The sequence below is a fragment of the Maritalea mediterranea genome (assembly GCF_021568695.1).
GTDB lineage: Bacteria > Pseudomonadota > Alphaproteobacteria > Rhizobiales > Devosiaceae > Maritalea > Maritalea mediterranea.
Map to the genome: position 1 here is coordinate 1,665,165 of NZ_JAKGTI010000001.1, position 57,671 is coordinate 1,722,835.

The following is a 57,671-nucleotide window of genomic DNA, read 5'->3' on the forward strand; positions in this document are numbered from 1 at the left end:
GCCCCAAGTGCTCCGGTGGGGGCGTCGCCAGCAAAGGTCAGCACCACATTGAACATGGCCATCAGCAACACAGCGGTGGCCACCCAAAGATTGCGCCGGGCAATCAGCAGCTCGAGCCGGGCAATGGAGAGAATGGAGGTCATTTGGCAGACTCCTTTGCGGTGCTGAAATAGCGATAGAGTTCTTCAAGGCTGGCAGGGGTCACATCCACATCTTTCACCGCCGGGCCCAGCCCGGTGATGGTGGACAATAGCCGCATCTTTTTATCCGGCGCGCAGACCAGTTCCAGCGATTGGCCGTTTACCCGCTGGCCGCCCAGCTTTTCTTTCATGCCGTCAATATCGTCCCGCGCGGCGGAGATTTTGATCTTGATCGGCAGGCTGGCCTTTGCGCGCAATTGCTGCAAACTGTCATTGGCGACCAACTGGCCTTTCGAAAGGATGGCGATGCGGTCGGTGCGCAGTTCCAGCTCGGTCAAAGCGTGGGAGGAGAGCAGCACAGCGGCGCCCTGATCGGCCAGCTCTTCCACAATGTCATAAAATTCGTGGCGGCTTACCGGGTCCAGCCCGCTGGTGGGTTCATCCAGAATAGCCAGTTTGGGCTGGCCCAACACCACTTGCGCTAGGCCAATGCGCTGGCGCATGCCTTTGGAATAGGTGCGGATCTTGCGGTCGGCCGCATGGGCAAGGCCCACCCGCTCCAGCAAATCATCGGCAATTTTGGTGGGCGTCGATTTCAGCCGTGCGAAATGGTGCAATTGTTCGCGCCCGGTCAAAGCGCCATGAAAGGCAACGCTTTCGGGCAAATAGCCGGTGATCTTGCGGGCGGCGGCGGACCCGGCCGGGTGCCCCAGCACTTCGATTTCGCCCGCTGTTTTGGGCATCAGCCCCAGCACGATCTTAATCAGCGTGGTTTTGCCCGCGCCATTATGGCCCAGCAAGGCCACGCGTTCGCCCGCCTCGACAGAAAGGCTGACATCGCTCAAGGTTTCAAGCGTGCCGTGGCGTTTGACAATATGATCAATTTTGAGGGCAGGCATTAGCGCTCCTCCCATTCAGGAATAGTGGGCAAGTTGGGTTGCATCAGTGGCGCCCGGTCCACTACGCCACCGGGCAGCAAAGCGGGAAAGGCGGATTGGGACCAGCGGATCAGCTGCACCGCCGGCGAGCCCATCAAAGATTTGGCCGCGGGCTGGGTCCATAGAATGTGGTCCATAATATCGTTGGGGCGATAGGCGGCATCGGCAATGCCATCGCCATCCAGATCAAAGGCGGCGTGGTCAGACCAGTAATTGCCCTTGTCGCCCTCGCTCCAGTCCACCCATTTGCTGCCCACATATTTCACCTGGGTGCGGTTGTTCACAATGGCATTGCCGGCAAAGCTGTTCTTTTCCGATCCGGCGGTGAAGTGAATGCCGATTTGGCATTGGGCGAACAGATTATTGTGAAACTCATTTTTGTGGGCATTATAGATAAAGACGCACTTTTCGCCGCCTTGCTCAATCCGGTTACCGAAAATTGTGCTCTTATTGGTGTAGTTGAGCATGATGCCATGGTCGCGGTCGCCGCGGCTTAAATTGCCTTCAATCTCCACATTATCGGAATACATAATGGCATAGCCCAAATGATTGCCGAGGGAGATATTGCCGCGTACCGCAGACTGGTTGGCATACATATAGTGAATGGCAAAGCGCAGATCGCGCATGCGGTTGCCGATAAATTCATTCTTTTTCGAGGTGTTGACGAAAATGCCGTCCCGGCCATAGCGAATGTCATTTTCGACCACTTTCGAGCCGGTAGCATTCCACACATAAACCCCATTGCCGCGGTCATTCATGCGGTGGTCCTGCCGCCCCTCAATGATATTGCCGCGCACCAGGGCGTTCCGGGCGCCATGCACATCAATACCGATCAAATTGCCGATCACCACATTGTCTTCCACGCGGGAGCGATGGGCGGTTTTGTTCAGCTTGATGCCCGCATCTTTAAACTCGCCTTCCGAGCCGGAGCCGGTGACCTTCAGCCCGCGCACCAGCGCGTCTTCCGCATTGATGGTGATCACAGTGCCGGTGCCATTGCCTTTTATATGGGCCTGGCCCTGACCGTCGAGGGTGAGGGGGGTGTTGATTTCAATTGGTCCTTTATAGGTGCCGGGGGCGAGGCGGATATAATCACCCGCCTCGGCCTTTTGCAAAATAGTGACCAATGCCACGCCATCATCGGGCGCAATCTGCCAGTCGCGGGCCATGGCGGTGGCCGCGTTCAACAGCAGAATGACACTCAATAACAGGCGCAGCATCATGGTCACACTCCTAGCGGGGCTCTACCAGCATACGGCCGCGCATTTCCATGTGCAGCGCATGGCAGAACCACTGGCAATAATACCAGTGCACGCCCGGACGTCCGGCAATGAAGGTCACGGAGGCAGTGGCCTGTGGTCCAACTTCCATGGCGACATTGTGGTTTGACAGGCAGAAGCCGTGGGTCAAATCATCAATCTCGTCCAAGTTGGTCACGTAAACAGTGACTTCATCACCTTGCTTGACGGTGAATTTCTCCATGGAGAAGATTGGGGCCACGGACACCATATAGACCCGCACCTTGTTGCCGTCGCGAATAATGGTGTCGGACCCGACTTCAAGATCCACCCCGTCCGCGGCAGCCTGCGCTTTGGCATCATCAAACATTGGGTCATTGCGGTCCCAAACAGCGCTTGGGTTCACTTTTGACCGGTGCACAATGATGCTGTCATGCGGCTCGGCAAATGTCGGGCCGTCATGCACCACTTTCATTTCGTCTGATGTGATGTCGATCAACTGCTCATTTTCAGGCTTCAATGGCCCCACATTCAAGAACCGGTCTTTTGAGAACTTGTTCATGGAGACAAGCCACTTACCATCCGCCTCGGCGGTCTCCCCCATTGAGGTGGAGTTGTGGCCGGGCTGATAAGCAACGTCGACTTTAGAAATGATCGGGTCAACATCTTCACCGGCATAGGCACGGATGGCTTTGTCGATGTTCCATTTCACCACCTGGCTATCCAGGAACAGCGTGGTGAAGGCATTGCCTTTGCCATCATAGGCGGTGTGCAATGGGCCAAGACCCAATTGTGGCTCGGCCACAATCGCAGAACGTGGATCAACATCTGATTCAAACAGGGCATCCAGCTTGGTCACATCGATCACAGACACGGTGGGTGACAATTTGCCGGACACGCAGACATGGCGTTTGTCTGGTGCGGTGTTGATGCCGTGGGGACTGTTGGGGATCGGAATATAGCGGGTATATTTCTTGTTTGATCCTTTGCGGCCATCGATAATCGGCACACCATTGACCACTTGCACATCGCCATTTGCGACGCCTTTTTCAATTTCCTTGAGGTTGAAGACCACCACATGGTCCATCTCGCTCTCGGTCATCTCCGCCAGATTCATGCCCATTTCTGAGTTGTATGAGGTGGAGAAGGCGTATTTGCCCTGATAGTCGCAGTCAGTGTTGTCGAGGTTGCCAGAAACCATAACCTGCCACGCCACTTTCATCTCATCGCCATCAATGGCGGAGAAGATGTTGGTGTAGGTGGACACGTCATTCATGGTGGACCCATCATTGATCAATGGGGCTTCATGCTCTGAGTTGGCAAACACATAACCGGTCCGCGGATATTTTTGTGGCCGCATGCCGTGAATATCATGGGCGTTGGGGATTTCGATGATCTTGTCGCACTTCATCACATCCACACGAACGCGGGCCACGCGGGTGTTGGCCTTGTCGTTCATAAAGATATAGCGGCCATCATAGGTGCCGTCAGTGAACGACATATGCGGGTGGTGCAAATCACCATTGTCATAAGTCTTCAGGCCGGATTCGGCGAGAAACGCTTTGGTTTCCTCGGTCAGACCTTCGGTCAGAATTTTCAGTGATTCATTGGTTTGGCCCCAGCCGGTGGCGGAACAGCGGTTAAACACGGGGACCCGCATCAATTCACGCATGGAGGGCACGCCCAAAATGCGCAGTTCGCCGCTTTGGCCAGAAGACCAGAAGCCGTAATATTCATCCAATTCGCCGGGGGCCAATGAATGGCTGTTTTCAGCAGCGGCAGCCGGAGTTGCCATTAAGGCCGCTCCACCAGTTGCGGCAATTGAGCCAGCTAAGAAGGCACCTGCTCCGGTGCCGGACAGAAGTTCCCGACGGGAAATTCCTGCAGTTTTGACAGTATCGTCAGACATTTTAGCTCTCCTTTTCGCTAATGTCTTGATTGGTCTTTTTGGTGAGCAGCTTTTCCATGGCTGCTCGGGAGGCTGCCTCGCTTGCACTCCGACGCTCCCGTCCTTTTCTCTTTTTGATACAGACAGGGCATTTCTGGTCGTCCTGATACAGCACCTGACAGTGCAGACAGGACAGACATTCATTGGGGTTGATCTGACCATTGGGGTGAATGGCCTGCACAAAACATTCATTGGCGCAGGTCTGGCAGGGGCTGCCGCATTCCTTATAGCGGTTCAGCCAGTCAAACATGCGGATGCGTCCGGGGATCGCCAGTGCCGCGCCCAGCGGGCACAAATAGCGGCAGTAAAAACGTTCCACAAACAGCCCGATCCCTAATAGCATTGTGGCAAACACCACGAATGGCCAGGCGCGATCAAATTTCAGAATAATCGCGGTTTTGAACGGTTCAATCTCGGCATATTGCTCGGCCATGGGAATGGAGATCAGCGACAGGCCGAACAGCCCGAGGAAAATAATATATTTGATCGGCCAAAGCCGCTCATGCAGGCCCCAGGGCAATTCCCATTGCGGCACTTTGAAAAAGCGGGCGATCTGGTTGGTGATTTCCTGCAACGCGCCGAAGGGGCACAGCCACCCGCAAAAGGCGCCACGGCCCCAGAACAAAAGCGCCGCTGCCACGGAGAACCATAGGATAAAGACCAGCGGGTCGAGCAGGAACGCATCCCAGCTGAACCCGCTTTGCAGCGATGCGCCCAGCGCCATCAAATTAACGACGGACAGTTGCGCATTTTGCCCCCAACCGAGGAAGACCAGAGTGAGCACCAGAAAGCCCATGCGGAACCAATAGAAGAAACGCGCATTGCGGGTGAATTGTTTTTGGAAAAAGAAGGTGGCGGTGAGCACGGCCAGCATCACCCCGAGCACGCCGATTTCAAATTGTTTGTCCAGCCAAATGCGTTTCCAAAGGGCGGCCCGCGCGGCGTCATCATCGTCTGGGTCCACCGCCGGCGCTGCGGGGCCCGCTTCGGGCAAAGGCTTCAGATATTTTTCCGGCAGCTTGTACCCCAAATCGAAGGTGAGGAAGGTTTTCTCCACCGGCCCCACTTCCCGATGTGCCAGTAATTGCAGGCGCCAGGGCTGGGTGGGGTCAAATTCGGCGTCGGCCGGGATTTTAAACAGGTCCAGCTCGGCAAAGCTTGGGGCCCCATCAGCAGCGACTTCGCCCAGGCGGCGCTGATGCTTGTCGAAAAAGCGCACGGAGATGTCGCCCTGGATCAGCTGAATACGGTCAAAAATGCCGCCGCGCACATAGCCTGAGCCTTTAAAAGAATAGAGCCCGCGCCCGGCCAACATGATGGCGTGCTCGCCTTCATCCAGCCAGTCATTCAAATTGTTGTGCTCGGCTTCCCCCAAAAGCGATTGGCCAATGCTGGGCACCGACACAAGCGCAGCATGCAAATCAATATAGGTGGTTTCCGGGTCTTTTTCGATCGGCCGATTGATGGCGCGGGGATCGCCGGTCGCGTCAAACGCATCGTTGATTTGCCCCACATCCAGGGTCATGCGCCGCACGGTGCCGTCGCCGGCCATGGTGTGCCAATCGCTGATCATATCCTCATCAGTCAGGATTTCGCGCTGCACGGTCTGGTTCGGCACTTGCTGGCTCAAGCCGCCCAATCCCTTGGCGCGCGCGACCTTAATGGCCGAGCGCACGATCGAATCATCAATGATCATGATCGTGACGGTGGCACCAGAAATGATCTGCAACTCATGGGCGGAGCCGCCTTGTTTGGCCTCTTCGATGACATCGAGGCCCTTATAGCTGGCGGTCAGCTTTTTGATTTTGCTGTCCGGAATGCCGATCAACACAATCGGCTCAGAATGTTTGACCAGCTCCGCGCCCAGCAATTTGCCATCCAGCCCGATGGCGGCCATCACATGGATGGGCTTGCCGGAATAGCCGGTGGTGCCAACAAAGTCTGAGGTGATGAAAGCATAACCTAAAACCTCATCGCCCTTCATGAGCGGGGCGACCGGCGTGTCTTTGCCAATCTCACCATAGCCCGAGGCCTCCGGCGCAAAAGTAGATGCTGCCACTTTCGGCAAAAATCGCTCAAGCACGGGTCGATTGCCCTGCGCCTGGGCTGCAGATAGCGAGAGGGTGAAGAACAGGAACAACAGCAACAACTTGCCCGCGCCGCTTTGCGCAGCGTTAAAGATCTTGTTCCAATTCAGGCGTTTTAGGTGAACAGACATATGCAACCAAACAGTTTTGTTCTGTTCTGGTTACACGCGAATTTTTGGGCGTACTTTGATCTAGAACAAGCTTTATCAAAATACTGCATGGAGCAAACAAAAGGCGCAGCCGGTTAAGCTGCGCCTGAATTGTAGCCATTGTGGCGGTTTTGCTCAGACCACCAAGACCGGTCGTTTGGACAGGCCGGTCACCTTGTGAGACACGCTGCCGAGCAAATAATCCTCAACAGAGCCCATGCCCCGGCTGCCAATGATGATCAGATCGCAATCATGCTTGTCTGCCGATTTAACGATGGTGCGTGCCACCCCGCCAGAGGCCACATAGGCGTGCACATCTTCGCACCCGCCCTCTTTGGCGATTTTCTTGCCGTGTTCTGCGACCTCGGTGGCATGCTCGCGCATAATATCGTCGAGGTTGCCCGGTTCGTTTGGGCGCACCATTGATAGCGAGGCTTCCAGCATCGAGTGATGACGATAAACAGTGAGAATATTTAGCGTACACCCGTCTTTATTGGCTTTGGCCAGTTCGATCGCTTTGTCCAATGCTTTTTCTGCACCGGGAGATCCATCAAATGGCACCAATATGGATTTAAACATTCTATCCTCCTTTATTTCGCAAAGGCCAGATCACGCAGGAACAGCGCAATTTGCGGGAAGAAGATCAACGCCACGGCCACACTCAACAGAATGAAAATGAACGGCGGTGTGCCCCGGATCACTTCCATATAGGGCCGCTTGAACACCGCAATCGCGGTGAAAATATCACAGCCGAATGGCGGTGTGGCGGAGCCAATGGCCACTTGCAAGGTGATGATCGTGCCCACCAGAACAGGGTCCAGTCCCAAAGACTGCACCACCGGTGCAAAGACCGGGACGAGGATCAGGATCACCACAATCGGGTCCACAAACATGCAGCCGATGAAAAAGGCAATGGAGATGACGAACAGCACCCCGATTCGCCCCATTTCTGTGATGCCGATGGCGCCGAGAATTTCTTGTGGCACCTGCGCAAAGGAAATCACCCAAGAAAAGGCCGCACCAGCCGCCACCAGAATGAACACAACGGCGGTAATCAAGCCCGTGGACTTGGCTGTTTCATAAACATTTTTCAGCGACAAGGTGCGGAAGAATACCACTTCGAGCAGCAAGGCATAAAGCACACAGGCCGCCGCAGCTTCAGTGGGGCTGAAGATGCCGCCATAAATTCCGCCAATGATGATGACCGGAAAGCCCATGGGCCAGATGGCCTCGCGTAAGCTTGTCAGGCGCTCACGCCAGGTGGCCTTCTCTTCGGTGGGTACATTGTGGCGCACCGCATAGATATAGCTATAGATCGAGAACAAAAACAGGATCAAAAGCCCAGGCCCGATGCCCGCAATAAACAGTTCGGCAATCGAGGTTTGTGACACCACACCATAAATAATCATGCCGATAGAGGGCGGGATCAAAAAAGCAATGTCACTCGAGTTGACGATCAGGGCCAGCACAAAGCTGTCCTTATAACCCGCTTTCAGCATGCGGGGCCGCAAGGGTGACCCGATGGCCACCACAGTGGCCTGGGTCGAGCCCGATACGGCACCAAACATGGTGCAGGCCGCTGCGGTGGACACAGCCAAGCCGCCTTTGACGTGGCCGACAAAGGACATCACCAGATTGATCAAACGCGATGCGGATTGACCGCGTGTCATAATGTCAGCGGCAAAGATGAACATGGGCACGGCAATCAGTGAGGCTGGTCGAATGCCCCCCATCATTTGTTGCACCATGGTCTCCATCTGGCCAAAGCCATTGAACATCATGAAAAAACCGATGGTCGCGCCCACAAAAAGCGGCACCATCATAGGAAAGCCCAGCAGAAGCAGGACAATCATGGATAAAAATACAATTGTTGCCATGGTCTCCCCCTCAGACTTCCTTCTCGTCTTCATCATACCCTTCAAGCACCGCGGTGGAGAGGTAGATGTCTTTAGACGTGATGTTTTTAATGGCAGTCAGTAAATATTGGGCGCCGGTCATAAACAGCCCGACAGGCACCCAGATCAAAATCAGCCAGACCGGTATTTGCAGCGAGGGCAGCACGCGACCGCGTGAGGCCTGTGTGCCGATATAGTTCACTGCATAATAGCAAAGCCCAAACATGATTGTGGCGGTGACCAAAGTGATGAACACCATCAGCGCCTTGCGCATTTTTGGCGGCAGCGCATCATAAATGGCTGACATGCGGATATGCCGTCCATGGCGGGCGGCATAACTGATCCCGGCAAAGGTGATCATAATGATCAAAATCCGGTTCAATTCTTCTGAGAAAAAAATCGAGCTGCCCAGCACATAGCGGCCAACCACATTGGCGCTCGTGTTAAGCGCCATCAACAATACACCAATAGCCAGAAAGAAAGATTCAATGCGACTGATCGCCGTATCAATCACCCCTAAAAAGCCGGGTAACGCAGAATCAAGCTCCTTCAAGTCCTGCTCGTCACTCATCGTGTTCTCCCCCCACGCAGATCGAGTTCTGCCCGGCCAGATGCGCCGGCCGGGCAGCCATAGCTTTTCAAAAGCTTATTCGGTCGCGGTTGCTTCCAAATCTGCTTTCATCTGCTCAAGGATGGCTTTGCCGCTGTCACCTGTCATTTCGATGAATTTCTCCTCAACCTCAGAAGCCGCTGCTTTAAAGCATTCGCGCTCTTCTTCAGTCAGAATGGTCACCGTCATTTCAGGCTTAGCTTCCTTGATTTTCGCCAATTCCTGATCCGCCAGATCTTTTTGGTAGGTAACAATGTGATCATAGGCCACGTCTGCCGCCTCTTCGATCACCTGCTGTTCTTCTTCACTCAAACCATTATAGAAATCCTGGTTGGCCATCAGGGCCGTGGTGAAGACGTTATGACCAGCATAGGTAATGTGATCGGTCACTTCGTAGATCTTGGTGGAATAAAGGAAGAAGGTCGGGTTTTCCTGACCTTGAATGATGTTGGTCTGCAGACCACCATATACTTCACCCCAAGGCAATGGTGTCGGCGTCGCCCCGAAAGCCTTGTAGCTTTCGACCAGCAATGGGTTGGTCATCACGCGGAATTTCACCTCGTTCAAGTCTTCACAAGCCTTGACGGGTTCCTTCGTGGTCATGGCCACTTCGCCTTCAGGATACATGGAGAGCAATTCGAGGCCTTGCTCAGCATAAAGCTCTTCAAAGTCCTCATTGATGGCCTTGCTTTCTTTATAGAAGCGGGCCAGATGCTCTTGGTCTGTTGGCAACAGGTAAGGCACAAAGAACACTTGCGCCTCGGGAATCAGCGCGCCGGTGAAGCCGGGAGACTGGTTCACAAATTGCAAGATGCCCGCTTGGGCCTGCTCCATAATATCTGCAGATTCACCCAGTGTGCCGAACGGGAACAGCTGGATTTCATGGTCTGTTTTTTCTTCAACAACTTCCTTGAACTTGGTCGCATAAACGCCTTGCACGTCTGTAATTGCTTCCTCAAAAGCATAGCGCCAAGTGTCTGCTTGCGCGGCAGAAAGGCCCATGGCCAGCGCACTGACACCAGCCAACGCGCCCAGTGTGTGTTTCATGAGTTTTCTCAATAGTTCCTCCCTAGATTTGTGCAATGGAGATCCAGTCGGAAATGTAAAACCGTTTGGACAAAATAAACTCTAATATCGGATGGTTACGACGAACCCTCCGATCTTAGTTACTATTGCGCGCATAAATCTGTCTGTCTACCCCCATAAAATTCAAAAACCTTTATTTTATTGAGGGTTAAGTCAAAACGGCACAGTTTGACCGAATTTCGGTCGGCTCAGTCGATAGGAATAAATATTTAAATCTATGAATAATATACTATGCGGTTTATCAAGAAGGTTAGTCTATTCTTCTGCAGGTGGACAACTGCAGACAGATTTTTTGTTGGCGCAGGCATGAATCCAATGGAAATCGCCGATTTGTAGAAGAAAAATCTTGGCAGGTAGGCGGACGGTTCGTTGGTCGCGCATGGCCTTTGCGCTCGGGTGATTGATGGCGACCCTTTTTGCGTTTCACCGATTGCGATTGACAAGCGAAAAAATTTGGGCCTATCCTGACTAACTAATTAGTCAGTAACCAGCAGCACTGCGCGCTGGCCTGGCTTTTGGGGGAGGCAAAATGGATCAGCCGGGCAAAAATGCGAGCCTTGCCAAAGATACGCCGCAGGCCATTATTGATGGTGTGCTGTCTGTGATGGCCAAGGAAGGTATCGCCAATCTCACCACCAAGCTGGTGTCCAAACGCGCGGGCGTGTCCACGGCCTCAATCCACTATTTTTTCGATACCAAGGATGCGCTGATCTATCAGGCGTTTCTCTATATGGTGCGCACCTTGCGTGAAGAGACCATCGCCATTCGCCGCGCGGAAACCGATCCGTTAAAGCGGATTGCGCGCTCGCTGGAAGTGCATTTCAGCCCGTTTCACTTTATGGCCGACATTTCGATCATCTGGCCCCAATTCTGGGCCTATTCCGGCGCAGATCAGAGCGTTGCACGTTTGATGCATATTTTCAGCATCCGGATGATTTCCAACAGCACGGCTGATTTGCGCGCCTTGGGCTATGGCCGTGGCGCCGCACGTATGAAAGCGATTGAACTCAGCGCCCTGCAGCGCGGCTTATGGATTGAGCGTCGGTTGGCGCTCAGCGTTGAGCAGGATGAATGTTGGCAGATTTTAGAAATGGCGCTTGCCGCCATCGCCAAGGAAACCGGCCGGACGGCCCCCACATTTAAGGCGCAAGCAGCAGGCCGCCCGGTTTCTTCAACGGATGCCCAGCAAGGGGGAGTGATCCATGACCAATCAAACAAATGAGCAAACCCTGCCCACCACGGCACGGGCGGTGGTGATCGGTGGCGGTGTTGTGGGGGTGTCAACGCTTTATCACCTCGCCAAAAAAGGATGGACCGACGCGATCCTGATCGAACGTAAAGAGCTGACCTCCGGCTCCACCTGGCACGCCGCCGGGCTGTTGCCGCTGTTTAATATGAGCTATTCGGTTGGCCAGTTGCACAAATATTCGGTCGAGCTTTATGGCCGCTTGGGCGCAGAAGTGGGCATGGATGTGGGGCTGAGCACCGTCTCCAACATTCGCCTCGCCACCAATCAGGACCGGATGGACGAATATCATCAATATGCAGGCGTGGCGCAGACCATTGGTGTGGATGTTGAATTTCTCACCCCGGACGAAGTGGTAGAGCATTGGCCGCTGGCGGTGAAGGACGATCTGGTGGGGGCGATTCGACACCCCAATGATGGCTATGTGCAACCGGCGGACCTGACCCAGGCGCTGGCTCGCGGCGCGCGGTCCATGGGCGCGAAAATCCACCGTTACACCACGGTATTGGGCATCAGCCAGGCGGCCAATGGCGAATGGGTGATTGAAACCGACAAGGGCACCGTCACCTGCGAACATGTGATTTCGTGCACCGGCAACTTCGCCCGCCAGACAGGGCAGATGGTTGGATTGAAAGTGCCGGTCATGCCGGTGGAGCACCAGTTTATCGTCAGCGAACCGCACCCGGCCATTTTGGAGCGACGCGAGAAGGGCCTGCCGGAAATGGGTGTGCTGCGCGAATCTGATGGCTCCTGGTATATGCGGGAAGAAGCGGGCGGGCTGTTGCTCGGGCCCTATGAAGTGGGCGCCCCGGCTTGTTATGTAGACGGACCGGATCCGCAAAGCGAATATGAGCTGTTTCAGGAAGATGTGGAACGGCTGATGCCACACATTGAATCGGCCTTCCGCCGGGTGCCGATCTTTGAAGAGGTGGGTATCAAAAAAGTCTATAATGGCGCCATCGCCTATACGCCGGACGGCAATCCGATTGTCGGCCCGGCATGGGACAAGAAGAATTTCTGGTTGAATGAGGGCCACAGCTTTGGCATCACCGCCGCCGGCGGGGCCGGGTGGCAGCTTGCCGAGTGGATAGTGGAAGGCACACCGACGGTCGATATGCTGGGTGTCGATCCCCGCCGGTTTGGCGATTACACGACCAAATCTTTCCTGATCGAGAAGGGCGAAGAAGCCTACGCCAATGTGTTCACGGTGCACTATCCCGATGAAGAGCGGGAAGCGGCGCGGCCTTTGCGCACCTCCCCCTGCTATGACCGGATGAAGGAAAAAGGCGCGGTATTTGGCCAATTGTTCGGTTGGGAGCGGCCCAACTGGTTCGCGCCCGAAGGCGTGCCGCAAGAGGACGACTGGTCCTTCCGCCGTTCCGCCTGGTTTGAACATGTGGGCAATGAGTGCCGCAATGTGGCGGAAAATGTGGGGCTGTTGGATATGACCGCCTTTGCCAAGGCGCGGGTCAGCGGCCCTGGCGCAGAAGCGTTCCTTGATCGCATCCTCGCCAACCGCCTGCCGAAAAAGATCGGGCGGGTAGGCTTGTTGCATGGGCTGACACCACAAGGTGGGGTCCATTCAGAATTCACCATTCAACGCGAGGGGCCCGATCAGTTCTATCTGGTATCTGCCGGGGCGTGGCAGCGGCTGGACCATGACTGGCTGAAAAAGCAAATGCCAACAGATGGGTCGGTGCAGTTTGAAAATCTTACCGGCGCCATGGGTGTGCTGGTAGTGGCCGGACCAAAGGCGCGGGACTTGTTGCAGCCGATCTGCGGCGCGGATCTCTCCAATGAAGCCTTTCCTTGGCTCACCGGGCAGGAAACCTCCATCGGCCTGGCCCCGGTCAAATTGTTGCGGGTGAACTTTGTCGGCGAGCTGGGCTGGGAAATTCACCATCCGATCGAATATCAAAACCATATTTTTGATGCGATCTTTAAAAATGGCGACGCCCACGGGCTCAAACCCTTCGGCATTCGTGCCATGAACAATTTGCGGTTGGAAAAATCCTATCGGCTGACCGGCACCGAAATGTCGATTGAATATTCAGCTTACGAGTCCGGGCTGGACCGCTTTATCGCTCTGAAAAAGGGAGACTTTGTCGGCAGGGACAATCTGATCGCTTGGCAGGAACGCGGGGCCAATAACGCCTTCGCCACCCTTGAAGTGATTGGTAATGAGGATGCGGACGTGATCGGCAACAACCCGATTTATGCCAATGGCGAAGTTGTCGGCCGCGCCACCGGCGGCGGTTATGGCTTCCGTCTCAACAAATCGCTGGCGCTGGCCATGGTGCGCCCGGACTTGGCCAAGGAGGGTCAGGAGTTGGAAATCGATATTTTGGGACAACGCTACAAGGCGGTCGTCTTGCCGGAAAGTCCCTATGATCCAGACAATGAAAGGTTGCGCTCCTGATGCGGTATTCTGTGCGCTCACTGTTTGCCAATGCGCTCTCCGGCCACAAAAACTGGCCGGAGCAATGGCCTGATGCGACCCCGAAAAAATCCTATGACGTGATCATTGTGGGCGCCGGGGGCCACGGGCTTGGCGCGGCTTATTATCTGGCCAGCAAATATGGCGTCACCAATGTGGCGGTGATCGAAAAGGGGTGGCTCGGCGGCGGCAATACCGGCCGCAACACCACCATTATTCGCTCCAACTATCTCTATGATGAGAGCGCACGGCTTTATGACCATGCGGTGGATCTGTGGGATGGGCTGTCGCAGGAACTCAATTATAATGTGATGTTTTCCAAGCGCGGCGTGCTGATGCTGGCGCATAATGTGCATGATGTGCAAAGCTTTCAGCGTCATATCCACGCCAACCGCTTAAACGGGGTCGACAATCAATGGCTGACCCCGGAACAGTCCAAAGAGTTTTGCCCTCCGCTCGATATTTCTTCGCAAAAACGCTATCCCGTGATGGGCGGCGCGCTGCAAAAACGCGCTGGGGTTGCCCGGCACGATTCCGTGGCCTGGGGCTATGCCCGCGCCGCGGCGCAGTTGGGCGTCGATATCATCCAGAACTGCGCCGTCACCGGCATTAAGCGCGACGCCAATGGCGCCGTGGAAGGGGTGGAGACCGAAAAGGGCTTTATCGCCGCCAAAAAAATTGGTGTGTCCGCCGCCGGTAATTCCTCGATCATTATGAATATGGCCGGACTGGATTTCCCGTTGGAAAGCTATCCGCTGCAGGCGCTGGTGTCAGAACCGGTGAAACCGATCTTCCCCTGCGTGGTGATGTCCAATTCGGTACATGCCTATATCAGCCAATCGGATAAAGGCGAGCTGGTGATTGGCGCGGGGACGGACCAATATCTGTCTTATAGCCAGCGCGGCGCGCTGCATATTATTGAGCACACGCTCGCGGCGATTTGCGAGATTTTCCCGATCTTTAAGCGTATGCGCATGCTTAGAAGCTGGGGCGGCGCGGTGGATGTGACGCCGGATCGCTCCTGCATTCTGGGCAAAACCCCGGTGCAAGGCCTCTATGTCAATTGCGGTTGGGGCACGGGTGGCTTTAAAGCCACGCCGGGCGCCGCCGATTTGCTGGCCTACACCATCGCCAAAGACGAACCTCACCCGATCAATGCGCCGTTTACGCTGGAGCGCTTTACCACTGGTCGCCTGATCGATGAAGCGGCGGCGGCCGCGGTGGCCCACTAGGGAGCTTTTGCCATGATGTTGATTGAATGTCCCGTTTGCAAAGAAAAGCGGCCCGAACTGGAATTTCGTTATGCCGGGGAGGCGCATATTGCCCGCCCCGAAGACCCGGATGCCTTGAGCGATCAGGAATGGGCGAAATATCTGTTTATCCGCAGTAACCCGCGCGGCACCCATTTTGAACGCTGGGTGCATGCCCATGGCTGCGCCAAATTTTTCAACGCGGTGCGCGACACGGTGACCGACAAATTTGTCATGACCTATAAATGTGGCGAAGCGCGACCTTCGCCAGAACAGATTGCGGAGCGGCAATCATGAGCCAATATAGACGCACAAAAAAGGGTCGGGTCGACAGTCGGCAGCAGATCAGTTTTTCCTTTGATGGCAAAACCTATCAGGGCCTGAAGGGCGACACGCTGGCCTCGGCCCTGTTGGCCAATGGGGTCCATCTGGTCGGGCGTTCGTTCAAATATCACCGCCCGCGCGGCATCATGGCCGCCGGATCGGATGAGGCCAATGCCCTTGTGGCCTTTGATCGCGGGGAAGCGCGGGTCACCCCCAATATGCGGGCCACCACCTTGGAGCTTTATGACGGGTTCAAAGCCCAGAGCCAGAACAATTGGCCCTCGCTCAATTTTGATGTCACCGCCATCAATGATCGGCTGTCGGCCTTCTTTCCCGCGGGCTTTTACAACAAAACCTTTATGTGGCCGAAATCCTTCTGGGACAAAGTCTATGAACCCGCGATCCGTGCCACCGCCGGGCTCGGCCCGGCCCCTAAGGCAGCGGACCCGGACAAGTATGATGCGAACTACACCCATTGCGAAACGCTGATTGTGGGGGCAGGCCCTGCCGGTATCGCCGCCGCACGCGCTGCCGCCAAAAAGGGTGGGCGCGTCATATTGGTGGATGAACAGGGCGAATTGGGCGGCTCACTGCTCTCTGCGCCGGACCAAAAGATTGATGGTCAACCTGCATGGGACTGGCTGGCTGAAAGTCTTGCGGAACTGGACGCGGCGGAAAATGTCACCCTGATGCCCCGCACCACGGCGATCGGCTATTATCACGACAATTTTTTGGGGCTGGCCGAAAGGTTGACCGATCATTTGCCCGAGGACGCGGCGGAAGGGCCGCGCGAACGGTTGCATCGTGTATGGGCGCAAGAAGTCATCCTCGCCACGGGCGCCATTGAACGGCCGCTGGTTTTTGCGGGCAATGACCGCCCCGGCGTGATGTTGGCCTCTGCGGCGCAAACCTTCCTTAATCGCTATGGCGTGGCGGTCGGCGAAAAAATCGCCGTGGTCACCGGCCATGATAGCGCTTATAAGGCGGCGTTCGATCTGTCTGATGCTGACATTGAAATCGCTGTGATCGTAGATTGCCGGGCACAGGTGGATCAAAAGCTGATCGCCGAAGCGGAAAAGCGGGGTATCAGCCTTCGCACCGGCCACACTGTGACCGCCACCAAGGGCCGCCATCGGGTTAAATCGATCACGATCAACAAGGTTAATGGTGATCAGGTGGACCCCGCGGGTGAAACCCTTGAGTGCGATGCACTGATCATGTCCGGCGGGTGGACGCCAAGCGTGCACCTTTGGTCTCATTCCAAAGGTTCGCTACAGTGGCGCGACGACATCGCAGCCTATGTGCCCGACAAGCCCAATGAAAATGCCATATGCGTTGGCGCCTGCAATGGCGACTTTGGGATTGGCGCGGCCATGGCTGCAGGCGCGAAAGCAGCCGGCGGAGACCACACCTTTGATGTAGACGATACATGGCCGTGGACAGGTGCGGGCACGCTGGAAATTTTGCCCACCCACCGCGACGAGTCGCGCATCAAGGCGTTTGTGGATTTTCAGAATGATGTGACCGCCAAGGATATCCGCCTGGCGGTGCGCGAAGGCTTTAAATCCATTGAGCATATTAAGCGCTACACCACCACTGGCATGGCGACCGATCAGGGCAAAACCTCAAACCTTAATGGGTTGCAGATTGCCGCTAGCGCCTTGGGGCGGCCAGTGCCGCAAGTTGGCCTGACCACCTTCCGGCCGCCTTATACCCCCACCACCTATGGGGCGCTGGCGGGCAATAATGGCGGTGCGGCCTTTGATGTGGTGCGCAAAACCTCGATTGATGGTTGGGCGGAAGAACATGGCGCGGTGTTTGAACCGGTCGGCCTGTGGCGGCGCGCCCGCTATTTTCCGCGCGATGGCGAAGATATGCACCAGGCCGTGGCACGCGAAGGCAAAGCGACGCGCGACTCTTTGGGCATTTTTGATGCCTCGACCCTTGGGAAGATCGAAGTGGTCGGCCCCGATGCCGCCGAATTTTTGAATCGCATGTACACCAATCCCTGGACCAAGCTGGGCGTGGGCCGTTGCCGCTATGGCTTGATGCTGGGCGAAGATGGGTACATTATGGATGATGGGGTGATCGGACGGTTGGCCGATGACCGTTTTCATGTGACCACCACCACTGGCGGCGCACCACGGGTGCTGGCGCATATGGAGGATTATCTGCAAACCGAATGGCCGGACCTTGATGTCTGGCTCACCTCCATCACAGAGCAATGGGCGGTGATCGCCCTTAATGGCCCCAATGCCCGCAAGCTGATTGAACCATTTGTTGAAGGCGTAGATCTGTCGTCGGATGCCTTCCCGCATATGGCGGTACGCGAATGCAAGGTCTGCGGCATTGACGCCCGCCTGTTCCGTGTCAGCTTTTCTGGCGAGTTGGGCTTTGAGATTAATGTGCCGGCCCATTATGGCCGCGCCTTGTGGGAAACGCTTTATGCGGCGGGCCAGCAATATGACATCACACCTTATGGCACCGAAGTCATGCATGTGTTGCGGGCGGAAAAGGGTTTTATTATTGTCGGGCAGGATACGGACGGCACCGTCACGCCTTATGACGCGGGCATGAGCTGGGCGATTGGCAAAAAGAAAAAGGATTTTGTCGGCAAAAGATCGCTGGCGCGGCCCGATATTGTCGCCGAGGGCCGCAAGCAATTGGTCGGGCTAATGACGAAGAACCCCAAAACCGTATTGGAAGAGGGCGCGCAGATCGTGATGACCCCGAACCAGTCTATCCCCATGGAAATGGTGGGCCATGTCACCTCGTCCTATTGGAGCGAGACGCTGGGGCACTCTATTGCGCTCGCCCTTGTGGCGGACGGTCATGATCTTAAGGGCCAAACCATCTATGTGCCCATGCCTGATGAAATGATCGAAGCGGAGATCGTTGACACGATCTTTTATGACAAACAGGGGGAGCAGCTCAATGTTTTCTGATGCGGATAGCGGCAGCTTAAAGTTGGATCAGGGGGTACACATTGGTGATTGTCTGCGTCTGCCTGACCAGCGCTTTGACCTCAATCTGGTGGATGAACGTTCCCGCTTCTGCCTGAGAGTGCGCGAAACACATGTTTCGGCCTTTGCCAAAGCGTCTGGTCTGGCGCTGCCAACACAAGTGGGCACGACCCGTCAGGACGAAAACGCACTGATCATGTGCCTGTCGCCAGATGAATGGCTGATCATCGCGGCATCGGAAAGCAAGGATCTGATCAAACGCAAGACGGATCAATTTAAAAGTGCGCCCTTCAGCTTAGTAGACGTGTCCCATCGCAATGTTGCGTTCACGCTGCGAGGCGAGGGCGCGGCAGCGATGGTTAATGTCGGGTGTCCGTTGGATCTCGATTTGAAGGCGTTCCCGGTGGGCAAATGCACCCGCACGATTTTTGAGCGGGCAGAGATTATCCTATATCGACCGGCCGAGACAGAATTTCACATCGAAGTGTGGCGCTCTTTCGCGCCATATGTTTTGTCGGTTTTGTCCAATGGCGCACAAGCGCAATAGGGATATATCGCTTCAGGCCGTATTGCTGTTGGCGTAGCTTGGCAACATTGACAGCGAGGCTTCGCGCTCGGCAGACGGCGACTGTCCGAACAATTCCTTGTAGGCTTTGGCAAAGTGTGACGCCGAGGTGAAGCCGGTGGCCACCGCCACCTGAATGATCGGCATGGTGGTTTGCGCCAACAGTAATTTGGCGCGATGCAGCCGCACTTCCAGATAATAGCGGGTCGGGGTCTTGCTGAGATGCACCCGAAACAGCCGCTCAAGTTGGCGGGCGGACACTTGGGTGGACGCGGCAATATCATGGATCGACACTGGCGTTTCAATATTGGCTTCCATATGGGCAATGGCGGCCAGCAATTTGGGTTGGTTCAGCCCTGTCCGGTGTTTGATCGGCATGCGCTGGGTGTCGTGCGGCACGCGCACAAAATTATGCAAGAGCTGTTCAGCCACATTAACCGCGAGGTCGCGGCCATGGTCCTGCGCGATGCCATAAATCATCATATCAAGCGGCGCGGTGCCGCCAGAGCAGGTATAGCGATTGCGGTCAATCTCAAACAGGGTCGCGGTGATGTCGAGATGGGGGAAATTTTCGGCGAAGCCCTCCACATCTTCCCAATGGATGGTGCAACGGTGTCCGTCAAGCAATCCCGCATGCGCCAACAAATGACTGCCGGTGCACACGCTGCCCATGGTCGCTCCGGTGCGGGCATAGTCGCGCAACAGGGATAACAAGTGGGGCGTGCTATAGGTGCCAGCCTTCAAGCCTGCGCACACCACAAGCGTATCAAGAGCCGGTTTTTCTGCTAGCGCCGCGTCGGCGGCCACGCCCACCCCGTTGCTGGCATAAACATTGTCCCCATCCTGACTAAGGATTTTCCATTGATAAAGCGTCTTACCGCTCAACCGATTTGCCGCCCGCAAGGGCTCGATGGAAGAGGTGAACGCCATCATCGAAAATTCCGGCACGAGTAAAAACCCGATGATTTTGGGTGCCTTTTGGGCGTCTTTACTGAACATATGTCCCCCCATTTGCCGCCATACTGCGCCAAATACAGGGTGCATTATTTACTGCCGAAAAGATGACGCCAAGTATTTTTATGCGACAATTTGTCGTTTTTTGAAAAGTGGCGGTCGATTTTGAGACAGCTAGGCGGCTGAAAAACCACCATCATTTATGAACCACCGAAGAAGGTTTTTCTGACGTGGAGGCGTTGAGGACGCGCCGCGACATTGATGGTGGAGGAGGACGCACGCATGGCTTTGGACACAGTAATGGTCGAAGAGTTGCCACCCCCGGGATCTCCGGATATTGAGATTGCGCGCGCCGCTTCTATGCGCCCCATTATTGATTTGGCACAGGATCGGTTGGACATTCCCGCCGAGGCGCTTGTGCCCTATGGTCACCATAAAGCAAAACTCTCCCTCGATTATATTGCGTCCAAGGCTGATGCGCCAAAAGGCAAACTGGTTTTGGTGACGGCGGTGACCCCGACGCCGGCGGGCGAAGGCAAAACCACAACAAGTGTTGGCCTCAATGACGGATTAAACCGCATCGGGTTAAGCGCCATGGTGTGCCTTCGCGAGCCCTCCCTAGGCCCATGCTTTGGCATGAAAGGTGGTGCCGCCGGCGGCGGACGAGCGCAAGTGCTCCCCATGGAAGATATCAATCTTCACTTTAATGGTGACTTCCATGCCATCACCGCGGCCCACAGCCTGTTGGCCGCCATTTTGGATAATCATCTGCAATGGGGCAATGAGCAGAATATTGACCCGCGCCGCATTGTTTGGCGCCGGGTGGTCGATATGAACGACCGGGCGCTGCGCAATATCAATGTCGGGCTTGGCGGTGTCGCCCATGGGGTGCCGCGCGAGACCGGCTTTGACATTACCGTCGCCTCCGAGATTATGGCGATCCTCTGCCTTTCAACCGATATTGCCGATCTGCAGCGCCGGTTGGGCAATATTATTGTCGCCCGACGGCATGATAAAACCGCGGTCACTGCCCGCGACCTTGAGGCAGACGGGGCCATGGCGGTGTTGCTGAAAGACGCCCTTCAGCCCAATCTGGTGCAGAGCATTGAGCACAATCCCGCCTTTATCCATGGCGGGCCCTTTGCCAATATCGCTCATGGCTGCAACTCAGTGATGGCCACCAAGGCGGCGCTGTCGCTGTGTGATGTGGTGGTGACCGAAGCGGGCTTTGGCGCCGATCTGGGCGCTGAAAAGTTCCTCGACATTAAATGCCGCCAATCCGGCTTGCGGCCCGACGCCGTGGTGCTTGTGGCCACCATCCGCGCCTTGAAAATGCAGGGCGGTGTCGCCAAAGCGGAACTGGGCACTTCAGATCCCGCTGCCGTTGAGCGCGGTGCGATGAATCTGCGGCGACATATTGAAAATCTGCAAAAATTCGGCATTTCTCCGATTGTGGCGCTGAATCATTTTGTTCTGGACAGCGATGAGGAAATCGCCGTCGTCATGCAGGTTTGTAATGAACTTGGGGCGCGTTGCACGATTGCCAAACATTGGGCCGAAGGCGGCGAGGGGGCCGAAGATCTGGCCAGCGCTGTCAAAGAACAGCTTGAGCAGGGGTCACCCGAAATCAAGCTGCTTTATGAAGATGACGCGCCGCTCACCGAAAAAGTCGAGACGGTGGCCCGCGAGATCTATCGCGCCGCCGATGTAAGTTTCAGCGCGGCTGCCCTGCGCAGCATCAAGGAATTCACTAAGCTTGGTTACGGTCATCTGCCGGTTTGCATTGCCAAAACCCAATATAGTTTTTCCACCGATCCCGCAGCTGTTGGCGCGCCTGAAGGTCACACGCTGGAAGTGCGCGAGGCGCGGCTCTCTGCCGGCGCCGGGTTCGTGGTGATGGTGTGCGGCGATATTATGACCATGCCCGGGCTGCCCAAGCGCCCGGCAGCACTAGATATCGGCCTGAATGATGATGGTGACATTGTTGGTCTGGCTTAAAACTCACTATGTGGAGGAGTACCGAAAATGAGCCTGGATGATGAAGTAATCCTCCGTGATTTGAACGATGATGATCTTGTCGAGCAAATGAAAGACGATCTTTATGATGGTCTGGCCGACGAGGTGAAGGAAGGCACTCAAATTCTGCTTGAGCGGGGTTGGGATGCCAATCAGGTGCTCAGCGATGCACTGGTGGAAGGCATGCGGATTGTCGGCGTGGATTTTCGCGATGGCATCTTGTTTGTGCCCGAGGTGCTGCAATGTGCTCATGCCATGAAGGGCGGTATGGCCTTGCTAAGGCCCATTCTGGCGTCCAGCGAAAACACCTCCAAGATCGGCAAATATGTCATTGGGACCGTAAAGGGTGACATTCACGACATTGGTAAAAACCTTGTGGGGATGATGCTGGAAGGTGCCGGATTCGAAGTGATTGATATCGGGATCAATAATCCGGTCGAGAACTATCTTGAGGCCATCGATAAGCATGAACCCAATGTGCTGGGCATGTCCGCACTCCTGACCACCACCATGCCCTATATGGGCGTGGTGATTGAAGAGTTCGACAAGCGCGGTATTCTGAAAGAATTACCGGTCATGGTGGGCGGCGCGCCGCTCAACCAGGAATTTGCCGATGCCATTAACGCCACCTCATATGGCCGTGACGCAGCGCGCAGTGCCGAGCTGGCCAAAGCGCTTGTGGGGGTTAATCGCTGACATGGTGGTGGCACGTGGACATAAGCAAGACGGTCCGCGTCTTTTGGTGCTCGCCTGCGGCGCGCTGGCGAAGGAAATTGTCGCCCTGCGCAAGCAACTGGGCGAGCGGGCGGCCAATATGGAGCTGCAATGTCTTCCAGCAGATTTTCACAATCGCCCGCACAAAATTGCGCCGGCGATTGATCTGATCCTCACCGAACGCCGGGTGGATTTTGACCATGTGCTGGTGGGTTATGGCGAATGCGGCACCGGCGGCGAACTGGATAAAGTGCTGGCAAAGCACCACGCCGAACGCTTGCCCTTTGCCCATTGCTACGAATTTTTCGCCGGATCACCACTTTTCAATCAGATCACCGAGGAAGAAATTGGCAGTTTTTACCTCACCGATTATCTGGTTCGTCATTTTGACCGGCTGGTGATGGGAGGCTTGGGCCTCGATCGACATCCCGAACTGCGCGACCTCTATTTCGCCAATTATCGGCGCGTGGTTTATTTGGCGCAAACCCGAGATATCGGGTTGGAGGCGCAAGCCGCCACCGCCGCGGACAAGCTCGGATTGGCATTTGACTATCGCTATGTCGGCTATGGCGAATTGAAGTCTGCCATTGCGGCGGCCGCAGCCGAAATTGACCATGAGGAGCGTTACTATGTACGCAATTAGACGCTGGTCAAGCCGACACGCCAGAGGCCTGGAACGGCTTTATAAGGCGACAAGACCCGGCATTCTGTCGGGCTTGCGCTTGGTCACTCGCCTGTTTGGCAAGCGGCTCGACCGCCCGATCACCGCCACCGAGCGCTTGCTGAAAGGGGCGTTGTTTGATTGCCAAATGTGCGGTGATTGTGTGCTGTCCAAAACCGGCATGACCTGCCCGATGAACTGTCCAAAAGGCATTCGCAACGGCCCGTGTGGTGGCGTGCGCGCCAATGGCATGTGCGAGGTGAAGCCGGATATGCGCTGTGTTTGGGTGGATGCCTGGAACGGGGCGGCAAAAATGGAAGATGGCGACGCCATCAAAGACATAGAATTTGCGGTGGATCATAGCCGCGTTGGACAATCCTCCTGGTTGAGGCTCGCACGCGATGAGTGATGATCTCGATTTTGTAGAAGAATTTGGTGTTAACCCCGGTGACCCGCTGGTCCAGCGGCCGGGTCACGTTTCTCATGGTCGCTTTGAACGCGTCTTGCGGGCCGGCCACTTTGCCGTCACCACTGAGATTGCCCCGCCGGACTCTGTGGACCCGGACGAGGTGCTGGCCCGCGCCAAGCTGTTTGATGGCTATGTGGATGCTATCAATGCCACGGACGGTTCGGGTGCCAATTGTCACATGTCCAGCCTCGGGGTCTGCGCCATTCTCACGCGGGCGGGCTATTCGCCGATCATCCAGTTTTCATGCCGCGACCGCAACCGCATTGCCATGCAGGGCGATTTGCTGGGCGCCGCTGCGCTCGGGGTATGTTCGGTGCTGTGCCTCACTGGCGATGATGTGGGCGCGGGGGACCACCCGGAGGCCAAACCGGTTTTTGATCTGGACAGCATATCCCTTCTGCAAACCACCAAGATATTGCGCGACGAGTCCCGTTTTTTGAGCGGGCGACCGCTGGACGCTGCACCACGCCTTTTCGTGGGCGCTTCAATCAACCCGTTTGTGCCGCCGCTTGAAAACCGGGTGGATCAATTGGCCAAGAAAATCCGTGCTGGCGCCGAATTTATACAATCGCAATATTGCTTCGACATCGACCAACTTAAGCGCTTTATGGCCCGCGCTTGCGATATGGGATTGCACGAGCAAGCCTATATCCTGGTGGGCGTCGGCGTGCTGGGTTCGGCCAAAACCGCCAAATGGCTGCGCTCCAATGTGCCCGGTGTGCATATCCCCGATGCCATCATCAATCGCCTTGAGGGCGCCCGCAATCAAAAGGCGGAGGGCCGTCGCATCGCCGTGGAGCTGATGCAGCAAATCAAGGAAACACCTGGCGTTGCCGGGGCGCATTTGATGGCCTACCGCCATGAAGAATGGGTGGGGGAAATCGTGAAACAGTCAGGCGTATTGGGCGATCGCAAGCCTTGGGCGCCGGAGCCATTGGACTCAACGATCGGTGTCGTCACGCCGCTTGAAGAGGTCGTCGACAGCATAACAGGCACGGATAGTTAGGACCCGCTTATGACGCAAACCATTGTCAGTTCGGCATCAAAAGAAGTTCGCATCGGGTTCGACCAACCCTTTGTGATGATTGGTGAGCGGATCAACCCCACCGGCCGAAAGCTGCTCGCCGCGGAAATGAAGGCAGGCGATTATTCGCGCGTGGAAAAAGACGCGTTGGCACAAGTGGCTGCCGGGGCGCAAATGCTTGACGTGAATGCGGGCATTCCCTTGGCGGACGAACCCAAAATCCTCGCCGAGACCATTCAATTGGTGCAATCGATCACCGATGTGCCGCTTTCTATCGATTCTTCGGTGATTGAAGCACTTGAAGCGGGGCTTTCGGTCTATCAGGGCCGAGCGCTGGTCAATTCCACCACCGCAGAAGAAGAAGTGATGGAGCGCATTTTGCCGCTGGTCAAAAAATATGATGCGGCCGTGGTGGCCATTTCAAATGACGACACCGGCATTTCTGAAGATCCGGATGTGCGATTTGAGATCGCCAAGCGCATTGTTGAGCGTGCCGCCGACCATGGGATCAAGGCGGCAGATGTGGTGGTTGATCCGCTGGTGATGCCCATCGGTGCCATCAATCGCGCGGGCAAGGATGTGTTTTACTTGGTGCGGCGGTTGCGCGAGGAGCTTAAGGTCAACACCACCTGTGGGGCCTCCAATATCGGCTTTGGCTTGCCCAACCGCCACGCCATCAATAATGCCTTTCTGCCCATGGTGGCTGCCGCGGGCATGACCTCGGCCATCTTAAACCCGCTGCATGAGGGGCTGGTGCCTGCCATCAAGGCGGCAGATGTGCTGAATGGGGTCGATCCCCACTGTGGCAATTGGATCAGAACGTTCCGCGAGCCCCCGGCAGATAATGACGGGGAAGCGCCAAGAGGAGGACGTCGCCGTGGTCGCCGTCGTGCCTGAAATGCATAAGGGCGAGTGCCTGTGCGGGGCCGTGCAATTTGAAGCGCGCGGCCTGGCCGACATCTGGTTCTGCCATTGTCGGCAATGCCGCTATTTGAGCGGCCATTATGTGGCCGCCGCCGCGGTGGCGCGCGACAAGGTGAAGATTGAGGGTCCGCTGAAATGGGCACCTTTCACCCCGACGGCTGAATATGCCTTCTGTATCTCCTGCGGCACGCCATTGTTCTGGCGGCAGACGACCGGGCATACGCTTTCAGTTTTTGCCGGCAGCCTCGCCCACACCAAGGGGATTGAGGTGAAGGGGCACATCTTTGTCGCCGAAAAGGGTGATTATTACCAGATCACCGATGATCTACCGCAATTTCCCGGCCAGCCCCACGCGGGCGGGGTCAGAGAATCTTTTGAGGCCCAGGGGCCAAACCAGTCAACGCGATCGAATAAGGAGCAGTCAAATGCCTAGACCAGGACGAGAGGGCGGTCGCCGTGGCCGCACGGCGGGGAGTGGACCTGAACGTTCGGCGCAGCCCTTTATCACCCGCAACATACCGCCCTATGAAATTCTCGGCGAAGCGGATCTGAAGATCATTGAAGACAATGCCGATACGATTCTTGAAGAGATCGGCATTGATATCAAGGACGATCCAGACTCGATTGCCACCTTTGTGGCCGCTGGGGCCAGTGCTGACGGTGCGCGCGTGCGTTTTCCGCGCGGCATGTGTCGGGAAATCATCCAGAGCAGCGCCCCCAACATCTTCACCCAACATGCGCGCAACCCGGCGCGCAGTGTCGTGATCGGCGGCAATCATCTGGTGTTGGTGCCCGCCTATGGCTCGCCCTTTGTCTATAGCCGCGAAGGCGGCCGCCGCTACGCGACGATTGAGGATTTCCGCAATTTTGTGAAGTTGGCCTATATGAGCGATGGGCTGCACCATTCGGGGGGCACCATTTGCGAGCCGGTAGACCTGCCGGTCAACAAGCGCCATTTTGATATGCTCTATAGCCATATTAAATATTCCGACAAAGCCTTTATGGGCTCGGTCACCGCGCCGGAACGGGCGCAGGATTCCGTTGATATGGCCAAGATTGTGTTCGGCCAAGATTTTGTTGAAGACAATTGTGTGCTGGTCAATCTGATCAACGCCAACTCGCCAATGACCTTCGATTCGACCATGTTGGGCGCGCTCAAGGTTTACGCCCGGCACAATCAGGCCACAATGGTCAGCCCCTTTGTGGTGGCCGGGGCCATGTCACCGGTGACGACAGCAGCGGTGGCGGCGCAAAGTCTTGCGGAAGGTTTGTGCGGCATGGCGTTGGCGCAATTGACCCGGCCCGGTGCCCCGGTGATCTATGGCAATTTCGTCAGTTCCATGTCCATGCAGTCAGGTGCACCCACATTTGGCTCGCCCGAAGCTTCCATGGTGCTCAATATCGGGGCGGCGCTGGCCCGTCGCCTCGGGGTGCCGTTCCGCAGCGCTGGCGGCTTCACCGCCTCAAAAGTGCCGGACGCACAAGCGGCCTATGAAGCGGCCAACACCCTGCAACAGGGCCTGATGGCCGGAGTGAATTTCATGCTGCACACTGCAGGCTGGCTCGAAGGGGGACTGGCCATGGGCTACGAGAAATTCGTGATGGATGCGGATCAGGCCAATATGCTGGCGGTTTATGCCAATGGTGTCGACATGTCCGAAAACGGACAAGCGCTTGATGCCTTGCGCGAAGTGGGCCCGGGCCAGCATTTCCTCGGATGCGCCCATACGCAGGCGAACTTCAAATCTGCCTTTTATCGCTCCAACATTGCCGATAACAACAGTTACGAACAATGGATGGAGGATGGTGCCTTGACCGCCGAAATGCGGGCGGAAAAAATCTACAAGCAGATGCTGGCCGACTATCAGGCGCCAGAGCTTGACCCGGATATCGACCATCAGCTGGTCAGCTTTATTCATGACCGAAAGATGAGTTTTGAAGATTCCAATGTGGCTTGAAGATGGGCCGCGTGGTCGGCCCCTTTTCAAAAGCCATGTCGACATTCCTAGCGCGTTTCGTTACTACTAGATGATTGTTTTGCGGCCCCTATGGCGGCCAGTCTGACCGGGGGGATCGACATGAAACACATTGTCTTAGCTGGCGCGCTTACACTGCTGGCAACGCCTGCACTCGCAGGATTGGAAATCTGCAACAACGCCGCTGAGCGGCTGAGCTTGGCGATTGGCTATTCCAGTGACGGGGGCTGGGTTTCTGAAGGTTGGTGGAATATCGACCCTGGGGCCTGTAAAACCACAATAAGTGGCGATCTGAAGAACAGATATTACTATTATCGCGCCAATATGTCTGGCGACCCATTTGCCACTGGCGATTATAGCTTTTGCACCACCAAAGAAGCTTTTACCATCAAGGGCGACGAAAACTGCGTGGATCGCGGCTATGATGCCATGGGCTTTCGTAAGCTTGATACCGGCGAAACGGCTACTCATTTCACCTTGACCCTGAATGACAATCGCAAAAGCCAGAAGGACGCGGCCGCCAAAACAGTTACGCCACCACCGGTGTCCAGCACCGGGCCGGGCACCTATGGCGAGCCTTATTCGGACAACGTCATTCTGCAAGGCTGTGTCAGCGACGGGGGTCGCCAGTGTAATTTCCACGCCCGCGGCACCAGCTTTTTTGTTTATGATGATGGGCGCACGCCGCAATTTGTGTTCACGACAATGGAAGCGCTTGACCCTGGCACCCCCCTTTCTGTGGAAGGCGATCTTGAAGCTGTTTATGACCGTACGGCAGATGTGGTGCTGCAGGACGTCAGCGTCCGCCCCTGGAGTGAATATGATGGGTTGCTGAACCAGTTGCAGGGGCACTGGTATTCAGAAGACGACCCCAATTCCCAATTCACCATATTGGGGGCGGAGCGCGAAAACACCTATGATGGCAGTTTTATGGGCGTTGAATATTTGTGGGTGTCCGAAAGATGCGACCAATTTGAAGGTGGCGGACCCTATCTTTATGCCCGCGAAGAAGAGACGGGCGAAAGCTATTGCTACCAAATTGCCTATGTCGATCAGCTTCAGTTGGAGCTGATGTATTTGCCGCGCGGCAATATCCTGCGTTATCGCAAGTTGGACTAGGCTGGATCTCCGGTCTGCCGTGCCTCAATATAGCGCGCGAGCTTTTCTGTCTCGGTGGTGTTGGTCCGCAACCCCATTTTTGTGCGCCGCCACAAATAGTCGTCGGCGGTGCGCACCCATTCCTTCTCGATCACCCAGTCCAGCTCACACGCATAAATGCCGTGGCCGAAATGTTCACCCGCCTGATTTTCGCTTGCGACATCTGCAAAAATTTTCAGCGCGTCCGTGCCATAGGCCTTTATCAGTCGCCGCGCCGTTTTCTCGGTTAGAAAAGGGCTGCTGGTCATCAGCTGCTTGATCAACTCATCGCGACCATCATGGGGAAAATCGCCGCCCGGCAGCGGCACGCGCTTGGTCCACTCTTCTTTGATGTGCGGGAAAAAATGGGCGCATTTGGCAATGGCCGATTCCGCCAATCGACGATAGGTGGTGATCTTGCCACCGAAAATATTCAGCGCCGGCGCGTCGGCACTTTCATTCAGCTTGAGCACATATTCGCGGGTCGCGGCGGTGCTGGAGCTGGCATTGTCATCATAAAGCGGGCGGACGCCTGAATAGGTCCATATAATGTCATCAGAACTTATTGGCGTTTTGAAATAATTTGAGGCGAAATTACACAAATATTCTTGTTCTTCCGGGGTGCAGACCGGCGGATCGGAAATATCCGCATGATCCGCATCGGTGGTGCCGATCAGGGTGTAATCTTCCTCATAGGGGATGGCGAAAATAATCCGCCCATCTTCGCCTTGGAAGAAATAGGATTTGTCATGATCGAACAGTTTTTTCGTGACGATATGGCTGCCGCGCACCAACCGAATGCCCTCATTGGTGCGCATATCGGCCACATCATGGATGATATTTTCAACCCACGGCCCCGCGGCATTGATCAGCAGTTTGGCTTGAAAGTCAGTGGTTTCGCCGGTCAGTTGATCTTGAGTGGTCACGGTCCAAATGCCGTTTGATGAGGTGGCGCTGGCCACTTTGGTGCGGGTCATAATCTTCGCGCCGCGATCCGCCGCGTCACGGGCATTGAGCACCACTAGCCGCGAATCTTCGACCCAGCAATCGGAATATTCATAGGCGGTTTCAAACTTGTCTTTCAGTGGTTTGCCTTCTTTGGCCTGCCGCAGATCAAGGGTTTTGGTGCCCGGTAAGATTTCGCGGCCGCCCAGATGGTCATACATAAACAGGCCCAGCCGCAACAACCAGCCGGGGCGTTGGCCCTTTGTCCAGGGCATCACCGTCGAAAGCAGCTTAGAAGTCGGCGTTTCGCTCTCAAACCGCATATCCGGGTGATAGGGCAGCACAAAGCGCATGGGCCAGGAAATGTGGGGCATGGCCACCAGCAGGTTCTCCCGCTCGATCAGCGCTTCGCGCACTAAACGAAATTCAAAATATTCAAGATAGCGCAGACCACCGTGAAACAGTTTGGTGGAGGCGGAGGAGGTGGCTTGCGCCAGATCATCTTTTTCCGCCAGCGCGACAGACAAGCCGCGCCCAGCCGCATCGCGGGCAATGCCGCAGCCATTAATGCCGCCGCCGATAATAAACATGTCGAAGGGCTGTTCAGGGGTCTGTTTGGTCATCGGGTTATCCTGCAATCAAGAGTTGGGTGCCGGCGGCTTCGGCAGCTTGGGTAAATGCGGCGGAGGGTTCACCGTCCATCACCACAAAGTCCAGCTCGCTCAAATCGGCGATACGCACCGGGGCGTTGATTTCAAATTTGGACTGATCCGCCACCAGAATGCGGGTGCGGGCATTTTTCAAAATGGCGCGGGCCACCGCCACTTCGCGCGAGTCAAAATCGAGAATGGCGCCATCATCATCAATAGACGACGCGCCGATCACTGCATAATCAGCCTTATAACGGGAGATAAATTCCACCGCTTCTTCGCCCACCACGGCGCCATCACTTTGCCGCACCATGCCGCCTACTTGGATGAGGGTGCTTAGTGGCGTGGCCTGCAAAATGCTGATAATATTGATGTTGTTGGTGATGACCCGCAAATCCTTGTGCTTGGTCAAGGCACTTGCCACTTGCTCTGTGGTGGTGCCAATGTTCAAAATCACCGAACAGGCGTCAGGGATCAGTTCTGCCACTTTGCGCCCGATCGCGCTTTTGGCGGCAATATTGTTCATCCGCCGTGCTTCATATGAAAGCGACGCAGTGGAGGCCAGACGCCGCGCCCCACCATGCATGCGCGTGGCCAGCCCACGCTGGCACAATGTGGCCAGATCGCGCCGCACGGTCTGCTCTGTAACCGCGAATTGTTGCGCCAAATCGATCACATCGACTTGGCCATCTCGGTTGAGCATATCCAGAATTTTTTCCAACCGCTCGGGTTGCTGCATGGGGAAAACTCCAAATTTCCAACAAACATTACAATGTTCAAACGAACATGTAAATCAACAAAATGAACATCGTAAAATTCGAATATTGGCTCAAATCAGCGAAAAATACCGCAATTTCAAGGTGTTTATGTCTACTAAAAAAATAGTTTGACAAATTTAATAGTTCGTTCGAAGATGAATCGTGGCTGGAGTTGTCCGGCCAGGATTTTGGGAGGAACCTATGAGGAAGACGCAACTTCTTTGCGCCGTAGCGGCTGTCGCCGTTATGGCCGGGGCCCATTCAGCCTATGCAGGCGCGGATGAGGCCAAAAAATGGATCGAGGCTGAGTTTCAGCCGTCCACATTGACCAAAGATGAGCAAATGCAGGAGATGCAGTGGTTCATCGATGCGGCAGCACCATATGCCGGCATGGAAATCAATGTTCTGTCAGAGGGCATTCCAACCCACTCTTACGAGAGTGAAGTGTTGGCAAAGGCCTTCTTTGAAATCACCGGTATTAAAGTCAATCACCAGATTTTGGGCGAAGGCGAAGTGGTGCAGGCGGTGCAAACCCAAATGCAAACCAACCGCAATCTTTATGATGCCTATGTCAACGATTCTGACTTGATCGGCACCCACTCGCGTATGCAATTGGCGGTCAACCTGTCTGACTTTATGGCAGGCGAGGGCGCAGATGTGACCAACCCGATGCTGGATCTGGATGACTTTATGGGCACTCAGTTCACCACCGGGCCCGATGGTGACCTTTACCAATTGCCAGACCAACAATTTGCCAACCTTTACTGGTTCCGCAAAGACTGGTTCGATCGTGAAGACATTCGCGCAGCGTTTGAAGAGCGTTATGGCTATGAGCTCGGCGTGCCTGTTAACTGGTCCGCTTATGAAGACATTGCCGAGTTTTTCACCAAATATGTTGTCGATATTGATGGCACCACCGTTTATGGTCACATGGACTATGGTAAGCGCGCGCCCGATTTGGGTTGGCGCATGACGGATGCCTGGCTCTCCATGGCCGGGGCTGGCTCAAAAGGCCTGCCAAATGGTGTGCCGATTGATGAGTGGGGCATTCGCATGGAAGCGGATACCTGTAATCCTGTGGGTGCATCGGTAACCCGTGGTGGCGCCACCAACGGACCGGCAGCGGTATATGCGATCCGCAAATGGGATGAGTGGTTGCGCAATTATGCCCCACCAGCCGCCGCTTCGTTCGACTTCTATCAGTCTTTGCCAGCGTTGAGCATTGGCAATGTGGCCCAGCAAATTTTCTGGTACACTGCCTTTACCGCTGACATGGTGAAACCCCGCTCTGAAGGCAACATGACTGTGGATGAAGAGGGTAAGCCATTGTGGCGCATGGCCCCAAGCCCCCACGGCCCTTATTGGGAAACCGGCCAGAAAGTTGGCTATCAAGATGTGGGTTCATGGACCATTTTGAAATCAACACCAATGGAGCGCGCGAAAGCGGCTTGGCTTTATGCCCAGTTCGTTGTGTCCAAAACGGTGGATGTGAAAAAGTCCCATGTTGGTCTCACCTTCATTCGCGACAGCTCAGTTAATCACGAGAGCTTCACCGAGCGGTCTGAAAAGCTAGGTGGTCTGGTTGAATTCTATCGGTCACCAGAGCGCAACAAATGGACTCCGACTGGCGTGAACGTGCCTGACTATCCAAAGCTTGCCCAAATCTGGTGGCAGCAAATTGGTGACGTGAACTCCGGTGCCTTCACCCCACAAGAAGCGATGGACCGTTTGGCACAAGAAATGGACATCACCATGGCCCGCATGCAGGCGGCTGATGAAGCAGCCGGCGTATATGGCGGTTGTGGCCCGCGTCTGAATGAAGAAAAAGACGCCGAATGGTGGATGGCCAATGGTGGCGCCAAGCCGAAGCTCGACAATGAGAAGCCTCAAGGCGTGACCGTACGCTATGAAGATCTCGTGGCCAGCTGGGACTAAGACTCTCCATAAAATAGGACAGATTTTCCTCTGACCTTGTATCGGTTGGGGCCTAAGGGCCCCGACCCTTCGAATTTCAACCAGCCCAAGGCTGAAGGTGGCATCTTTGAATATGCCACGAGCAACAGGACAGGTGTGTCATGGCACTGGAGTTACAAAACATCACCAAAAAGGTCGGCGGGGTCACGCATATCAAGCCCACAAATCTGGTGTTGGAAAGCGGGCACTTTAACGTGTTGTTGGGCGAAACTGGCGCGGGCAAAACCTCGCTGATCAAACTGATGGCCGGGTTGGACCCAATTGCAGACGGTCAGCTGTTGATGGATGGGGAGGATGTGACCGGCCAAAGCACGCAAAAGCGCAATATTTCGCTCGTGCATCAGTTCTTCGTCAATTACCCGCATATGACCGTGTTTGAAAATATTGCCTCACCCCTCAAAGTTACCGGCATGGCCAAATCCGAGATTGAGGGACGGGTTGAAGAAGCGGCAAATATTTTGCAGCTCAAACCCATGCTCAATCGCAAACCGCATGAGCTTTCCGGCGGGCAACAACAGCGCTGCGCTTTGGCGCGCGCCATCGCCAAGCAGAGCAAGGCGGTGTTTCTGGACGAGCCGTTGGCGAACCTTGATTATAAATTGCGTGAAGAGTTGCGTGAGCAATTGCCCGAACTGTTTGCGGGACGCGGCGCGATTGTGGTTTATGCCACTTCAGAACCTGAAGAAGCCCTTTTGCTGGGCGGGAAAACCGCTTTGATGCAGGATGGTCAGGTGGCGCAATTCGGCCCCACCGCCGATATCTATCGCACACCCAACAGCTTGATGGCCGCGGGTATTTTCTCTGATCCGCCGATCAATATGGCAGAATTCACCAAAACCGGACGTATGGCCCATATGGGACGCAACATCAGCTGGGAGCTTTCTGACGAAAGAGCGGGGTTGAAAGATGGTGTTTATAAACTGGCCATTCGCCCGCACCATGTGCTGCCCTACAAAACAGACGCCGCCAGCGTGCCGATTGTGGGCAAAGTGTTGGTCACAGAATTGAGCGGCTCCGAATCCTCGGCCCATTTCGAGGCCGATATGGCGAACTGGGTCTCACTGGCCCGGGGCATTCACCCCTATCAGGTGGGCGAAAATCATCAATTTTTCATGGACCCGAACCAGTGCTTCATTTTTGCATTGGATGGCGCGCCAGTGGGAGGCGATCACCATGGCTAAAATCACACTCTCGCAACTCAGACACAGCTATTTCGACCAGCCGCGCGGGCCGGAAGATTACGCCCTCAAACAGATCGACCTGGATTGGCATGATGGCGGCGCCTATGCGCTGTTGGGGCCATCGGGGTGTGGCAAGTCCACTTTGTTGAACATTATTTCCGGGCTGCGGACTCCCTCTGAAGGTCGTATTTTGTTTGATGATCAGGACGTCACCCATTTGCCGCCGGATCAACGCAACATTGCGCAGGTGTTTCAGTTCCCTGTGATCTACGACACGATGAGCGTTTATGACAATCTGGCCTTTCCTTTGCGCAATCGTGGCGTGCCAGCCGCGCAGATTGACAAGCGGGTGCATGAAATCGCCCAAATGCTGGAAGTTGAAGAGATGCTCAATCTGCGGGCTGCGGGGCTCTCGCCGGACAATAAGCAGAAAATCTCCATGGGCCGTGGCCTGGTGCGCGATGACGTGAATGTGGTCATGTTTGACGAACCGCTCACCGTGATCGACCCGCATCTGAAATGGAAGCTGCGCTCAAAGCTCAAGGAACTGCACCAGCGGGTGCGGGCCACGATGATTTATGTGACCCACGATCAGACAGAGGCACTGACTTTTGCCGATCAGGTGGTGGTGATGCAGGACGGTGAGATTGTGCAGATCGGCACGCCTGTCGACTTGTTTGAACGCCCGGCCCACACTTTTGTGGGGCACTTTATCGGCTCACCGGGCATGAATGTGTTGCCCTGTGAGGTGAAAGAGGGCGGGGCCTTTATTGCCGGGCAACAAGTCGCGCTAGAGGGCGAGATTGTCGGCGGTAAACAGGGCCAAACCCAAATCGGTATTCGGCCAGAATATGTGTCGCTGGGCAGTGATGGTCTGCCGGCGACGGTGAAAAAAGTGGCAGATGTGGGCCGCCATTATGTGGTGGATGCGATGATGGGCGAGCAAAAAGTCTCGGCCATCATCAAACAAGACGTCCCCGAACCCGGCCAGGCCGTTCATCTGCAATTCAAGCCCGAACAGACAAGGCTTTATCGGGATAGTTGGCTGGCCACAGCAGCGCGGGAGGCAAGCGCATCATGAAAACCGAAAATCAAAAAGCATGGTTCTTTGTGCTGCCGGTGCTGATCCTGGTGGCCTTCAATGCCCTGATTCCGATGATGACAGTGGTCAACTATTCGGTGCAGGAAACCTTTGGTGACAATCTGTTTTTCTGGGAAGGGCTGACCTGGTTTGAAAACCTGTTGCGTTCGGAACGCTTTCATGCCGCGCTGGGCCGCCAGTTTCTGTTCACCTTTCTTATTCTGATCATTGAAGTGCCACTGGGCATTGCCATTGCCATGTCCATGCCGCGCAAGGGCATTTGGGTGCCTTTCTGCCTGGTGATCATGGCTTTGCCCATGCTCATTCCATGGAATGTGGTCGGGGCGATGTGGAATATCTTCACCCTGCCAGACATTGGCTTGATGGGGTACTTCCTCAACCATGTGCTGGGCATTTCCTATGATATGACACAAAATGTGTTTGCGGCCTGGGTCACCATCATCATTATGGATGTGTGGCACTGGACATCCCTTGTCGTGCTGCTGAGCTATGCGGGATTGGTTTCAATCCCCGAGGCTTACTATCAGGCGGCGAAAATTGACGGCGCCAGCAATTTTGCGGTGTTCCGCTTTATTCAGCTGCCGAAAATGAAAAATGTGCTGACCATCGCCATTTTGCTGCGCTTTATCGACAGCTTTAACATTTACACCGAGCCCTTTGTGCTCACCGGCGGTGGCCCGGGCAACTCCACCACGCTACTGTCGATTGATCTGGTGAAGATTGCCCTTGGGCAGTTCGATCTGGGCCCGGCGGCGGCCATGTCCCTCATATATTTCGCCATCACCCTTCTGGTCAGCTGGTTGTTCTACACGCTGATGACCAAAGATGATGTTAGGAGCTAGATGATGCAAAAACGTTCCATCGTCACCATTACCTATATCGTGTTCTTGTTGCTGCCTATCTATTGGCTGGTGGCCATGAGCTTCAAACCAACGAACGAAATTTTGGGTGGATTTTCCCTATTCCCCCAAACGTTCACGCTGGCCAACTATAAAGTGATTTTCACCGACCCGACCTGGTATTGGGGCTATATCAACTCGATCATTTATGTGACCCTGAACACGTTGATTTCGGTGGCTGTTGCTCTGCCCGCAGCCTACGCCTTCTCGCGTTACCGCTTTTTGGGCGACAAGCAATTATTCTTCTGGCTGTTGACAAACCGCATGGCGCCAGCGGCGGTATTTGCCTTGCCGTTCTTCCAGCTTTATTCGGCTGTGGGGCTGTTCGATACCCATTTGGCAGTGGCGTTGGCGCACACCTTGTTCAACGTGCCTTTGGCCGTGTGGATTTTGGAAGGCTTTATGGGTGGTGTGCCCAAAGAGCTGGACGAAACAGCCTATGTGGATGGTTATTCATTCCCTCGCTTTTTTGTCACCATTTTTGTTCCCACCATCAAAGCCGGGGTCGGCGTGGCCGCCTTCTTCTGCTTTATGTTCTCTTGGGTGGAACTGCTGTTGGGCAAAACGCTGACGTCCGTGGCCGCCAAACCCATCGCGGCGACCATGACCAAAACGGCCTCCAGTGCCGGTTATGAGTTGGGTTTGCTGGCGGCGGCCGGCACGCTGACCATTATTCCGGGGGCCATCGTTATCTATTTCGTGCGTAATTATATCGCGAAAGGTTTCGCGATGGGGAGGGTATAATGCTGACTTGGATGGCATGGACCTGGCCAACCGCCCTTGTGTTTATCGGCATCTTTTCTGCCATGGGCGTGTTGACCATTATCGAAATCAAATATCCCGGGGGTGGCGAACGCAAAGGGGCCCTCGGCCTTGTCACCACCCGTGGCGACCGGCTGTTTCTCACCCTCTTGGGCAGCGCCTATATCTTTCTGGCCTGGCTCGGTATTTTCGGTACCCCACTGTGGGCGCCATTGGCCATCGCCATCGGTTGGGGCGTGTTCTGCTTTTGGAAAGTGTAATCGGGCATGGCCAAGTCCTATATTCTGGCGATTGATCAGGGCACAACCTCCAGCCGGGCGATCATTTTTGATCGGGATTTGACCCCGGTGGCCACGGGGCAGGAAGAGTTTGAACAAATCTTTCCCCAGTCCGGCTGGGTGGAACATAATCCGGAAGATATCTGGTCCACCAGCGTGGCCATGTGCCATCAGGCGATTGAAAAGGCGCATATCTCACCGCGGGACATTGCCGCCATCGGCGTGACCAACCAGCGAGAGACCACCATTTTATGGGACCGGAAAACCGGGCGGCCGATCCATAATGCCATTGTGTGGCAGGATCGGCGCACGGCCCCCCTGTGTCAAAAGCTTAAAGATGATGGCCACGAGCCTATGGTGCGGGACAAAACCGGGCTATTGCTCGACCCCTACTTCTCCGCCACCAAGATCAATTGGATCTTGAATGAAGCGCCGGGTGCACTGGAAAAAGCAGTCCGGGGAGACATTTTGTTCGGCACGGTAGACAGTTATTTGATCTGGCATCTCACCGGCGGGCAGGTGCACGCCACCGACGCCACCAACGCCGCCCGCACCATGCTCTATAATATTGTGACCGGTGAATGGGATCAGGATTTATGCGATCTATTTGACGTGCCGATGGCGCTCTTGCCAGAGGTTAAAGACAGCGCCGATGATTTTGGCGTGACCCGCACAGATTTGTTTGGCGGCGAAGCCATCCCCATTCGTGGCGTCGCGGGCGACCAGCAGGCGGCCACGGTAGGGCAGGCCTGTTTTGAGCCAGGCATGGCTAAATCCACCTATGGGACGGGCTGTTTTGTGCTGCTCAATACCGGTAAAACACCAGTGTTTTCCAACAACCGCCTGTTGACGACCATTGCTTATCAGTTAAACGGCCAACCCACTTACGCGCTTGAGGGCGCGATTTTTGTCGCCGGGGCGGTGGTGCAATGGCTGCGAGATGGATTGAAGATTATCCGCGATGCGGCGGAGAGCGACAAGTTGGCCAAGGCGGCAGATGGCACACAATCGGTTTATTTTGTCCCCGCGTTCACCGGCCTCGGCGCGCCCTATTGGGATGCGGAAAGTCGTGGCGCCATTTTTGGGCTTACGCGCAATAGCGGGCCAGCAGAAATTGCCTGCGCCGCGCTCGAAAGCGTTGCGTTCCAAACACGTGATCTGATTGAGGCTATGCATGAAGATTGGGGCGACGAAGGCACGCGTATTTTGCGTATTGATGGGGGCATGGCCAACAATGAATTTGCTATGCAAAAACTTGCTGATCAGTTGCAGGCCCCGGTTGATAGACCGCACATCACAGAAACAACCGCACTGGGCGCGGCTTATCTCGCGGGATTAAGCGCCGGTCTCTTCGGCGGGCCAGAGCAGTTTGCCCGACAGTGGCAATCGGCCCATCAATTTGCGCCTAAAATTAAAAAATCGGCGGCCGATCAGGACTATGCGGGATGGCAATTGGCGGTGCAACGGGTGCTGTATAAAGGCGACTAGTGCGTGGCTTGCCAGATTAGATATTTAGTACTAAATTTCTCGTATTGTCCCTAGCAAAAGAAAAAGAAGTTTTATGGCCCGCAAGCACGATCCAGATTTTCTCACCAGCGTCGAGTTGGAGTTTATGAACGGACTTTGGGCAATTGGCAGCGGGACTGTTCGGGAAATTATGGCCAATATGGAGGCGGAAACGGATCGCGCCTACACATCTGGGGCCACAGTGATGCGGATTTTGGAGCAAAAAGGGTTTGTTTCCAGCTCGAAAGACGATCGCGCTTTCGTCTACACGCCGCTGATCAGTAAAACGGATTATCAGGGACGCTCAATCCGACATATGTCAAAGTCACTTTTTGGCGACACGCCAACCGCGCTTGTTGCCCGTCTTGTTGATGATGAAATGCTCACCGATGATATGATCGAGCAAATTCGCGATATGCTCGACACCAAGTTAGAGAAAAACGATGATTAATGGCTTGGTGAATTTTTATATCGATCTCAATATTGCGCTGTTGGCTGCTTTTGCGGTTTGGGTGGTTACCCGTTTTTTCCTGGCGCGTGTGGGCTATCGATTTTCATTCACCGCCGAACAATATCTGATCTTTGCTTTTATGGGCATTGCCCTTTTAGGGCCGTTATGCGCCCGATTTTTTGCTTATGTTTTGCCCGCCAATTTCAATCTGACGGATTGGTTGGTCGCTTGGTATTTGGGGGGCGGCTTACAAATGAGTGCGCGCGATTTCCAAAGTGTAATCGGTGCCAAGGGAGCTTTTGTTGAGCAAATATCGCGCCCCAACAATGTCATCACCCTGGTTTTCACCGTGTTGATGGTCTCAGGTTTCGGGTTTTTCTTGTTAAGACTGTGCCGCAGCATTTTCAGCCTCTCCAACATATTGTCGAACAGTTACTCCATCCACAGAATAGGGCGGGTGCATATCGTTGCGTCCGACCGGATCAATGTGCCTTTCACCACCCTGGGCTGGCGCGGCTTTTATGTGGTGGTCCCCATCGACATGCTGTCTCATGCAGGGCAGATGCGGATCGCCATTGCCCATGAAATGCAGCATATTCGGCATGGGGATGTAGCGTGGGAATATATGTGGAGCTTATTGCAGCCGCTTCTGTTCTGGAATCCGGCCTTCGCCCTGTTTCGCAGACGGCTCGGCGTGTTGCGAGAATTGATCTGTGACGCAGCCCTTTTAAAACGTCCCAGCTTCAGCAAGCGTCGCTATTGCGAGACCCTGATCAGCGTTGCGCGGTCTATGAGCAAGGCGCGTCACAGTGCAAATGCGCTGGCCGTGCCCTTTGTGGAGCCGAAGCGTCATTTGGCGCGCCGGGGGCAGTCCAGTTTGGAATATCGCATTCTTTATGCGTTGGAGTTGCCCAGCGCCCACCGCAGCATTAAGGGTGGAAACTGGGGCATTTTATTGCCGCTATGTTTGGCTTTGTTGCTGGTGCTTGTGCTGTTGCAACGGCCCAGTGAGTGGAGCCACGACAGAATTATGCTCTCCACGATTGTCAATCTGGAGCACCTTCAAACATTAAATGGCGGAAATTGAGGGCGCCTAAACGGGCTTTCGTTCGGCCTCTTTGGCCAGACGCAGCGCTTTGAGGCGCGCGGTGTTGTCACTGATGGTTTTCGCCTTTTGCTCGGCGGCTGTCAGCGTGATATTTTGGGGTTTTTGCAGCGCGGCGAAATGTTTTTCAGCTCTTGTGCGGGCATTATCGGTCATCTCGTGACCTTTCAAAAAATGAAAGGGCCGCGCGGTGCGCGGCCCAGATCGTCTTAGTCAACCAAAGCAAGGTCGGCAGCTGATTGCTTGCCGTCACGGCCGCTCTCAAGCTCATAAGTTACTTTCTGGCCTTCAGCGAGACCGGAAAGGCCTGCACGCTCTACAGCAGAAATATGAACGAAAGCGTCTTTGCCGCCATCTTCAGGTGAAATAAAGCCGAAGCCTTTGGTGGTGTTGAAAAATTTAACTGTGCCGGTTGTCATGGCATATACCTTATATAGATAGCTCGGCGCACATTGGGCGCACAAGCGAATTTCCCACGGGCAACATGCCCAAGGGTTTGCAACGTTTTTAGAAATCAGGGGAAGCCAAACAAACCGGTATACCGGCAGATCAGATAGCCAATGATGGCGTGAAACGTGAAGCCTGTATGCGCCTTATTCGCGCAAATAGCAAGCGATTTAATTTGTTTGGGGGAAAATAGGTGAAATGGCGTGTAAAATAAACGTCATCTGAGACCGATATGAGACCGAATGGATTGACGATTGCTCTCAATCCAATATAAGGGCCGCAACCATTTGGACCTTGGTGGGATGCCAAGGTGGCTCTTCCAGCCGCTCATCCGCTGGATAATCAAAATGAAGAACTCCAAACACAAATAAGCTTTTCAAGCTTATGGGTACAAAATCATCATGATGAATTTCTCTTATTATCGCCAACAATGGTTCGGCAACATTCGTGGCGATGTTCTCTCAGGTATTGTGGTTGCCCTTGCCCTAATCCCTGAAGCTATTGCCTTTTCCATTATTGCGGGCGTTGACCCGAAAGTCGGGCTTTATGCCAGCTTCTCCATCGCCGTGATCATCGCTTTCGTGGGCGGGCGCCCAGGCATGATCTCTGCCGCCACTGCCGCCACAGCGGTGTTGATGGTCACTTTGGTGAAAGAACATGGCTTGCAATATTTGCTTGCCGCCACCGTGTTGGCCGGATTGCTGCAGATCGGTGCGGGCTTTCTCAAGCTCGGCTATGTGATGCGCTTTGTGTCCAAATCGGTGATGACCGGTTTTGTGAACGCACTGGCGATCCTGATCTTTATGGCGCAATTGCCCGAGCTGGACCCGAGCAAAGTCCCGCCGCTCACCTATGCATTGGTGGCGCTGGGGCTGGCGATCATCTATCTGTTTCCACGCCTCACCAAAGCCGTGCCGTCACCCTTGGTGACCATTATTGTCCTGACCATTTTGACATTGGTGCTGGGGCTTGAAGTCCGCACAGTGGGCGATATGGGCGCTTTGCCCGATACGCTGCCGGTGTTTCTGATCCCGGACATTCCGTTGAATTTTGAGACCCTGCAGATCATTTTCCCATATTCATTGGCCGTCGCCGTCGTGGGCCTGTTGGAAAGCCTGATGACCCAGCAGATCGTCGATGATCTGACCGACACCACATCCGACCGAAACCAGGAATGTATCGGCCAGGGCTTGGCCAACACCGCCACTGGTTTTATTGGCGGCATGGCGGGCTGTGCCATGATCGGCCAGTCGATCATCAATGTGAAATCCGGCGGGCGCGGGCGGTTGTCTGCCTTTATCGCCGGCACCGTATTGCTGATCATGGTGGTGATTTTGGACGATATCGTGTCCATTATCCCCATGGCCGCGCTTGTGGCGATCATGATCATGGTGTCGATCGGCACCTTCTCCTGGTCCTCAATCAAGAATTTGAAAGAGCACCCGAAATCCTCTTCCATTGTGATGTTGGCCACCGTGTTCTTTGTGATCTACACCCACAATCTTGCCATTGGCGTGTTGGTGGGCGTGTTGCTGTCCGGCATTTTCTTTGCCTGGAAGATCGCGCAATTGTTCCGCGTGCGCACCGACATCACCGAAGATGGCAGCCACCGCACTTATTATGTGGAAGGTCAGCTGTTCTTTGCCTCTAGCGAAGACTTTATGAAAAGCTTTGACTTTAAAGAAGCGCCTGAAAAGGTCACTATTGATGTGAGCCGCGCCCATATCTGGGACATTTCGTCTGTGGCGGCCCTGGACATGGCGGTGCTAAAGTTCCGACGTGATGGGGCGGAAGTTGACATTGTGGGGCTGAACGAGGCCTCTGAAACCATTGTTGACCGGCTCGCCATACATGATAAGCCGGGTGCGCTTGATGAATTATTGGGCCACTAGGGGAGACATATAATGCAAAGCCAAACCATTCTAGCCCTGGTTGACGGGTCCGCCTATTCTGAAAGCGTATGCCATTACGCGGCCTGGATGGCGCAACGCACCCAGTCCAAGGTCAAAATCTATCACATTATGGGCCGCCGCAATGCGGCTGATAGTGACGATTTGAGCGGCGCGATTGTGTTGGGTGCCCGCACCCAATTGCTCGACAAGCTGAGCGCCCTCGATATGGAACGGGCCAAGCTGGCGCAAGAACATGGCCGCGCCATTTTGGAAGATGCCAAAGCCATTGTTCAGGGCGACGGCGACATTGAGGTGCAAACCCGGCTGCGTCAGGGCGATCTGGTGGAAACCGTTGCCGCCAAGGAAGAGACTGGCGATGTGATCGTGGTGGGTAAGCGTGGCGAAGCGCACAAATTGGCGTCGGGCCATTTGGGCTCGAATTTGGAGCGGGTGATCCGCGCCAGCCATAAGCCTGTGTTGGTTGCCAATCGCACCTTTAACCCGGTGAACAAAGTGCTTGTGGCTTTTGATGGCGGGGCGTCATCGCTCAAGGCGGTCGATATGGTCGCCAATTCGCCACTCTATCAGGGGCTCGAGGTAACGTTGGCTTATGTGGGCAAACCATCGGACAAGATACAGTCCGCCCTCGATGCAGCAACGGCCAAGCTGAAGGGCGCGGGGCTGGATGTTGACCAGCAGGTGCTGGCTGGTGAGGCAGACAAAGCTCTATCTGAGCTGACCAACAATGGCGACTATCAGATGCTGGTGATGGGGGCTTTCAGCCGCTCGCGCCTGCGTTCGCTGTTTATCGGCTCCACCACTATGGAAATGATCCGCGCCTGCAAAATCGCCATCATGCTGGTGCATTAGGCCCAACATCGCCGTCCAATCGGATTGAAAATCTATCTTGCCCGGACCTCAAGGTTCGGGCATTATATTTGAAGGGGGAGGCGATGGCGTCGCCACCGCATGTGTTGCGGCCTCTTTTCAACCATCCTGAACGCCGGGATCTTGCTTTTCCGCTTGCTCGGTGAAGGGAGGTCCAATCCCTCTCGGGCTAAGCGCACCGAGAAGGAGATATAGCGTGGATCGACCCGAATTTTACAGATTTCACCAAGGTGAACGGGTTTTGCCCTTTGCCGCCAGCGAATATGAGGACCGTCTTGCCGGGCTACGTCAGATCATGGAAGCTTTGGGGGTGGATGCTTGCCTGTTCACCTCAATGCATAATATCGCTTATTATTCCGGCTTTCTTTATTGTGCCTTTGGCCGCCCCTATGGCCTTGTTGTTACGCCAACTGAAAGCGTCACCATCAGCGCCGGTATTGATGCGGCGCAACCGTGGCGTCGGTCCCATGGGGACAACATCACCTACACAGACTGGCACCGCAACAATTATTGGCGGGCTGTGCGCTCTGTCACCGGTGAAGGTCGCACAATTGGTCTAGAAGGGGATCATCTCTCACTCTCACAAAAAGCCGTGCTCGATGCGTTTTTGACTCCGTTAAGCACTGTCGATGTTGCGCCGGCAACCATGCGCCAGCGCATGCACAAATCTCCGGCCGAAATCGAGCTGATCCGGCAAGGCGCGCAAGTGGCTGACGTTGGTGGCTATGCCATCAAGGACGCCATCAAAGTCGGCGCGCGCGAGATCGATGTGGCCATGGCGGGCCGCGATGCGATGGAGCTGGAAATCGCCAAACGCTTTCCGGATGCAGAATATAGGGACAGCTGGGTCTGGTTCCAATCAGGCATCAATACCGATGGGGCCCACAATCCGGTCACCGGTCGCAAGCTTGAGGTGGGCGATATTCTCAGCCTTAACACCTTCCCGATGATCTCAGGTTATTACACCGCGCTTGAACGCACCTTGTTTGTGCAGCATGTGGATGAAGCGTCGCTGAAGATTTGGGAAGCCAATGTGGCCGCCCATGAATATGGCATATCCCTGCTCAAACCGGGGATGAGCTGTGCCGGGATCACGGAAAAGATCAACGCGTTTTTCCAAGACCGCGATTTGCTGCAATACCGCACCTTTGGTTATGGCCATTCCTTCGGCGTGCTGAGCCATTATTATGGCCGCGAAGCCGGGCTTGAGTTGCGCGAGGACATCAATACCGTTTTGGAGCCAGGCATGGTGATTTCAATGGAGCCGATGCTGACCATCCCCGAAGGCCAACCGGGTGCCGGTGGCTATCGGGAACATGATATTCTGGTGATCACCGAGACCGGCAATGAAAATATCACTGGTTACCCCTATGGGCCGGCGTTCAACATTGTGGGCTAACCCCTAGCCGGAAATTGGCTTGAGCAATGCAATCACAATCGAAACGGTCGCCACTGACGCGATTGTGGAGATCAAAATGGATGCGGAGATTTTTTGCGGCGCCACCTCATAATGTTGCGCCAAAATATAAACATTGCCCGCCACAGGCAGGGCGGCGCAGGCGATCATGACGCTGGCGGCAAAAGGCTCAACGCCGAACACCCAAAGGGCGGCAACGGCCACCGCCAGCGGATGCAAAAACAGCTTGAGTCCCCCAAGCCAGAAAGCGGGCACAAGCCCACGCGCTTTGATGGTGGAAAGTGAAGCGCCAATCGCGACGAGGGCGCCCGGGGTGGCGGCGGCGCCAAGAATGGTGACAAAATCATCGAGGGGTTGCCACATGGGAATATTAAATCCTGACCAGCATAGCCCCAGGGTGATGGCAACAATCATCGGGTTGCGGATCAGGCCCGAAAAAGCCGACTTCGCCGCAGCGAGGGGGGTGGAGCGGTCCTTTGTGGAAGAGACCAAGACCACCACCAGTGTGCCAAACACCGTCAGGTCCATGGCCAGCACCAGAATGATGGGGCCAATTGCGGCTTCCCCCAACAGCAACACCAGCATGGGCACGCCCAAAAACCCCACATTGCCCACGATGGACGCGTGGGCTTCAAAGGCCATTTCGGCCAAATTCAGCCCCCGGCGCCACGCCGCCAGGGCGGCCACGGCATAGACAAAAAAGGTGCCCAGCACATAGGCGCCGACAAAGGTCCAATCAAACACCTCACCCAGCGACAGCCGCGCCGCAAAACGAAACAACATGGCCGATAGGGCGAAGTAAAAGACGAATTTGGTGAGATAGGCGATGGCCTCTTTCGAAAAAAAGCCCGTGCGCCCAGCGCCATATCCTAGGCCGATCAGCGCAAAAAAGGGCAATGTTTTCAAAAATATTTCCAGCATGGCCAAATGGTAGAGTGAAACATAGTTTTTGACGAGCCAAATTGCGCAGAATGCGTTCTTGCTCGTCGGTGAAGAGATGAGGGCTGGAAACGACGGGTCGGGGCAAAGCTTACGTCTGTCGATGCTGCTCAGGACGGATAAGTGTTGCCAGACCAGACCTGCAGGTTAAGGTAAGTGTCGGGAGGCTTGCATATGGACGAGGCGATCAATTGGGATGGGCAATTTGATTTTGTGATTGTGGGAGGCGGTACAGCTGGCTGCGTGTTGGCCAACCGGCTGTCGGCCAATCCCAATACGCAGGTGCTGCTGTTGGAAGCTGGAGGGCACGATAACTATCATTGGGTGCATATTCCGGTAGGCTATCTTTATTGTATTGGCAATCCGCGCACCGACTGGATGATGAAAACCGCGAGCGAACCCGGCCTGAACGGGCGCCGTCTGGTTTATCCCCGCGGCAAGCTGTTGGGCGGCTGCACCTCCATCAATGGGATGATCTATATGCGTGGTCAGGCTGCCGATTATGATCATTGGCGACAATTGGGCAATAAGGGTTGGGGCTGGGAAGATGTGCTGCCCTATTTCCAAAAATCTGAGGATTATCACGATCCTGAGGCACCCTTACATGGCACCGGCGGCGAGTGGAAAGTGACGCGCCAGCGGCTAAAATGGGAAATTTTGGACGCGGTGCAGGACGCGGCGGCGGAAAAAGGCATAATGCCTCGCAAAGATTTTAATGATGGCTCCAATGAAGGGTCCGGCTTTTTTGATGTGAACCAGAAAGATGGTGTGCGGTGGAACACGGCCAAAGCATTCTTGAAGCCGGCGCAAAAGCGGCCCAATCTCACTGTGCTGACCAAGGCGCACACGCACCGAGTGATCTTTGAGGGGCAAAAGGCCGTCGGTGTGGAATATGATCATCGCGGCCAATCCCTACGGGCACAGGCGGGCCGCGAGGTGATTGTGGCCGCGGGCGCGATCAACTCGCCGAAATTGCTGGAATTGTCCGGCGTTGGCAATCCCGATCTGTTGCGCGATTTTGACATTGAAATGGTACACGCCAACAAGGGCGTGGGCGAGAATTTGCAGGATCATTTGCAAATTCGCACGGTCTATCGGGTGGAGGGGGCTAAAACCCTCAACAAGCTGGCCAACAGTTTTTGGGGCAAGCTGAAAATGGGGCTGGAATATGGGCTCAAGCAATCCGGGCCCTTGTCTATGGCGCCGAGCCAGTTTGGCATGTTCACCAAATCCGCGCCGCATCTCGACACGCCTGATCTGGAATATCATGTGCAACCGCTCTCTACCGACAAGCTAGGCGATCCGCTACATGATTTCCCGGCCATCACCATGTCTGTGTGCAATTTGCGGCCACAAAGCGTAGGGGCGAGCCACATCAACAGCACCGACACAAAGACCCAACCGCATATTCAGCTTAACTATCTCTCCGCTGATGCGGACCGGCAGGTGGCGCTGAAAGCGGTGCGGCAAGCCCGCGATATTATGACCGCGTCTGCGCTGCAAAAATACCAGCCCACTGAAATTCTGCCGGGACTGCAAGTGGACAGCGATGCGGAGCTGCTAGAGAAGATCGGGGATATCGCAACAACGATCTTTCACCCCGTGGGCACCTGCAAAATGGGCCAGGATGCAGAGGCGGTGGTGGATGATCAGTTGCGGGTGCACGGGGTACAGAATTTACGCGTGGTCGACGCCTCGATCATGCCCAAAATCACCTCCGGCAACACCGCCTCGCCCGTGATTATGATTGCGGAAAAGGCCAGTGACCTAATTTTAGCGGCCCAAGGCTAAGCGGTCTTTTCTCGAACAATTCGCGCATTTTTAATGCCTCGCTACGCCTGTCCGACTTTTTTTAATTTGACATCCGAATTAAATATAATCTAGGTTGGCGGCGAGGAGAGGACTATGTATCTGGGACTAGATTTGGGCACCTCGGGCCTGCGCGGCCTGTTGATAGACGAACAGGGCGCTATAAAAGGCTCGGCGGCTGTCGCCTTTGGCACCGACCATCCCCATGCGGGCTGGAGTGAGCAGGAGCCGCATTTATGGATTGATGCGTGCGATAAAGTGCTGAGCGAATTGCACCGCACAGCGCCTGACGCAATGGCCAATCTCAAAGGCATTGGCATTTCCGGCCATATGCATGGCGCGGTGTTGTTAGACAAAAAGCTGAAGGTGCTGCGGCCCTGCATTTTGTGGAACGACACCAGAAGTCATGCAGAAGCGGCGACGCTGGACCAGATCAAAAATGTGCGCGAGCTGTCCGGCAATATTGTGTTTCCCGGCTTCACCGCGCCAAAATTGCTCTGGGTGAAGTCCTATGAACCCAAGATTTTTGCCAAAACCGCTCATGTGGTGCTGCCCAAAGATTATTTGCGGTTGCACCTGACCGGCCTGTTGCGCGCCGAGATTTCTGATGCGGCCGGGTCAAGCTGGCTGAACACGGGCACGCGGCGCTGGTCGCAACGCTTGCTGGAAGCGGGCCAGATCGACAATCTGGACATGCCTGATCTGGTGGAAGGCTCCGAGCCGGCGGGCAGCTTGCGCGATGAATTGCGCAGCCGATGGGGCATTGAGCACGAGGTGATGGTGGTAGGCGGTGGCGCCGACAATGCCGCTGCAGCTTGTGGCGCGGGCGTTTTGAAGGCGGGGCAGGGCTTTGTCTCGCTCGGCACCTCCGGTGTGATTCTGGTGGGACGCGATGAATTTGCCCCGCAGCCTGAAACCGCGGTGCACACCTTTTGCCATGCGGTGCCCGATCGCTGGTATCAGATGGGCGTGACCCTGGCGGCGACCGACAGCTTGAACTGGTATTCCAAGATTGCGGGCGTGGCCCCAGCCCAGCTCGCCAACGAGCTGGGCGAAAAGCTGAAAGCGCCGACACCAGTCCATTTCTTGCCCTATCTGTCGGGCGAACGCACCCCGATCAATGACAGCCATGTGCGCGGCAGCTTTGTCGGCCTTGATATCGCCCATGGCCGCGCGGAGCTGACCAAAGCGGTGATGCAGGGCGTGACATTTGCCTTGCGCCAGTGCCTTGAGGCATTGCACGCCACCGGTGCCGAGGTGGACCGGCTGCTGGCGATTGGCGGCGGGGCGCAGTCTGACTATTGGGTGCAAATGATGGCCACGGCCTTCAATATGCCCATTGATGTGCCGGAAAAAGGCGATTTCGGCGCGGCGCTGGGCGCGGCCCGGCTGGCCATTTGCGGCGTGACCGGGCGCGATCCGGAAGAGGTGATGACCCCGCCCGGCATCGCCCACACCGTGCGCCCCAATCAAAAATTACTGGCTGACTACAACGCAGCCTATGAGAAATTCATCCAGATTTATCCAGCAGTTAGAGCGGTACAATGAGCAGCAATTTTTTCAAGGACATCAGCAAGGTCAAATATGAGGGGGCCGACAGCACCAACCCCATGGCCTTCCATCACTACAATCCTGATGAGGTTGTGATGGGCAAACGCATGGAAGACCATTTGCGGTTTTCCATTGCCTATTGGCACTCGTTCGCCTGGCCGGGCGGGGACCCGTTTGGCGGGCAGACGTTTCAGCGCCCCTGGTTTGGCGACACGATGGAGCTGGCCAAATTGAAGGCCGACGTGGCATTTGAGATGTTCGATATTTTGGGCGCACCCTATTTCTGTTTCCACGATGTGGATGTGCGGCCGGAAGGCGATAATTTTAGTGAAAATACCCGTAATCTAGCTGAAATTACGGATTATTTTGCTGAAAAAATGCAAAGCCAAGGCACCAAGCTTTTGTGGGGCACGGCGAACCTGTTCTCCAACCGCCGTTATATGGCCGGTGCGGCCACCAACCCGGACCCTGAAGTGTTTGCGTTTGCCGCCGCGACAGTCAAAAGCTGCATGGACGCCACGCTGAAGCTGGGCGGTGAAAACTATGTGTTGTGGGGCGGTCGCGAGGGCTATGAAACCCTGTTGAACACCGACCTCAAGAAGGAGCAGGACCAGATGGGCCGCTTCCTCAATATGGTGGTGGACTACAAGCACAAGATTGGCTTTAAGGGCCAGATTCTGGTGGAGCCCAAACCGCAGGAGCCCACCAAGCACCAATATGATTATGACGCTGCCACCTGCTTCAGCTTCTTGCAAAAATATGGGCTGGAAAATGAGGTGAAGCTCAATCTGGAGCAGGGCCATGCGATCTTGGCGGGCCATTCCTTTGAGCATGAGATTGCCACCGCGATCGCGCTGGGCGTGTTTGGTTCCATCGATATGAACCGCAATGATTATCAGTCCGGCTGGGACACCGACCAGTTCCCCAACAATGTGCCGGAAGTGGCGTTGGTCTATTATTATATTTTGAAAAATGGCGGCTTTGACCAGGGCGGCACCAACTTTGATGCGCGATTGCGGCGTCAATCACTTGATCCGCAAGACCTGGTGGCCGCTCATATTGGCGGCATGGATATTTGTGCCCGTGGCCTGAAGGCGGCGGCGGCAATGCTGGACGATGGCGGGTTGGAAGACGCGCTGAAAGAGCGATATGCCGGGTGGGACAGCGCGTTCGGCAAGGAACTGCTCAACAGCTCGCTGGACGAGGTCGCCGCCAAAGTGGAGAGTGACAATATCAATCCTGAGCCACGCTCCGGTCGTCAGGAAATCCTGGAAAATTACGTCAACCGGTTCGTTTAGGCGCACCGGGGAAAGAGTACTAGATAATGAAGTTTTTTATTGATACGGCGGAAGTCAGCGAGATCAAAAAGTGGGCCGATTATGGCTTTCTTGACGGGGTGACGACCAACCCCAGCCTGATCGCCAAATCAGGCCGCAATTTTCTGGACGTGATCAAGGAAATCTGCGATCTGATCGACAGCCCGGTCTCGGCGGAAGTGGCGGCGCTTGATCATGACACCATGATGAAGGAAGCTGAAGTTCTCAAAGAGATCGCGCCCAATGTCGTGATCAAATTGCCCACCACGCTGGACGGGTTGAAAAGCTGTCGGCAACTTACCGCAATGGGCGTGAAAACCAATTTGACCCTTTGCTTTTCCACCAATCAGGCGCTGCTGGCCGCCAAAGCCGGAGCCACCTATGTGAGCCCCTTTATCGGCCGGTTGGACGATATCAATCTGGATGGCATGCACCTGATCCGAGATATTCGTCGCGTGTTTGATAACTATGGTTTTGGCACCGAAATCCTGGCCGCGTCCATCCGCACACCGAACCATGTCAGTGATGCCGCGATTGCGGGGGCCGATGTGGCCACCATTCCGGCTGCTACGCTGGAAAAACTGGCAAAGCATCCGCTGACGGATAAAGGGCTTGATGCTTTTGTTGCGGATTGGAAATCCACGGGCCAATCCATTTTATAGGTTCCCTAAATGTTGAAATTTGGCAAAGTTCTCAATCTTCCTCTTTTTCTCGCTTTGCTGAATTCCGGGGCTGGGGCCAATCGCCCCGGCCCCAATATTTTGCCCCGACAATTTGCAGGTAAGAGGAGGGCACATGCGGTTTAAGCTCGGCATAGGCATGCTGTTGGCCGGCACTCTCGTCACCTATGCGCAAAATATAGACCTGCCTGATTTTGAGCGCGCCACCTTTCCGGCCGTCAATATGAACAAGGTGAAATTGGGGCGTTTTTTGTTTTATGACCCGGTGTTGAGCGGCAATAAAACCGTTTCCTGCGCCAGTTGCCATCATTCGAAATTCGCCACCTCGGACGGTTTGCCGCTGGGCATTGGTGACGGGGGGATTGGCTTAGGTCCGGATCGCAAGCTGGACCCGGACAATCTGCCGGAAGAGCGGGTGCCGCGCAATTCGCCCGCCCTGTTCAATTTGGGCGCCGCACAATTTGTCACTATGTTCCACGATGGCCGGCTGGAGAAAGATGAAAGCCGCCAGTCCGGTATTCGTACCCCATTGGCAGACGAAATGGTGATGGGCTTTGACAATGTGTTGGCGGCGCAGGCCATGTTCCCCGTGCTGTCGCCAGACGAAATGGCTGGGCATTATCAGGAAAATGATGTGTCGCGCGCCGTCCGCATGGGGCTTTTGACCGGGGAAGGCGGCGCTTGGGACATTATCGCCCAACGGGTGCGCGATATTGATGAATATGTGGCGCTGTTTGAAGCGCTGGGTGTACCCAAGGATGAGATCTCCTTTGTGAAAATCGCCAACGCCATTGGCGCCTTTATCGCCTTTGAATGGCGGGCGGACAATAGCCCGTTTGACCAATATGTCTTTGAAGGCAAACCCTTGCCGGAACAGGCCGAAAAGGGCATGGACTTATTTTATGGCCGCGCCGATTGCGCCAGTTGCCATAGCGGCCTGTTTCAGACCGATCATCGGTTTCACGCCATCGCCATGCCGCAACTTGGCCCGGGCAAGGCCGCCCGGTTTGAGACCCATGCCCGCGATGTGGGCCGGGCACATGTGACCGGCAAGGCAGAAGATTTTTATCGCTTCCGCACCCCCAGCCTGCGCAATGTCACCGCGACAGCGCCCTATGGCCATTCGGGTGCCTATACTAAATTGAAAGATGTGATCCGGCACCATACGGACCCGGTCAAATATTTCGAAAACTATGAACGGGACGTGGCACTGCCCGAAATGCCCCATGACGATGACTGGCAGGTGATGGACAATCCCGTCGAACGTGTGGCGATCATCGAGGCCAACGACCTCGCGCCATTTGAATTGAGCGAGAGTGAGATTGAAGCGCTGGTGGCCTTTCTTGAAACGCTGACCGATCAACAAGGGCTTGATGGGCGATTGGGCACGCCGACGGATGTGCCCAGCGGCTTGCCGGTGGATCAGTAGAGTCTGTCACCGCCGCTTTGCCTAAACGTCACCGCTGCATGGATTACCGGGTCAAGCCCGGTAATGACGCTTAGGGGATGTGTTGATGCCCTGCCATTGGCGGCCTTCACGCCGTCACCACCGGACTTGATCCGGTGGTCCAAGCAGCATTAGAAGGGATGCTCTCAATATGCCGAAATCACCAGCGCTGCGCCATCGCGGGCAACTTGATAGGCTTGATTTGTCTCGAGCGTCTGCCAGTCGGATTTGGTTTGATCCGGCCAGATCACCTGCATCTCCACTTTCGCCTGATCGCCCAACCCGAAATGGGCCGGGGCCAATTGACCGCCGGCATGACCGCCGCCAACAGTGATCTCGCGGCTATAGGTGCGCTCTGGTGTGCGCACCTTGATCCAGGCACCAATGGCGTCGCGGTTGGGGGCGAGTTGCTCCAGCTTGATCGCCAGCCAATTGCCCGGATCGGCTGTGGTGTTTTGATAAATCTCTGCTTCGGCGCGGCGGTTATTGACCACCAGATCGAGCTTTCCATCCAGATTGAGATCAATGAGCGCACCGCCACGCGAGCGATCGAGACTGGCAATGCCCGCCACATCGCCCTGTTCCACAAAGCGCCCGTCGGGCTGCTGCACCAAAAGATTGTTGGGGTCCCGCATGGCCACACCGATCATTTGATCCACATTGCCCTTGGCGACAAAAATATCGTCCAGCCCGTCATTTTGCACATCGCCAAATTGGGCGTGCCAGCCGGTGGAGGGACGCCCTTCGTCCCCCAGATAGGGGCGGTGCGCCGTGATGCCTTTTTCATATGCCGCATCGGTGAAGGTGGGCCCTTCAGCATTTTGGGCGAGGCTATGCAATTTCTGATCGCCCATGGAGGTGAGGTAAACTTCCGGCACCCCGTCAAAATTGATGTCGCGGCTGGCAATGCCCATGCCCCAGATCTGATGCTTTTGCCAGCCTTCTCCGGCGGTCACCAAATGCGGCCTCTCGGCCGTGAATTGCCAAAGCTGTTCCTGCCCATCATTAAGATAATAATGACGATCGTTGCTGACCCGCAAATCCTGCTGCCCTTGCCCCGACCAGTCACTGAACAGGATCGAGAGGGCGCAGTAGCCCGGCGTCAGCTCGGTTGCTTCATTATATCGATTGCCCTCGGGGCGCAGCACAATATTGGGTTCACAGGTGCCAAAGGGGCCTTCGGGATCCTTGCGGTCCACATAATTGCCAAAGGCAAGGGTGGGCAGCTCTTGATTTGCTTCCCAGATGGCGGAAAACGCCGTGGTCCAATGGTCAACTTCCAGCCCGTCCAGCAAATCACTGCGGGCAAAGCGGCAATCGCCCTGGCCCTCAAACAGCATATTTTCGCCCACTCGCAAAATAACCAGATCAGTATGGGCGTCATTATTGATATTGAGGGGATAAGCGCCGATGACCCTGGTGAGCTCAATCTCTTCCGCCGCCATTTTCTCAAAATCAATGTCAGCGCCCCGTTCACCTGTCGCATTGCGCAAAAGCGTTGCGGGCGCCGTGCCGCCAGCGAAATAAAGTTCGGGCAATTGGTCATTATTGCAGTCAAAAGCGGCGACGCCACCGCCGACAAAATGCTCCCAACCACCCAGATATTGGTGGTCAATATGGGTGGCGCGCGGCGTGAATTGCGGGGCCGCCATGCTGGTGGCAACGGTGAGCAACAGCGCGACCGAATTGGCGGTGGTTCTATGCCACATGGCCGGCCAACTCCTGCAGGGTGAGTTCGCCCAAGCCCTCGATGGCATAAACCGCCGCACCGGTGGCCCACATTAAATCTCCCCATTTGTGCACCACAATTTCCGGCGGCGCGGCGTCGACTTGCACCACAATATCGCGAATGCTCTCCAACACCTCATCTGCAAACAGAAAGTCGAGCTGCATGCGCTCGCCAGACAGAATGATCAGTTTGGGATCAAAAATATTGACCAGATTGGCCAGCCCAATGGCGAACATACGTGCCGCGCGGTCCAGAACGCTATTGGCAGTTTTGTCGCCCGCGCGGGCCGCTTCGATCAACGCGGCCATATCTGCGGTGGTGTCCCTGTTACCGGTCAATTGGGTGCCCACCGCCATTTCGCGCAGCAAAGCATAGTCGGCCACATAGGCCTCAAGACAGCCGCGCTGACCACAACGGCAAAGTGCCCCGTCCAGATGCACCTTGGTATGGCCAAATTCCGCGCCGCAGCCGCGGGTGCCGCGATAAAGCTCATTGTTGAGCACGATACCCATGCCCACGCCATTTTCGATGGTGACGACCAGAAAATCGCTGACATTTTTGCCCATGCCGATATATTGCTCGGCCTTGGCCACCAGATTGGCATCATTGTCAATGAAAACCGGTTTGCCTAAACGCTGGCTCAGCACATCGCGCAGCTTGAAATTGCGCTCGGTGATCGAGGGTGACCAACGCACGACCCCTTCCACCACATCCACCATACCGGCGAGACCAAGCCCGAAGGCTGATATGTCGTTGAGCGACATGTCAGCTCTCGCCGTGGCCTGTTCCAATTCCGCCATCAGCATCGCCAACAGATCTTCTGGGGCATAGGTGGTGCGGTCGAGAGCAGACCAATATTCCGATAAGGTTTCCCCTTCAAAGTCGCAGATCACGATGGAAATCGAGCGGTTGGCCAGCTTGATGCCCGCCACATTAAAGGCTGCGCCGCAGATTTTAAGGTCCACTTTGGGACGGCCGCGTTTCAAATCTTTCCCTTTGGGTTCCACCGGGATCTCTTCGATCAAACCCCGCTCTAAAAGCTCGGCGGTGATGGTGGTGACCGTGGCGCGGCTGATGCCGGTTTGCTCGGAAAGCTCAATGCGGGGCAGGGGGCCGACTTTGCGAATTTGCGACAATAATGTCCGTCGACCCAGATTTCTTTGCTCGCCCAACATGGCAATCCCTCCCCTTTTTTCCACGATCTATACGCAAAACCGAGAAATTTGCAATTGGCACTTCTTAAAACAGAATTATTAATTCATATATTTCAGTTATTTAACGATTTTCCTTTATTTAATTTGACGTTCGAATTTAAAATTGTTACCCATATTATGTTGGTTGGCAACCCCTCATTTTGCACAAGGCAAGGGAATGCCGGCCTAGTTTCGGGAGGAAAATCGAATGAAGAAATTTATGTTGGCGACTGCCGCTGTGTTGAGCATGGGCGTCGCATCAAATGCTTTGGCCGCAGACCTCGTGGTGGGCGTAAGCTGGTCAAACTTTCAAGAAGAGCGTTGGAAAACGGACGAAGCCGCGATCAAATCAGCGCTTGAGGCTGTGGGTGCAGACTATATTTCTGCCGATGCGCAGGCCTCATCTTCCAAGCAGCTTTCTGACATTGAAAGCCTGATCGCGCGCGGTGCCAATGTGTTGATCATTCTGGCGCAAGATGCTTCAGCGGTTGGCCCAGCGGTAGACGCCGCCACCGATGAAGGCATTCCTGTCATCGCCTATGACCGGTTGATCGAAGATAGCCGCACATTCTATCTGACCTTTGACAATGTTGAAGTTGGCCGCATGCAGGCCCGGGCCATTCTGGAAGCGCAGCCTGAAGGCAACTACGTCATGATCAAAGGCTCGCCCACCGATCCCAACGCAGACTTTTTGCGTGGTGGTCAGCAAGAAGTGTTGCAGGACGCGATTGATGCGGGCGACATCACGATTGTTGACGAAGCCTATACAGATGGCTGGGTGCCTGCCAATGCGCAGCGCAATATGGAGCAGATCCTGACCGCCAATGACAACAATGTGGACGCTGTTGTGGCCTCAAATGACGGCACCGCCGGTGGCGTTGTCGCCGCGCTGACCGCACAGGGCATGGAAGGCATTCCTGTGTCCGGTCAGGATGGTGACCATGCGGCGCTGAACCGTGTGGCTTTGGGCACACAGACTGTCTCCGTGTGGAAAGATGCGCGCGATCTGGGCAAGGAAGCTGGCAATATCGCCGTGCAACTGGCCGGTGGCGCGTCTATGGACGAGATCGAAGGGGCCGAGCTGTGGACCTCACCAGCGGGCACCGAAATCCATGCCAAGTTCCTTGAGCCTGTGCCGATCACCAAAGACAATCTTGACGTTGTACTGGATGCCGGCTGGATTTCCAAAGAGGCACTTTGCGTTGGCGTTGATGGCGAAAACGTAGCTGTTTGTCAGTAACCAAACCGGGAAATGCCTCCCTTTGATTAGCGGAGGCATTTCTTCATTACTCGCGGTTTGCCGACAATTGGACTAAGATAGCCACGAGCGGCCCGTTTGCGCGTAGAGGTAGACTTCACCATGAAAGAGACGCTCAAAAAGTTCGTTGCCGGACTGGAGCTGGATACACGAATGCTGGGCATGATCGGTGCCCTCGTCATCCTTTGGCTTTCCTTTAATTTTATCACTGATGGCCGTTTCATCACGCCACGCAATATTTTCAACCTGTCTGTGCAAACCGCTTCCGTGGCGGTGATGGCCACGGGCATGGTGTTTGTGATTGTCACGCGACATATTGATCTGTCTGTGGGGTCCATGCTGGGGCTTTTGGGCATGATCATGGGGGCGCTGCAAGTGCATATTCTGCCGCAATATCTGGGGCTCGAACATCCGCTGATCTGGGTCATCACCATTGTGATCGGCGTGGGCGCAGGCATTTTGATCGGCGCCGCACAGGGCTGGGTGATCGGCTATCTGGCTGTGCCCTCCTTTATTGTGACGCTCGGCGGCCTTTTGATGTATCGCGGCGCGGCCTGGTGGGTGACCACCGGCCAGACCGTTGCGCCGTTGGATTCAACGTTCCGCCTGTTGGGTGGCGGTGCCGAAGGCACGCTCGGGGCAGATCTGAGTTGGCTGTTGGGCATTGTGGCCTCCATCGCCGCGGTGGTGATGATGGTGATGAGCCGTCGGCAGAAGAAAAGCCACGGTTTCAAACTCAAGCC

Annotated in this window: 51 protein-coding genes and 1 other annotated feature (2 of these 52 cut by a window edge); of the genes, 34 read left to right on the forward strand and 17 right to left on the reverse strand. The window is 55.3% G+C overall.

The genetic code is table 11. From position 1 onward, the window contains the following. The 9 genes from L1I42_RS08050 to L1I42_RS08090 all read right to left on the reverse strand — a co-directional run. Positions 1-143 carry the 5' portion of an ABC transporter permease gene (locus L1I42_RS08050; RefSeq protein WP_236113958.1) on the reverse strand. 679 nt of this gene lie to the left of the window's left edge, so 143 of the gene's 822 nt are visible here — the first part of the coding sequence; it begins with the start codon at positions 141-143; its stop codon lies off the left edge, out of view. Further along, positions 140-1,039, reverse strand: a complete 900-nt coding sequence (locus L1I42_RS08055) for an ABC transporter ATP-binding protein (RefSeq protein ID WP_236113959.1) — start codon at positions 1,037-1,039, stop codon at positions 140-142. The genes L1I42_RS08050 and L1I42_RS08055 overlap by 4 nt, the downstream gene beginning before the upstream one ends. Continuing rightward, positions 1,039-2,301 (reverse strand): nitrous oxide reductase family maturation protein NosD, encoded by a 1,263-nt coding sequence (locus tag L1I42_RS08060; protein ID WP_236113960.1) that lies wholly within the window; start codon positions 2,299-2,301, stop codon positions 1,039-1,041. Before L1I42_RS08060 ends, L1I42_RS08055 begins: the two co-directional genes overlap by 1 nt. 10 nt (positions 2,302-2,311) lie before the next feature. Continuing rightward, positions 2,312-4,225 carry a TAT-dependent nitrous-oxide reductase gene (nosZ, locus tag L1I42_RS08065; RefSeq protein WP_236113961.1) on the reverse strand — a complete coding sequence of 638 codons (1,914 nt, stop codon included), beginning with the start codon at positions 4,223-4,225 and terminating at the stop codon, positions 2,312-2,314. 1 nt (position 4,226) lies between these two features. After that, positions 4,227-6,482, reverse strand: coding sequence for a NosR/NirI family protein (locus L1I42_RS08070; protein WP_236113962.1), 2,256 nt, complete (start codon positions 6,480-6,482; stop codon positions 4,227-4,229). 153 nt (positions 6,483-6,635) lie between these two features. After that, complete coding sequence (locus L1I42_RS08075; RefSeq protein WP_236113963.1) at positions 6,636-7,079, reverse strand: universal stress protein; 444 nt, start codon at positions 7,077-7,079, stop codon at positions 6,636-6,638. Positions 7,080-7,090: 11 nt separating this feature from the next. After that, positions 7,091-8,377, reverse strand: coding sequence for a TRAP transporter large permease (locus L1I42_RS08080; RefSeq protein WP_236113964.1), 1,287 nt, complete (start codon positions 8,375-8,377; stop codon positions 7,091-7,093). A 10-nt stretch (positions 8,378-8,387) separates the two neighbouring features. Further along, the gene (locus L1I42_RS08085) at positions 8,388-8,966 is read right to left on the reverse strand and encodes a TRAP transporter small permease (RefSeq protein ID WP_236113965.1); all 579 of its coding nucleotides are present in this window, start codon (positions 8,964-8,966) and stop codon (positions 8,388-8,390) included. 75 nt (positions 8,967-9,041) lie between these two features. After that, on the reverse strand, positions 9,042-10,052 hold the full coding sequence (locus L1I42_RS08090; protein ID WP_236113966.1) for a TRAP transporter substrate-binding protein: 1,011 nt from the start codon (positions 10,050-10,052) through the stop codon (positions 9,042-9,044). 568 nt (positions 10,053-10,620) lie between these two features. Between L1I42_RS08090 and L1I42_RS08095 the strand changes: the two genes are divergently transcribed. The 6 genes from L1I42_RS08095 to L1I42_RS08120 are packed head-to-tail and all read left to right on the forward strand — an operon-like array spanning position 10,621 to position 18,858. Next, a complete protein-coding gene (locus tag L1I42_RS08095; RefSeq protein ID WP_236113967.1) occupies positions 10,621-11,313 on the forward strand; it encodes a TetR family transcriptional regulator in 693 nt (230 codons plus the stop codon). Between the two features lie 7 nt (positions 11,314-11,320). Beyond that, on the forward strand, positions 11,321-13,756 hold the full coding sequence (locus tag L1I42_RS08100; protein ID WP_236114194.1) for a GcvT family protein: 2,436 nt from the start codon (positions 11,321-11,323) through the stop codon (positions 13,754-13,756). Then, complete coding sequence (locus L1I42_RS08105; RefSeq protein WP_439651475.1) at positions 13,756-15,006, forward strand: sarcosine oxidase subunit beta family protein; 1,251 nt, start codon at positions 13,756-13,758, stop codon at positions 15,004-15,006. Before L1I42_RS08100 ends, L1I42_RS08105 begins: the two co-directional genes overlap by 1 nt. Before the next feature lie 12 nt (positions 15,007-15,018). Beyond that, positions 15,019-15,321: a sarcosine oxidase subunit delta gene (locus L1I42_RS08110; protein ID WP_236113968.1), complete on the forward strand. Its 303-nt coding sequence runs from the start codon at positions 15,019-15,021 to the stop codon at positions 15,319-15,321. Continuing rightward, positions 15,318-18,293 (forward strand): sarcosine oxidase subunit alpha, encoded by a 2,976-nt coding sequence (locus tag L1I42_RS08115; RefSeq protein WP_236113969.1) that lies wholly within the window; start codon positions 15,318-15,320, stop codon positions 18,291-18,293. The genes L1I42_RS08110 and L1I42_RS08115 overlap by 4 nt, the downstream gene beginning before the upstream one ends. Continuing rightward, positions 18,283-18,858 carry a sarcosine oxidase subunit gamma gene (locus L1I42_RS08120; protein ID WP_236113970.1) on the forward strand — a complete coding sequence of 192 codons (576 nt, stop codon included), beginning with the start codon at positions 18,283-18,285 and terminating at the stop codon, positions 18,856-18,858. Before L1I42_RS08115 ends, L1I42_RS08120 begins: the two co-directional genes overlap by 11 nt. A gap of 12 nt (positions 18,859-18,870) precedes the next feature. Here L1I42_RS08120 and L1I42_RS08125 read toward each other — a convergent pair whose 3' ends face one another. After that, positions 18,871-19,875 carry a GlxA family transcriptional regulator gene (locus tag L1I42_RS08125; RefSeq protein WP_236113971.1) on the reverse strand — a complete coding sequence of 335 codons (1,005 nt, stop codon included), beginning with the start codon at positions 19,873-19,875 and terminating at the stop codon, positions 18,871-18,873. Between the two features lie 237 nt (positions 19,876-20,112). Between L1I42_RS08125 and L1I42_RS08130 the strand changes: the two genes are divergently transcribed. The 9 genes from L1I42_RS08130 to L1I42_RS08170 all read left to right on the forward strand — a co-directional run bounded on the left by L1I42_RS08130 (position 20,113) and on the right by L1I42_RS08170 (position 28,733). Next, complete coding sequence (locus L1I42_RS08130; RefSeq protein ID WP_236113972.1) at positions 20,113-21,828, forward strand: formate--tetrahydrofolate ligase; 1,716 nt, start codon at positions 20,113-20,115, stop codon at positions 21,826-21,828. A gap of 27 nt (positions 21,829-21,855) precedes the next feature. Next, entirely contained in the window at positions 21,856-22,542 is a 687-nt protein-coding gene (locus L1I42_RS08135; RefSeq protein ID WP_236113973.1) for a corrinoid protein, read from the forward strand. Continuing rightward, positions 22,460-23,203 (forward strand): DUF1638 domain-containing protein, encoded by a 744-nt coding sequence (locus L1I42_RS08140; RefSeq protein WP_236113974.1) that lies wholly within the window; start codon positions 22,460-22,462, stop codon positions 23,201-23,203. Before L1I42_RS08135 ends, L1I42_RS08140 begins: the two co-directional genes overlap by 83 nt. After that, positions 23,190-23,630: a methylenetetrahydrofolate reductase C-terminal domain-containing protein gene (locus L1I42_RS08145; protein WP_236113975.1), complete on the forward strand. Its 441-nt coding sequence runs from the start codon at positions 23,190-23,192 to the stop codon at positions 23,628-23,630. The genes L1I42_RS08140 and L1I42_RS08145 overlap by 14 nt, the downstream gene beginning before the upstream one ends. Then, positions 23,623-24,696: a methylenetetrahydrofolate reductase gene (locus L1I42_RS08150; protein ID WP_236113976.1), complete on the forward strand. Its 1,074-nt coding sequence runs from the start codon at positions 23,623-23,625 to the stop codon at positions 24,694-24,696. Before L1I42_RS08145 ends, L1I42_RS08150 begins: the two co-directional genes overlap by 8 nt. Positions 24,697-24,705: 9 nt before the next feature. Continuing rightward, positions 24,706-25,611: a methyltetrahydrofolate cobalamin methyltransferase gene (locus tag L1I42_RS08155; RefSeq protein WP_236113977.1), complete on the forward strand. Its 906-nt coding sequence runs from the start codon at positions 24,706-24,708 to the stop codon at positions 25,609-25,611. Further along, complete coding sequence (locus tag L1I42_RS08160; RefSeq protein ID WP_236113978.1) at positions 25,592-26,071, forward strand: GFA family protein; 480 nt, start codon at positions 25,592-25,594, stop codon at positions 26,069-26,071. The genes L1I42_RS08155 and L1I42_RS08160 overlap by 20 nt, the downstream gene beginning before the upstream one ends. Further along, positions 26,064-27,596 carry a trimethylamine methyltransferase family protein gene (locus L1I42_RS08165; RefSeq protein WP_236113979.1) on the forward strand — a complete coding sequence of 511 codons (1,533 nt, stop codon included), beginning with the start codon at positions 26,064-26,066 and terminating at the stop codon, positions 27,594-27,596. The genes L1I42_RS08160 and L1I42_RS08165 overlap by 8 nt, the downstream gene beginning before the upstream one ends. A gap of 120 nt (positions 27,597-27,716) precedes the next feature. Beyond that, the gene (locus tag L1I42_RS08170) at positions 27,717-28,733 is read left to right on the forward strand and encodes a DUF1036 domain-containing protein (protein WP_236113980.1); all 1,017 of its coding nucleotides are present in this window, start codon (positions 27,717-27,719) and stop codon (positions 28,731-28,733) included. Here L1I42_RS08170 and glpD read toward each other — a convergent pair. Together glpD and L1I42_RS08180 are read right to left on the reverse strand one after the other, a co-directional pair. Next, positions 28,730-30,319 carry a glycerol-3-phosphate dehydrogenase gene (gene glpD, locus L1I42_RS08175; protein WP_236113981.1) on the reverse strand — a complete coding sequence of 530 codons (1,590 nt, stop codon included), beginning with the start codon at positions 30,317-30,319 and terminating at the stop codon, positions 28,730-28,732. The two genes, L1I42_RS08170 and glpD, sit on opposite strands and share 4 nt — an antisense overlap. Before the next feature lie 4 nt (positions 30,320-30,323). Then, complete coding sequence (locus L1I42_RS08180; protein ID WP_236113982.1) at positions 30,324-31,085, reverse strand: DeoR/GlpR family DNA-binding transcription regulator; 762 nt, start codon at positions 31,083-31,085, stop codon at positions 30,324-30,326. A 220-nt stretch (positions 31,086-31,305) separates the two neighbouring features. On the opposite strand from L1I42_RS08180, the gene L1I42_RS08185 reads away from it, so the two are divergent. The 9 genes from L1I42_RS08185 (at position 31,306) to L1I42_RS08225 (ending at position 40,344) form a co-directional block, all read left to right on the forward strand. Then, positions 31,306-33,039 carry an ABC transporter substrate-binding protein gene (locus tag L1I42_RS08185; protein ID WP_236113983.1) on the forward strand — a complete coding sequence of 578 codons (1,734 nt, stop codon included), beginning with the start codon at positions 31,306-31,308 and terminating at the stop codon, positions 33,037-33,039. 140 nt (positions 33,040-33,179) lie between these two features. Next, positions 33,180-34,259, forward strand: coding sequence for an ABC transporter ATP-binding protein (locus L1I42_RS08190; protein ID WP_236113984.1), 1,080 nt, complete (start codon positions 33,180-33,182; stop codon positions 34,257-34,259). Continuing rightward, positions 34,252-35,340: an ABC transporter ATP-binding protein gene (locus L1I42_RS08195; protein ID WP_236113985.1), complete on the forward strand. Its 1,089-nt coding sequence runs from the start codon at positions 34,252-34,254 to the stop codon at positions 35,338-35,340. Before L1I42_RS08190 ends, L1I42_RS08195 begins: the two co-directional genes overlap by 8 nt. Next, a complete protein-coding gene (locus L1I42_RS08200) occupies positions 35,337-36,203 on the forward strand; it encodes a carbohydrate ABC transporter permease (protein WP_255768691.1) in 867 nt (288 codons plus the stop codon). Before L1I42_RS08195 ends, L1I42_RS08200 begins: the two co-directional genes overlap by 4 nt. 3 nt (positions 36,204-36,206) lie before the next feature. Further along, complete coding sequence (locus L1I42_RS08205; protein WP_439651477.1) at positions 36,207-37,004, forward strand: carbohydrate ABC transporter permease; 798 nt, start codon at positions 36,207-36,209, stop codon at positions 37,002-37,004. Further along, positions 37,004-37,282, forward strand: coding sequence for a DUF2160 domain-containing protein (locus tag L1I42_RS08210; RefSeq protein WP_236113987.1), 279 nt, complete (start codon positions 37,004-37,006; stop codon positions 37,280-37,282). The genes L1I42_RS08205 and L1I42_RS08210 overlap by 1 nt, the downstream gene beginning before the upstream one ends. Before the next feature lie 6 nt (positions 37,283-37,288). Beyond that, positions 37,289-38,788, forward strand: a complete 1,500-nt coding sequence (glpK, locus tag L1I42_RS08215; RefSeq protein ID WP_236113988.1) for a glycerol kinase GlpK — start codon at positions 37,289-37,291, stop codon at positions 38,786-38,788. Positions 38,789-38,861: 73 nt separating this feature from the next. Beyond that, positions 38,862-39,257 (forward strand): BlaI/MecI/CopY family transcriptional regulator, encoded by a 396-nt coding sequence (locus L1I42_RS08220; RefSeq protein ID WP_236113989.1) that lies wholly within the window; start codon positions 38,862-38,864, stop codon positions 39,255-39,257. Continuing rightward, a complete protein-coding gene (locus tag L1I42_RS08225) occupies positions 39,250-40,344 on the forward strand; it encodes a M56 family metallopeptidase (protein ID WP_236113990.1) in 1,095 nt (364 codons plus the stop codon). Before L1I42_RS08220 ends, L1I42_RS08225 begins: the two co-directional genes overlap by 8 nt. Before the next feature lie 6 nt (positions 40,345-40,350). Here L1I42_RS08225 and L1I42_RS08230 read toward each other — a convergent pair whose 3' ends face one another. Together L1I42_RS08230 and L1I42_RS08235 are read right to left on the reverse strand one after the other, a co-directional pair. Next, the gene (locus L1I42_RS08230) at positions 40,351-40,518 is read right to left on the reverse strand and encodes a hypothetical protein (protein ID WP_236113991.1); all 168 of its coding nucleotides are present in this window, start codon (positions 40,516-40,518) and stop codon (positions 40,351-40,353) included. Between the two features lie 53 nt (positions 40,519-40,571). Continuing rightward, positions 40,572-40,781 (reverse strand): cold-shock protein, encoded by a 210-nt coding sequence (locus tag L1I42_RS08235; protein WP_236113992.1) that lies wholly within the window; start codon positions 40,779-40,781, stop codon positions 40,572-40,574. 314 nt (positions 40,782-41,095) lie between these two features. Then, positions 41,096-41,153: a sequence feature (sul1 is cis-regulatory element that is thought to sense ions involved in sulfur or methionine metabolism; They are found in Alphaproteobacteria), on the forward strand. A 57-nt stretch (positions 41,154-41,210) separates the two neighbouring features. On the opposite strand from L1I42_RS08235, the gene L1I42_RS08240 reads away from it, so the two are divergent. The 3 genes from L1I42_RS08240 to L1I42_RS08250 all read left to right on the forward strand — a co-directional run bounded on the left by L1I42_RS08240 (position 41,211) and on the right by L1I42_RS08250 (position 44,988). After that, complete coding sequence (locus L1I42_RS08240; protein ID WP_236113993.1) at positions 41,211-42,701, forward strand: SulP family inorganic anion transporter; 1,491 nt, start codon at positions 41,211-41,213, stop codon at positions 42,699-42,701. Positions 42,702-42,713: 12 nt separating this feature from the next. After that, positions 42,714-43,571 (forward strand): universal stress protein, encoded by an 858-nt coding sequence (locus tag L1I42_RS08245; RefSeq protein WP_236113994.1) that lies wholly within the window; start codon positions 42,714-42,716, stop codon positions 43,569-43,571. Positions 43,572-43,785: 214 nt separating this feature from the next. Then, complete coding sequence (locus tag L1I42_RS08250; protein WP_236113995.1) at positions 43,786-44,988, forward strand: aminopeptidase P family protein; 1,203 nt, start codon at positions 43,786-43,788, stop codon at positions 44,986-44,988. A 3-nt stretch (positions 44,989-44,991) separates the two neighbouring features. On the opposite strand, the gene L1I42_RS08255 is transcribed toward L1I42_RS08250, so the two are convergent. Next, complete coding sequence (locus L1I42_RS08255) at positions 44,992-45,912, reverse strand: AEC family transporter (RefSeq protein ID WP_236113996.1); 921 nt, start codon at positions 45,910-45,912, stop codon at positions 44,992-44,994. A 207-nt stretch (positions 45,913-46,119) separates the two neighbouring features. On the opposite strand from L1I42_RS08255, the gene L1I42_RS08260 reads away from it, so the two are divergent. From L1I42_RS08260 to L1I42_RS08280, 5 genes are all read left to right on the forward strand, one after another. Then, positions 46,120-47,736: a GMC family oxidoreductase gene (locus L1I42_RS08260; protein ID WP_236113997.1), complete on the forward strand. Its 1,617-nt coding sequence runs from the start codon at positions 46,120-46,122 to the stop codon at positions 47,734-47,736. Between the two features lie 114 nt (positions 47,737-47,850). Further along, on the forward strand, positions 47,851-49,302 hold the full coding sequence (xylB, locus tag L1I42_RS08265) for a xylulokinase (RefSeq protein WP_236113998.1): 1,452 nt from the start codon (positions 47,851-47,853) through the stop codon (positions 49,300-49,302). Continuing rightward, positions 49,299-50,603, forward strand: a complete 1,305-nt coding sequence (gene xylA, locus L1I42_RS08270) for a xylose isomerase (RefSeq protein WP_236113999.1) — start codon at positions 49,299-49,301, stop codon at positions 50,601-50,603. Before xylB ends, xylA begins: the two co-directional genes overlap by 4 nt. 26 nt (positions 50,604-50,629) lie before the next feature. Next, complete coding sequence (gene fsa / locus L1I42_RS08275; RefSeq protein WP_236114000.1) at positions 50,630-51,283, forward strand: fructose-6-phosphate aldolase; 654 nt, start codon at positions 50,630-50,632, stop codon at positions 51,281-51,283. Positions 51,284-51,416: 133 nt separating this feature from the next. After that, positions 51,417-52,730 (forward strand): cytochrome-c peroxidase, encoded by a 1,314-nt coding sequence (locus tag L1I42_RS08280; protein ID WP_236114001.1) that lies wholly within the window; start codon positions 51,417-51,419, stop codon positions 52,728-52,730. Between the two features lie 164 nt (positions 52,731-52,894). Here L1I42_RS08280 and L1I42_RS08285 read toward each other — a convergent pair whose 3' ends face one another. Both L1I42_RS08285 and L1I42_RS08290 read right to left on the reverse strand, forming a co-directional pair. After that, the gene (locus L1I42_RS08285; protein ID WP_236114002.1) at positions 52,895-54,457 is read right to left on the reverse strand and encodes a CRTAC1 family protein; all 1,563 of its coding nucleotides are present in this window, start codon (positions 54,455-54,457) and stop codon (positions 52,895-52,897) included. Continuing rightward, entirely contained in the window at positions 54,447-55,652 is a 1,206-nt protein-coding gene (locus L1I42_RS08290) for an ROK family transcriptional regulator (RefSeq protein WP_236114003.1), read from the reverse strand. Before L1I42_RS08290 ends, L1I42_RS08285 begins: the two co-directional genes overlap by 11 nt. Positions 55,653-55,878: 226 nt before the next feature. On the opposite strand from L1I42_RS08290, the gene xylF reads away from it, so the two are divergent. Beyond that, positions 55,879-56,910, forward strand: a complete 1,032-nt coding sequence (xylF, locus tag L1I42_RS08295; protein WP_236114004.1) for a D-xylose ABC transporter substrate-binding protein — start codon at positions 55,879-55,881, stop codon at positions 56,908-56,910. 120 nt (positions 56,911-57,030) lie between these two features. Next, positions 57,031-57,671, forward strand: partial view of a sugar ABC transporter permease gene (locus L1I42_RS08300; protein ID WP_236114005.1) — the 5' portion only. Its footprint extends 622 nt past the window's final position; the window shows 641 of its 1,263 coding nt (coding positions 1-641); it begins with the start codon at positions 57,031-57,033; the stop codon falls past the right edge of the window.

What these genes read in the sequence shown, in the direction of transcription:
- L1I42_RS08055 (WP_236113959.1), bottom strand. Translation starts at nt 1,039, where the DNA reads ATGCCTGCCCTCAAAATTGATCATATTGTCAAACGCCACGGCACGCTT.
- L1I42_RS08095 (WP_236113967.1), top strand. Translation starts at nt 10,621, where the DNA reads ATGGATCAGCCGGGCAAAAATGCGAGCCTTGCCAAAGATACGCCGCAG.
- nosZ (WP_236113961.1), bottom strand. Translation starts at nt 4,225, where the DNA reads ATGTCTGACGATACTGTCAAAACTGCAGGAATTTCCCGTCGGGAACTT.
- L1I42_RS08280 (WP_236114001.1), top strand. Translation starts at nt 51,417, where the DNA reads ATGCGGTTTAAGCTCGGCATAGGCATGCTGTTGGCCGGCACTCTCGTC.
- L1I42_RS08130 (WP_236113972.1), top strand. Translation starts at nt 20,113, where the DNA reads ATGGCTTTGGACACAGTAATGGTCGAAGAGTTGCCACCCCCGGGATCT.
- L1I42_RS08285 (WP_236114002.1), bottom strand. Translation starts at nt 54,457, where the DNA reads ATGTGGCATAGAACCACCGCCAATTCGGTCGCGCTGTTGCTCACCGTT.
- L1I42_RS08290 (WP_236114003.1), bottom strand. Translation starts at nt 55,652, where the DNA reads ATGTTGGGCGAGCAAAGAAATCTGGGTCGACGGACATTATTGTCGCAA.
- L1I42_RS08140 (WP_236113974.1), top strand. Translation starts at nt 22,460, where the DNA reads ATGCCATTAACGCCACCTCATATGGCCGTGACGCAGCGCGCAGTGCCG.
- glpK (WP_236113988.1), top strand. Translation starts at nt 37,289, where the DNA reads ATGGCCAAGTCCTATATTCTGGCGATTGATCAGGGCACAACCTCCAGC.
- L1I42_RS08080 (WP_236113964.1), bottom strand. Translation starts at nt 8,377, where the DNA reads ATGGCAACAATTGTATTTTTATCCATGATTGTCCTGCTTCTGCTGGGC.
- L1I42_RS08155 (WP_236113977.1), top strand. Translation starts at nt 24,706, where the DNA reads ATGACGCAAACCATTGTCAGTTCGGCATCAAAAGAAGTTCGCATCGGG.
- L1I42_RS08105 (WP_439651475.1), top strand. Translation starts at nt 13,756, where the DNA reads ATGCGGTATTCTGTGCGCTCACTGTTTGCCAATGCGCTCTCCGGCCAC.
- L1I42_RS08220 (WP_236113989.1), top strand. Translation starts at nt 38,862, where the DNA reads ATGGCCCGCAAGCACGATCCAGATTTTCTCACCAGCGTCGAGTTGGAG.
- L1I42_RS08235 (WP_236113992.1), bottom strand. Translation starts at nt 40,781, where the DNA reads ATGACAACCGGCACAGTTAAATTTTTCAACACCACCAAAGGCTTCGGC.
- L1I42_RS08240 (WP_236113993.1), top strand. Translation starts at nt 41,211, where the DNA reads ATGATGAATTTCTCTTATTATCGCCAACAATGGTTCGGCAACATTCGT.
- L1I42_RS08200 (WP_255768691.1), top strand. Translation starts at nt 35,337, where the DNA reads ATGAAAACCGAAAATCAAAAAGCATGGTTCTTTGTGCTGCCGGTGCTG.
- L1I42_RS08225 (WP_236113990.1), top strand. Translation starts at nt 39,250, where the DNA reads ATGATTAATGGCTTGGTGAATTTTTATATCGATCTCAATATTGCGCTG.
- L1I42_RS08060 (WP_236113960.1), bottom strand. Translation starts at nt 2,301, where the DNA reads ATGATGCTGCGCCTGTTATTGAGTGTCATTCTGCTGTTGAACGCGGCC.
- xylB (WP_236113998.1), top strand. Translation starts at nt 47,851, where the DNA reads ATGTATCTGGGACTAGATTTGGGCACCTCGGGCCTGCGCGGCCTGTTG.
- L1I42_RS08190 (WP_236113984.1), top strand. Translation starts at nt 33,180, where the DNA reads ATGGCACTGGAGTTACAAAACATCACCAAAAAGGTCGGCGGGGTCACG.
- L1I42_RS08165 (WP_236113979.1), top strand. Translation starts at nt 26,064, where the DNA reads ATGCCTAGACCAGGACGAGAGGGCGGTCGCCGTGGCCGCACGGCGGGG.
- glpD (WP_236113981.1), bottom strand. Translation starts at nt 30,319, where the DNA reads ATGACCAAACAGACCCCTGAACAGCCCTTCGACATGTTTATTATCGGC.
- L1I42_RS08075 (WP_236113963.1), bottom strand. Translation starts at nt 7,079, where the DNA reads ATGTTTAAATCCATATTGGTGCCATTTGATGGATCTCCCGGTGCAGAA.
- L1I42_RS08150 (WP_236113976.1), top strand. Translation starts at nt 23,623, where the DNA reads ATGAGTGATGATCTCGATTTTGTAGAAGAATTTGGTGTTAACCCCGGT.
- L1I42_RS08260 (WP_236113997.1), top strand. Translation starts at nt 46,120, where the DNA reads ATGGACGAGGCGATCAATTGGGATGGGCAATTTGATTTTGTGATTGTG.
- L1I42_RS08210 (WP_236113987.1), top strand. Translation starts at nt 37,004, where the DNA reads ATGCTGACTTGGATGGCATGGACCTGGCCAACCGCCCTTGTGTTTATC.
- L1I42_RS08135 (WP_236113973.1), top strand. Translation starts at nt 21,856, where the DNA reads ATGAGCCTGGATGATGAAGTAATCCTCCGTGATTTGAACGATGATGAT.
- L1I42_RS08125 (WP_236113971.1), bottom strand. Translation starts at nt 19,875, where the DNA reads ATGTTCAGTAAAGACGCCCAAAAGGCACCCAAAATCATCGGGTTTTTA.
- L1I42_RS08090 (WP_236113966.1), bottom strand. Translation starts at nt 10,052, where the DNA reads ATGAAACACACACTGGGCGCGTTGGCTGGTGTCAGTGCGCTGGCCATG.
- L1I42_RS08185 (WP_236113983.1), top strand. Translation starts at nt 31,306, where the DNA reads ATGAGGAAGACGCAACTTCTTTGCGCCGTAGCGGCTGTCGCCGTTATG.
- L1I42_RS08195 (WP_236113985.1), top strand. Translation starts at nt 34,252, where the DNA reads ATGGCTAAAATCACACTCTCGCAACTCAGACACAGCTATTTCGACCAG.
- xylF (WP_236114004.1), top strand. Translation starts at nt 55,879, where the DNA reads ATGAAGAAATTTATGTTGGCGACTGCCGCTGTGTTGAGCATGGGCGTC.
- L1I42_RS08115 (WP_236113969.1), top strand. Translation starts at nt 15,318, where the DNA reads ATGAGCCAATATAGACGCACAAAAAAGGGTCGGGTCGACAGTCGGCAG.
- L1I42_RS08170 (WP_236113980.1), top strand. Translation starts at nt 27,717, where the DNA reads ATGAAACACATTGTCTTAGCTGGCGCGCTTACACTGCTGGCAACGCCT.
- L1I42_RS08085 (WP_236113965.1), bottom strand. Translation starts at nt 8,966, where the DNA reads ATGAGTGACGAGCAGGACTTGAAGGAGCTTGATTCTGCGTTACCCGGC.
- xylA (WP_236113999.1), top strand. Translation starts at nt 49,299, where the DNA reads ATGAGCAGCAATTTTTTCAAGGACATCAGCAAGGTCAAATATGAGGGG.
- L1I42_RS08230 (WP_236113991.1), bottom strand. Translation starts at nt 40,518, where the DNA reads ATGACCGATAATGCCCGCACAAGAGCTGAAAAACATTTCGCCGCGCTG.
- fsa (WP_236114000.1), top strand. Translation starts at nt 50,630, where the DNA reads ATGAAGTTTTTTATTGATACGGCGGAAGTCAGCGAGATCAAAAAGTGG.
- L1I42_RS08205 (WP_439651477.1), top strand. Translation starts at nt 36,207, where the DNA reads ATGCAAAAACGTTCCATCGTCACCATTACCTATATCGTGTTCTTGTTG.
- L1I42_RS08145 (WP_236113975.1), top strand. Translation starts at nt 23,190, where the DNA reads ATGTACGCAATTAGACGCTGGTCAAGCCGACACGCCAGAGGCCTGGAA.
- L1I42_RS08180 (WP_236113982.1), bottom strand. Translation starts at nt 31,085, where the DNA reads ATGCAGCAACCCGAGCGGTTGGAAAAAATTCTGGATATGCTCAACCGA.
- L1I42_RS08110 (WP_236113968.1), top strand. Translation starts at nt 15,019, where the DNA reads ATGATGTTGATTGAATGTCCCGTTTGCAAAGAAAAGCGGCCCGAACTG.
- L1I42_RS08120 (WP_236113970.1), top strand. Translation starts at nt 18,283, where the DNA reads ATGTTTTCTGATGCGGATAGCGGCAGCTTAAAGTTGGATCAGGGGGTA.
- L1I42_RS08245 (WP_236113994.1), top strand. Translation starts at nt 42,714, where the DNA reads ATGCAAAGCCAAACCATTCTAGCCCTGGTTGACGGGTCCGCCTATTCT.
- L1I42_RS08070 (WP_236113962.1), bottom strand. Translation starts at nt 6,482, where the DNA reads ATGTCTGTTCACCTAAAACGCCTGAATTGGAACAAGATCTTTAACGCT.